The following is a 56,602-nucleotide window of genomic DNA, read 5'->3' on the forward strand; positions in this document are numbered from 1 at the left end:
TGGGACAAGGCCATCGGTGGTTCTCCTTCAGTGCGTGACTTGGTCGTTTCACACCGAAGATTCCGCCGATGGCCGCCTACTTCACGCCACCACGCCGGTCCTCAAACCCCACCACTCCACGGGACTCTCCTCCCGCGCACGCTCGAATCCCTCGGGGCGGTGGTCTTTGTTGCCACCCGGAGCGCCGAGGAGTTCGAACAGGCTCGCAGGAGAACCGATGCGGTGACCGTCTGGGGTCTCGGCTGTCATCCCGGCGTTGCCGCAGCGCAACGCGCTTACGATGCCGATCGGTTCGCTTCGCTTCTTGCGTCCACCGCGTATGTCGGCGAGGTCGGGCTGGACGGCACGTCACGCGCCCCAATGGAGGAGCAAGCTGCAGTCTTCGCGTCGGTCCTTGAACAGATGGCAAGGACGCCACGACTCGTATCCGTGCACAGTCGGCGCGCGGCGGCGCAGACCCTCGATCTCATCAAGGCATCGGGCGCACGAGGCGTGATCCTGCATTGGTGGCTCGGGTCGGCTGGTGAGACGAGGCGGGCCCTCGAGCTCGGATGCCTGTTCTCCGTCAACCGCAGCATGGACGTGTCGAAGCTGAAGGCCTCAGGGGTTCCGCTGAATTCGATTCTTCCGGAGACTGATCACCCAAGCGGCAATCGCGGCGGCGACCCGAGCCAGCCCGGCGCGACGTTGGACGTCGAACAGGCACTCGCTCGTCTGTACGGCACGACAGCCGAGGCTGTCCGACTGCAGTCCTGGAGGATCCTCGCTCATGAGGTCGATACCCACGGTGTGCGCGAACTCCTGCCGCCTGTCGTGCAGGCCATGCTTGCGCACGCGAGATCGACGTCAGGGTGGGAATAGGAACGGACTGGATGCACGCCAAGATGGCGGCAGAACGGGGAAGCCAACATGAGCACGGTAGATCAGCAGATTCAGAGTGCTGCTGATGCGATCTCGGCCAACATCTCGGCACTCAATCACGACCGACCCCTCCTGGCACAGAACATTCTGAGCCAGCTCCGCAACCTCATCGAAGGCGTCGCGGTCAGGCTTCACGTAGGTCGCGGCGACGGCGAGTTTCAATACTCGGCTGTAGGGGCGGCCATGGCCCACGTTGGGGGGAGGGGGCAGCTCAACTTCCTCTCGCGCTTCCACAAGCTGCTGCAAATCAGCGCATCGCACTACACGATGGGTGGCGATCCGTCCGAGCGCCTGATGCTGAAGTACTTCGACTACCTGCTGCGCACCCGGGACGTGGTGAACACTCAGTTCGGGCTCACGATCCTGGACAACCTCGAAGACTTTCCCGTCGACCTGGATCCGTCGCTCCGCGAGTACCACCAGAAGATCGCCGGGCGCCTCAAGGCAGCACAGGCAGGCCCGCCGAGCCAGAACCGCAAGGATCGGTACTACATCCACTCGGTGCGGCCGTTCTACGCCGACGGGCACGTCTACTACGAGGTGACCTTCTACAACGCGGTCAACAGGGTCAGCAAGTTCGATCGCATCATCGGGTTCACCGACATCGACATCACCGACAAGTACGCGGCGAACATGGTCCTGGAAAGCGACTCGATCAACGTCCTCGGTCAGACGATGCCGATCACGCTCATCCGGGAGTGGGAGGTGTCTATCCGCCCGTGCGAGTTCGACAACTTCGCGCGGATCCTCGACCAGCCGGTGAAAATGTCCACGGGTAGTTCCGAGTACCGCAACCTGATGCAGTATCTAACCCGCACATCCTCAAGCCTGCTCGACATCGTCGACATGCCGGATGCCGCCTACGGGGCTCTGAAGGCCTGGGCGACCAAGCGATCGAAGCAGCCGCAGATCTTCCCGATGCTTGACCAGGCGCGCCAGCTGAATCAGGCGAACGCTCCCGGGATCAACGTGCTGCGCTACCTAATGCTTCGGATGAACAACCAACTCATCAAACTGCAATACGCGTTCGACGCCTGCACCGGCCTGTCGAATCTCCACCTGGAGCAGGGTTGCCGCCCTTTCGATCGGATGCCGTTCTGCACCTCCTTGTACCGGCATAATCCACGGTTCGCGGACGTCGCGGCCAGTCTCGACATCACGGGCCGAACCCACGAGCTGCTGGCGCGCCGCGTCAAGCGGAACGTAGAGGACCGCGGGCTGCTCTACACACCCGAGTCTGAGTTGATGGATCTGGGCGACGTCGACCAGCTGATCGCGACCTACAACGGGAAGATCTACTACAAGCACACCGGCCGCAGGCTTGTGAAGGACAAGGGCCACGTCTTCATCCGGGACTATGAGGACGGCACGGTCTCGATCATCGAGGAACTGCAGAAGCACGCGGCCACCGGTGTGGCTGGGCACGACAGTGCGGCCCGGCAGTGGCTGGCCCAGACGACTACGGCGACCGACGATCCGCTCAAGGCGCATGCCTTGGAGAAGCTGTTCGTCGACTCGCAGGTGGCACTGATCTACGGCGCGGCAGGTACCGGCAAGTCGACCATGGTCAGCCTGATCGCCCACTACTTCAACGCCAAGGACAAGCTCTTTCTCGCGCATACGAACCCAGCCGTCGACAACCTCAAGCGGCGAGTGAATGCGCAGAACGCAACCTTCAGCACGATCAGCAGCCACATCCGTCGAGGAGATGCGACCAACTACGACGTGCTGGTGATCGACGAGTGCAGCACGGTCAGCAACGCCGACCTACTGAAGGTGCTGGAGCGGACTTCCTTCAAGCTCCTCGTGCTGGTGGGCGATGTCTTCCAGATCGAGTCGATCCAGTTCGGCAACTGGTTCTCCCTTGCTCGCTCGTTCGTGCCGGCATCTGCCGTCTTCGAACTGACCACGCCCTTCCGGACGACGAACACGGATCTGCTTGACCTCTGGTCGACAGTGCGCGACCTGAAGCCCGATATCGCCGAGACCTTGGCGCGCAACAGCTACTCGACGGTACTCGACCAGAGTCTGTTCACTCGGCGCCATAGTGACGAGATCGTGCTGTGTCTGAACTACGACGGGCTCTACGGGATCAACAATGTCAACCGCTTCCTGCAGAGCAGCAATACAGGCGCCGCGACCATCTGGGGTGCGTCGACCTTCAAGGTCGGCGACCCGGTGCTCTTCAACGAGACCGACCGCTTCCGACCGACGATCTACAACAACCTCAAGGGCACGATCGTCGACATCCAGGCCTTCGCTGGGCGCATACAGTTCGACGTCTCGCTCGACACGCCCGTGTCCGCTCTCGACGTCGATGGCATCAACCTGCGCTACGTAAAGGACTCAATCGTCCAGTTCGATGTCTACGAGCGCGGAACCGGCGACGACGATGACGATTCGACGACCGGGACGGTGCCGTTCCAGGTCGCATACGCGGTGTCGATCCACAAGGCGCAGGGCCTGGAGTACGACTCTGTCAAGGTCGTGATCACCGACGCCAACGAGGACGACATCTCGCACAACATCTTCTACACAGCCATCACCAGAGCCCGCCGGAACCTGCAGATCTTCTGGACTCCCGAGACCGAGCACTCGGTCCTGAGCAGCCTGAAGCGAGATGCCAACCGCAAGGACGTGGCGCTCCTGTCGAGTCGTCGTGGCCTGAAGGCGATGCCCTAGTCATGGCTGCAGTGACGGATCTGTGGGGTGTGAGGAGTGGCTGGTGGTAGCGATTTCGTTCACCCTGGCTGGCCGTCAGTTCGACCTTTCGAACGATGACGTTCGGAGCCGGATCGCTCAGCACCACCCTGAACCGGTCGACACCTATTGGGTCGAGATCGACGGCGCCCGCTGGCCTGTCAAACAAGTCCTGGCTCTGGCGACCGGTCTCCCGAAGCGGGACTTCCAGTCGCAGAACAGCCGACGACTGTTGGCAAGGCTCGGCTTCACTATCGGGAGCGGCGCTGCGGCTATCGCCACTTCGGCCGTTGCAACTCGGTCCTCGGAATCGGCGAAGACTGAGCCCGGGACCTCTCCGCAGCAAACCGTCGCGGACGTCGTCCTCGTCGGCTGCGTCAAGACCAAGCTCGACCACGGGGCGCCGGCCAGAGATCTCTACGTCTCCGACTACTTCGCCAAGATGCGCAGCTACGCCGAAGCCACGGGCCTCCCGTGGTTCATTCTGTCGGCTGAGCACGGCCTCGTTGCCCCTGACGATTGGCTCGAGCCGTACGAGCGCTACCTGCCCGACACGACGCATGAGTACCGCCGGGGGTGGGGCGAGAAGGCCGCCGCGCAGCTGCAAGAGGCGATTGGGTCGCTCGACGGGTTGGTAGTCGACGTGCACGCTGGATCTACCTACGTGGCGTCTGCCGAGGGGCCGCTTCGCCGACGTGGCGCTGAGGTGCTCGACCAGCTGGCGGGGCTGTCCTTCGGGCGTCGCCTGTCGTGGTACCTCCAACATGAACCGGGTGCTCCCGTGGCTGCTTCGACGATCCTGACGCAGCTACGCGACCCAGATGCGGCCATGACGCTCGACCAGGTCCGCGCTAGCGGAGGAGCGGGGTTCCGCGTCCCGGGGCTCTACAGCTGGTGGGTGGATGACAGTGGGGCGCTCGACCTCACGAGCGGCCTCGGACACCAAGTCGATCCTGGGCTCATCTACGCCGGCCTGGCCGGAGCGACCAGGAGCGGTGGTTCGTCGTCCTCGAACACGCTCTGGGGTCGGATCGCCACGATGCATCTCGGCAAGAAGCACGAGTTCTCCACCCTTCGCCGTAGCCTGGGATCGGTTCTTGCGAGTGCGTATGGGCAGGCAGCCATCGACGAGGAACAGCTGACTCGGTGGATGCATGCGCACCTGCGCGTGGTTCTGGTGCCGTACCCCGATGTTGACTCCCTTGGTGACCTGGAGACCGAGGTTCTCCTCGAACTCGATCCGCCCCTCAACCTGGCCAAGGTCGAGAAGACCCCGCTGCGCCGGGAGCTGTCGGCGCTGCGGAAGCGCTACGCGGGGAGGTCCGCTGGGCTGGAAGGCGAGAAATGAAGTTCAAACGACGCAACCTTGAGGCACTCGGCGATCTCGTCGTCGGAAACACTGGTCGCGACGACGCCGAGCACGAGGATGAGGCCAAGTACTTCCCGTACCGCTCCAGCAGCTACATCACGGAGTTCTTCCAAGAGCTGGATACGGAGTACCAGCACGACGGGTCGACTCGTCACCGCTGGGTTGCCGACGTGCTGGACGAGATGCTCGCCGAGCCGCACGACGGCCCGACGCATCCACCCGAGACCTTCTGCCGCCTCGTCGACCAGCTCATGAGCCCAGCGGACCGGCTCAACGAAGGTCCGGATCGACCGCGCGCGCTCGCCCAGCTGAACGAGGTCCTCGGGCGTGAGGGCTTCGAGGCGTTCTACGGCGAGGACAACCACTGCTACCTGCGCCACGTCGGCACCCAGGCGGTCACGGTGCTGTCGGCGAACCCGCACCGCCCGTTCAGCAAGGTCGAGATGGAGCGCCGAGAACAGCTTTCTGCCTTCCTCGATGGCTGCAGCGAGGATGATCTGATCGAAGATGTCCTGCTTCCGCTATTTCGTCAGCTCGGCTTCCACCGGATCACGGCGGCTGGCCACAGGGACAAGGCGCTGGAGTACGGCAAGGACATTTGGATGCGCTACACCCTGCCAACTCAGCACGTTCTGTACTTCGGCATCCAGGCCAAGAAGGGCAAGCTCGATGCCTCGGGAGTGACCAAGACCGGCAACGCCAATATGGCCGAGATTCACAACCAGGCGCTCATGATGCTCGCCCACGAGATCTTCGACCCCGAGGTGAATCGGCGGGTACTCGTCGATCACGCGTTCATCGTGGCTGGCGGTGAGATCACCAAGCAGGCGCGCAACTGGCTTGGCAACGCGCTCGACGCCGCCAAACGCAGCCAGATCCTGTTCATGGACCGCGAGGACATCCTCAATCTCTACGTGGTCACCAACCTGCCGCTCCCAGAGGGAGCCTTGCCGCCATCTGTCGCGTCGCCGTGGTCCACTTCCGACGAGCCCCCGTTCTGATGACTACACCAGCAGCCAGCCCCATTCGCGTCTTCGGCGTGGACGTCGGCTCCGTTCGTCGTAAGGGCGGATTCTCCTGGTCGACGGCCGATGCCCAACAGCGCGGACAGGACGACCCGAGCCAACTTGGGGATGCCCTCGTCGCCGTACTCAATCGAGGTGACCGTGTGGCACTGGTGTTTGAGTGCCCGCTGTCGGTCCCCATCCCGGACGTCTCTGAAGCGGGCTGGACTGACCTCGGACGAGCGCGGACGGGCGAGGGCAATCGATCATGGAGCGCCGGTGCGGGCACCGGAGCGCTGGCGACGGGGCTGGTGCAACTGACCTGGGTGCTCCACTATCTGCAGCTACACGCCGACGGAGATGTCAGAGCCACTACGCAGATCTCCGTACTGTTGGCGGGAGCGGCCAATCTGCTGGTCGCGGAAGCCATGGTCACGAGCGACGGCAAGCCCGAACCAGTCGATGGCCTCCAGGATCACGCAGATGCGCTCGCGGCCGCGCGGCGGTTCGAGGAACTCTTGGAGGTGGCTGCTTGTGGCGAGGCCAGCTCCGACGTGGCGTGCGCACCGCAGCGGGCGCTCAACTTGGCCGCTACGGCAGCGCTGCATGCGGGCGTCCTCATCGATCTCGCGGAGCTACAGCAGGAAGTCCTAGTCGCGAAGACTCGCCCGGCGCTCACGCAACCGGAGGGGGATGACTGACGTGGCCGTCAACATCAAGGTCAAGGCGAAGTTCGACATCGATACGGCGACCGACTCGATGGGTCGCACCTGGGCGGGCTGGGACGAAGATGCCTCCGACCAGGACAACTGGGACCACAACCGAGGCCGTCACACGTTCTCAGATCGTGTCGACGACGAGCGCTACGCCACTCTGTCGTACGACGGGCAGATACGGGTGGTCGCCGAGCTGACTGGCCGGCAGCGAGAGTCCAACCCGGGCAAGGCTGCGCAGAAGTGGTCGCTGCAGGGACGCGTACTGCCCCCAGGCGATCCAGTGCGAGAGGCCTTCCTCAGTCTGCCGGCGCCGGCTCACCGCACCCCGATTGAGTACATCGACGACCCCGAGGGCGCCGCGAGTGTGGACGCGTTCCTCCTCACCAACAACCCGAAGAAGTGGGAGATCGATCCGGATCTCCTCGCTGAGTGGATCGACGCGACGGCCGACGGCCATCCCGTGGAGGGCCGGTGGTCGACCGGAGGCACCAAGAAGAAGATCGTCCCCGGTGACCGGGCCTTCCTGCTGCGGCAGGACGTTCCGGCGCGTGGCATCTTCGCGAGCGGCACGTTCACCTCGAGCGTTTTCCAGGCCGACCATTGGGATGGCGCGGGACGGTTGGCCAACTACGCCGACGTTCTGTGGGACACGGTGATCGATCCCGAGTATCCGCTGCCGACCACGGAGTTGCTTGAGCAGCTGCCCGCAGGTCAATGGGAGCCACAGGCCAGCGGGACTCAGGTCAAGCCTGCTGTCGTCGGGGAGCTGGAGAAGCTCTGGGCAGCGCACGTCGCGTCGGTCGGGGGCGGAACCGTCGCGTCGCCAACGGTCACTGGTTCGGCCGGAGAGGGGCAGGGACGACGACTCGACGCCAAGCTCCGCAAACAGATCGAAGACCTGGCCCAGGCACGCCTGACTGAGCGTTACGAGGACGAAGGCTGGACGGTCGAGGACCTCCGGTACGGCAATCCATTCGATGCCAAAGCCACCAAAGGCGGTGACGTGCTCTACCTCGAAGCCAAGGGAACGACCACGGCGGGGGAGAGGGTGATCGTGACGCGCAACGAGGTCGCCTTCGCTCGCGAGCACCCCGGAGAGTGCGTCATGGGCATCGTCTCGGGCATCACGTTGAACGCTGCCGGGGATGTCGACCCTGCGAGCGGCGAGCTGCGGCTCTATGCGTGGGAGCCAGATGATGACGATCTGGTGCCGCTCAGTTTCGACTTCTACCCGCCTGACGAGCAGTACATCGTTGGGGCGTGACCCTGCTGCCGGGCTTCGTCCTACTCAAGATCTCCTTCGGGCGCCCCTGTGGGTTCGGTGGCACCCGGATCCTCGGGATCGCGAGTGGCGGGGTGCGCCGACGCTTCGGGCTCAACTGAGTCCTTACCGCGGACGTACCTGATGACTGGGGTGGCGACAGCGGCTGCTCCCAGGAGGCCAAGGACAATCCACTTACCCTTGCCGGACCCAGGGTTGTTGGCGGCGGCCTTCACACCGGCGACGGCCGAAGTGACGACCTCGGGCGGCGCCGCGGGCAGGATGCCATCCGGGTTCGCCTTGATGCTCGCCTTCAGCGCATCAACGACGTCGTCGTTCCATGTGAGCCAGGACCAGGCTCGGTGCGCGTACCCGCCGTACCCGTTGTCCTTATCGACCCACTTCGCGAACTGCTGCCCGAGTTCGGTCGGACGCCACGCGCCGGGGCCGCCCTCGATGAACCCGTGCTCGTGTAGCAGCACGTTCATCGCAGCACCGCCGCGACCGAAGAACGACCCGAGTTGTGTCGCGCTCATTCCCATGCGGCAAGCCCTTTCCGGTGATTCGACGAGGCAGATCTTGTCGACGGCGTCCCCTCAACGACGTGCCTCATGGAGTCGCTCCCACCGCGAGCACAAGACGCCGCAAGGGTGCCGCAGTCTAGCTATTGCCTCTGCGCGTGATCGACTACGGCCCGTGTCTCGGGTCCTTAGGCTGACGGAACGTCAGTTCGACGTACTCAAGTGGATCGGGGCCAGGTGCCCGCCGCGCGACTGGCCCGACGAGACGCACAAGCACACAGCCCGGGCCCTGGCCAGCCGTGGCCTGGCGCACGTTGGCCGGAAGAACAAGGTCTGGACGGCCGAGATCACCGAGGCAGGGGAGTACTACCTGGCTCACGGTCAGCCCATGCCTCGCCCCGACGCTGAGATGGACGCAGCATCCGACGACGACCCAGCGCGGCCACGAGGACGCGGGCGTCCGCCCGCTGCGCCGCCGACTCCTGACGCGACGGCCCGCCAAATGCGTCGAGTCCCGGCCACCAAGAAGCCGCCTGCCGTCAAGCAAACGAAGCGCGAGATCAAGGAGACCTACATGCGCTACAAGGTCGTCGTCACCAGGGTGCAGGTCGCCGAGCGGTTCATCCGTGCCACCAGCGAGGAAGTTGCTGCCGAGAAGGTGCAGGCTGAGTTCGACCGTCCCTACGGCTACTTCGGATCGTGGAAGACGACCATGTCGGAGATCGATGTCGTCGAGGCCGAGCAGACGACCGTGATTGGGCCGACGCATCTCTCAGCGGATGGCCCGATGCTCCTCAGCCTCAAGGATGCCGCCAAGTCGCTCGGGATCAGCTACTCGACGCTATACCAGATGACCGTCCAGGGCGACATCGAGTGGGTCGCCATCGGGAACTGCAAGTACGTCTCCCGCGAGATCCTCCTGGAGTTCATCAAGGCCAACACCCACCGGGGGTACTACAACGCACGGTGACCTGGACGGGTGATTCATCACCGGTGCCGCCAGGATGCGTTGTACGCAACATCCCGCCGGATGGCGCCGATGCCCCATAGAGTTCTGACAGGACGCGCGGACGAAACGGGGGTGATTGAGATGACGACGTCGACGCAGGATGTCCTGATCTCGGACATGCCCATTCCCTCGGTGGGCCCTCAGCCCACACACACGGGGCCTCCAGTGCCCCCAGCTCAACGAATCTTCTTCTACTCCAGCGGCGACTGGGAGGAGTTCATCAAAGAGTGGGCCCTGGGGCTTCACGAGTCGTACACCCAGGTTAAGCGGCTGGGCGGCTCGGGTGATCAGGGCATCGACGTGGCCGGGTTCAAGTCAGACGCCGGACTGGAGGGACCGTGGGATTGCTTCCAGGGGAAGCACTATGCGGGCCCGATCGCCCCATCAGATGCCTGGCCCGAGATCCTCAAGATGTTTGTCCACGTGGACGCAGGCGACTACGTGCTTCCCGACTCGTACCGCTTCCTCGCGCCTCAGGGGTGTGGCACGAGCCTAAATAGATTGCTCAGTAAGCCAACGAAGCTTCGCGTGAAGTTCCTTGAGGCGATCGCCGACGGCACGAGCCTGACGAGCGGCATGGATGCGGCTCTGTTGAGTCGAGTGCGGAAGCTGGCTGAAGAGTCTGACTTCTCGATGTTCAAGTCCGTCGAGTTGCACGAGGCGCTAGCCGTGCACCAGACAACAGCGTACTACGTGGCGCGCTTTGGTGGCGCCCACTTGCCTGCTCCTTCGGCGTTCTCCGAACCCCCGAAAGAGCTGGGTGATCACGAGGTCAACTACGTCTCGGAGCTTCGAAAAGTCTATGCCGAGTCATGTTCAGACGATTTGACTGATGCGGCCACCTTCGGCTCGCATCCGCGTTTTGGGGACCATTTCAAGCGCCAGAGATACTCGTTCTATGCCGCCGAGTCTTTGCGGATGGACGCTCGTGACGCGGTGCCGGAGGGCACGTTCGAGCGTCTCCAGGACGACGTCCACGACGGAGTGATCGAAACCTCGTCCGCGGAGCACGGGTCGGGGATGAAGCGTCTGACGGCGGTCCTGGAGCACTCGACGCTCGTGGATCTCACCTCCCATCCGCTGGTGTCTTGGGCCGGTCCGCAGGCGCGCAAAGGGATCTGTCATCAGCTTGCCAACGACGAGCGCCTTACTTGGACGCCAGGTGAGCAGTCGTGAAGCCACTAAACAGTCCTGTCGAGGTGGGTCTTCGAGTGCTGATGCTGCTGAAGGAGGCGTTCCCTCAGCGACTCGACCTCAACCAGCTGGTCCTCCTGGATCATTCGCTACTTCACAGCGCCGATCTCGGTGGGCCTGAGAGCCTTCACCCTGCGGTGCCGATCCGAGCCGGCGAGTTGGGCATCAAGCGTGAGGCGATTGAGGCCGGCCTCGAAGTCATGGTTCGTGCTCAACTCGCACACGCTGGCGTCGGAGACGGAGGAATCGAGTTCTGGGCGGGCGAGTCTGCGGATGGGTTCACTGCGCTGCTTGTGACGGACTACGCCCACGACCTGCACACGCGAGCGTCCTGGGTCGTGAATCACTTCGGCGACCTCGACCAAGGCGCGCTCCGCACTGCGCTGTCGTCCGTGGCGATGCATTGGTCCGAGGAGTTCGCGCACACCGCCGACGAGGAGCTGAACTAGCCAATGCTCCAGTTGAGACTTCTCCACTTGACCTTTGTCGGCAGCTCTGTCGAGCCGGCAACCGTCGAGTTTGGTCCGGCAGTGACCCTGGTTCGCGGGCCGTCTGACACTGGCAAGTCCTTCATTGTGGACGCGATCGACTTCATGCTGGGCGCGAATGCACTGAAGGAGATTCCCGAGCGAGAGGGTTACTCGACAGTGCTCCTCGGGATTCAGCTGCCGAATGCGAGCACCGTCACCCTGAGCCGGTCCGTTGACGGCGGCAACTTCGGGGTGTTCTACGACGACGTCCGCAGCGGACCTTTGGGTGTTCCCGATGACACGTTGGCGGCGAAGCACAACCCCGCATCCCTTGCGAACCTCTCCAGATACTTGCTGGATGCGGTTGGGCTCGACGGCCGCAAGGTCCGCAGAAACGCACGTAACGAAACCGACAGCCTGAGCTTCAGGAACGTCGCGCACCTTTGTGTCGTAGACGAGACGCAGATGCAGGCCGAAGTGTCTCCGCCGCTCACAGGGAACTACGTCACCAAGACCAAGGAGATGTCTGTCCTGAAGGTCTTCCTTCAGAACGAGGATGATTCCGGTCTCGTCGCAGTCGAGTCCAAGTCCGACTTGGCGAAGCTCAGCAGCGCCAAGGTCGACGTCGTAGACAGGCTGCTCCAGGAGATCGAGGCCCAACTTTCCGACACTCCCGAGGCATCGGAACTCCGAGATCAACTGGCTCGACTCAACGCAACGATCGACCAGCAGAGCGGCTCGATCAGTCAGCTGGTGGATCGTCGTTCGAGCATCACGAAGGGCCTGGGTGACGAGCAGCGGCGTTTCGCGGCTTACGAGTCCGAGTGGGGTGACACCACTGCGCTCAAGAACCGATTCAAGATTCTCGATCAGCGGTACTCGTCTGATCTCGCACGCTTAGCCACTGTGCGTGAGGCGGGCACGCTTCTCGGCTACTTCACGGCCGGAACTTGCGCGTTCTGTGGTGCAGAGCCCGCCGATCAGCACAAGAACACCGAGTGCGAAGGCGACACCACGAGCTTCGGGGCTGCAGTCGATGAGCAGGCTAGCCGCACACGAGCGCTCGCCGAGGACCTGCGTGCGACCATCGAGGACGTCGATGGCCGTCGACAGGAACTCCGACGACTGGCCGGTCAATCGCAATCGACCCGGCAACAACTCGAGTCGGACTTGGCGCAACTAGAGGAAGCGCTTGCGTCGGACCACGGAGAGCTCAAGGAGTTGGTCAGTAAGCGCACCTCGATCGAGCGCTCGTTGAGCCTCTACGACCAAGTCGAGTCGCTGGAGAAGATGAAGCGCATCGTCGTCGATGAATCGACGGCCGAGACTGCTGCTGTTGCCGCCACGGTGAGCCTTCGCGCACAGCGTGAGTTCTCGGTTGAACTCTCAGAGCGGCTGGCGGCATGGGGATACCCAGACGCCGACCATGTTAGATACGACGCCCTCTCCCAGGACGTGGTGGCGGGTGACCAGCTACGGGCAGCCCACGGCAAGGGCGTGCGTGCGATCTTGCACGCAGCCTTCAGTCTCAGCCTCGCGAAGTATTGCTCGGATCGCGAGATCCCCCATCCCGGCTTCGTCGTCCTGGATACACCGGTTCTCACCTACAGACCGCCCGACCAAGACCCGTTGGCCGACGGGGAGCCGCCACGCCATGTGGTGGACGGGTTCTACCGCGACATCCAACGGAATGCCACGGGCCAGGTCATCGTCATGGAGAACACTGACCCGACGGAGCCTCTTGATGAGCAGACGGTAGATGTTGTCTTCACTGCTCGGGAGTATGGGCGCTACGGCTTCTTCCCTGTGCGCCCAAATGGCGATTCGGATGGATCTGCCTAATTGCTGGATGTGCATCTGTTGGCACGGGTGATGATCGCGCGCACCGTCTCCACGTGGATTCCGTAGGCCCGCGCGAGCTCCTTCTTGAACGCGCCATCGCGGTGTCGCTGGACGAGCTCGGCCTGCAGACTGTCCGACAGGCGGACTTGGCGCTGCTTGCTCGGAGAGGGCACGCTTCCGGTAGATGCGCGGCTGACCTGGGATTTCTTGCCGTCGAGCATCCGCTGCAGGGCGACGGAGGGGTTCGATAGTTGTCCTGTTAGGTCCACCGGTGGGAATCGGCCCGTAGCCAGCAGAAACGCAGGCTGCGGGCCTTGTTCGTTCTTGGGTCGAAGTGGCCCGGATGCAGTGGGGGTGCAGTTCGCTGGTGTTAACTGGCGTGCGCAAGCGCTCGTCTTGCCCCGTCTGCGAAGTGGTGAGGGTGTGACCGCCTACGCAGCGGCAGTTGGACGTCGGCACGCGGCACCTCAGGGTCTGCGGCCGAGCCGGATGGTGGTAGGACGATCATCGTCAGATCTTTCCGAACCGAGGTGGTTCGCCTACGTGTGCATGGACAGAGGGGCTCTGTCCTGACCGTCCCTGCTCCAGGCGTCCGAACCCGCCTGATCGTCTCAACCGATGAGTTCGACCCCACCGGGTTGAGTGCTGTCTGGGTGGACCTCGTCGCCGTCGAATACTGATGTCATCGGGTCGCCGGACGCAAGTACGTGCCTCGGAAAGCGTGTCACGCGGCTGCCCCGACCGGATGTCTGCCGCGATGGGCGCTGATCTGGGAGACTCGTGGTCGTGGACACCACGCTTACTCTCGATCACGGCGCGATCATGCGCGCCTGCGAGCGGCATGGCGTGGCGCGGCTTCGGGCGTTCGGGTCCGTGGTCACGGGTGGGTTCGATCCAGTTCGAAGCGATGTCGACTTCCTTGTCGACTTTCTCCCCGAGGTCCGCGATCTGCTGGGCAACTACCTTGCGCTCAGGGATGACCTGGAGCGAGTCATGGGTCGGAAGGTCGACCTGGTGATGTCGGACGCGGTGGAGAACCCCTACTTCGCGGCCGAGGCTTTCCGATCTGCCGAAGACGTGTATGCAGCCTAGGTCCGCCGGGCTGTTGTGGGATCTGGCGACGGCCGGAAAGCGGATCCAGGGTTTCATCGCGGGCAAGACCTGGGGTGACTACGACAGTGACCTGCTCCTGCGATCTGGTGTGGAGCGGCAGCTCGAGATCGCTGGTGAGGCCATGAGTGTGCTGCGCAACCTCGACCCTGAGACGACGGAGCGCATTCCCAACGTGCACAAGCTCGTGGGCATGAGGAACATCCTGATCCACGGGTACGCGGAGGTGAACAACCTGACCGTCTGGCGGACCGTGACCGAGGATCTCGACGAGGTTGTCGCGGCGGCCACGGCGCTGTTGGTCGAAGCAGGCCCGCCAGCCATTAGCTGACGAAAGTCGGCACAAACTCGGCACTTCAGCCGCGCCGAGACATTCCGACGGCACCGCGGTCGCCACGACATGCGCAGTACTCTTCAAACGCGACAACCCAACCCTGCTTGGAGGTTGACGCCAGATCGACCGAGTTTGAGGGAGATTCTCCGAAGAACGTGGGAGTGCCTGAGCGCCCCTGCTGGGAAGAGAAGGTCCGGGGTTCGAATCCCCTCAGCTCCGGTGAGTTCCGGACGGTCGGCTTGGCGAAGGGCGAGGGAGAGGACACCTCGTTCATCCCGCCGCTGGAGATCGGGATGCCGATCGCGCACGCCGCCCAGCGGATCGTCGATTCCGACCGTTCGGCAGCAGCATCCGCCGTCGACGAGAACCCATCACCTCCTGCTGATGCGGAAGATCGGCCAGCCGATCTCGGTACGCCACGTTGTCTCGGCGTCGTTGTCGCGGGGGCCGACGAGGTACGTCTCGTGGACGGGGCCCGCGACGACCAGGGCGTGGTCGACGACCCACTGCCCGAGGCGTCCGTAGGTCTCGGTGATGTCGTCGTGGCTGCCGGAGTGTACGGCGACCGCGAGTTCGATTTCCGGTAGGGAGACCGTCTCGACCCGGCCGGTAGTGACGATCTCCTGGACCGGGTAGAAGACCATGACCTCACCGCTGCCCTCGGTGAACAGCTCGTTGGCATAGCGGCCGGCGGGTGTCCCGAGTCGGTCACCTGGAGCCACGGCCGCGTCCAGGTCTCGCATCGCGGCGTCGTACCAGGCGTTGACGTCGTCACGGCGAACCGTTCCGCTGACGGCTGCCACGGTGCGCTCTGGCACGAGCCGCAGCTCGATCGCCAGTGCCTCGGCGTCGGGGCGCAGGAGCCGCTGGAGCGCGACGACCGCGGCGCGAGTGCGGTCGAGCTCGCCTTCGAGCCTGCTCAGGTGCCCCGCCACGAGATCGGCACGGCGATCAGCGTCGTCGGTGGAGAGGATCGCCTTGATCTCGGGCAAACGGAAGGTTGAGCTGGCGCAGCCGGTGGATGACCTGAGCCGGTGGTATCTGATCCGGTGAATAGTGGCGATAGCCGGTGAAGGGGTCGACGCTGGCAGGTTGGAGTACTCCGGTCTCGTGGTAATGCCGCAGCGTGCGGATGCTCAGATGCGTCAGGGCGGCGAACTCCCCGATCGTCAGTCCGGAACTCATCCAGAGACGATGCACTCTCTCCCAGGGGGAGGGTCAAGCGACCTCGACATGCCCGCCCTCGACTTGACCCTCCCGCTACGTGAGGGCCGAACCTCGCAGGCATGACCACCATCGACTGGAACAACACGACCCCGATCGACCCCGCCGACCTGCCCGCGGTGATCACGAGGCACATCGCCGCCCATCACGCCCACGACATCGATGCGGAGATGGCCTGCTTCGGGCAGGGGGCGACCGTCACCGACGACGGCCAGACATATACCGGAACCGCCGAGATCCGTGCCTGGCTGGGACGCGCGACCAGCGAGTACTCCTACACGATCGAGGTCGCCGGCGCCTCGAGGGCCGACGTGCTGCACTACGACGTCGTCCAGCGTCTTGAGGGCGACTTTCCTGGCGGCACGGTTGATCTGCACTACCGGTTCACGCTCGCCGACGGCTCCACTGTCGTGGACCTCCAGATCGGTGTCTGATGCACGTGATCGACCGGCTCCCTGCGCCCCGGCCGAAAGGCCGGTGCCTCCGGCCGGGACGCTGCGTGCAGGCAGTGGGGCAGCGTTCCTGGTGCCGCCCAGCTACGGGCTGATGCTCACCACCGCACCGGAGGGGGCCCGGTGGTCGCTGAGCATCGTCTCGAGGGTGGTGGCGAAATCGGTCAGGTACTCAGCCGTCAGGGCCACGGTGCCGTAGAACGTCTCGATTCTCTGCTCGACCAGTCCGGCGTCTTCGCAGCGGTCGCAGAACAGCGGGCCCTTGGGGTGGGTCCAACGCCCTGGCTCTTTCAGCGTGCCGCTGGTCAGGGTGTGGGCCAGTTCGGTGACCCGGTTGTGGGCGGGTGGGGCGAAGGTCAGGTTCCAGAGACGACGATCATGCCGACGGCCCGGTGCCGAGAGCGAAGGCAGCCGCTGGGCCGTCGACTAGATACTGGTGCTCGCCGAGCATGGCCGAGCGCAGCAGCGGGCGAAGGGACTGGTGTACCTCGTCTCGTACCTTGTCGGCGAGCTCGAGTCCGACATCGGTCATGGCGACGATGGTGGCGCGGGCATCATCGGGGTCAGTGCTTCGCTCAAGGAGTCCGCGCTGTTCGGCTCGGCTGATCAGTCCCGACATCGTTGACTTCTCCAGGCCGAGAAAGTCGGCTAGGACCGCGATCCGTGGAGTGCGATCCCGCAGGATGCCGAGCGTGCGCAGCTGGGTCAAGGACAGATCGTGTTTCGCGGCGACGCGGTTCAGGACGGATGTCACCGTGAACGCGGTCTGCACCACTGCGTCAAGCAGTTCCTCATCGTCGCCGAGGTCGAGCGGGGCGTCTGTCGTGGTGCTTGGTGAGGTCGTCATGGGTTCACGATGACCAGACGCTTGGTGCTACTGGTGTCGGCCCAAGCAGTCTCAACATCTTTGAGGGCGACTTCTTCTGCTTTGCCGGAGTCATCGAAGGTGCCTTTGAGGATTTCCTTGGCGAGGACACCGATCTCGCGACGGTATCTGTGGTGGGGGACCGATCCTTGGCCTGAGCCGATGATCTGCAGGTTGACCGCGCGGAGGGCTGCTGAGGGGATCGGTGATTCGAGTCCTGCTACGGAGCCGATCTGGATCCAGGTGAGCTCCTGCTCGTCACTGGCGCGGTTCGGGATGATGGCATGGAGCGCGTCTCTCGTCGGCTCACCCCACACAAGGTCGACGACCACGTCGACCGACTCTCCGGCGCCGGCGAGATTGCGCTTCACCTCGCCAGGGTCACCGGCCAGTTCGATCACGCGAGTCGCTCCCAACCGGGTCAGGTCGTTCATGCTGTCGGCGCCCCGGCCGACCGCGACGATCTGGCTGGCCCCCAGTCGCTTGGCGACTTGGATGGCGGCACGCCCGGCGTTGCCGGTGGCGCCGAGGATGAGCACACTTTGACCCCGACGGAACGTGATGCGCTGACGCAGCGCCACCCATGAGGCCATGGCCGGGTTCATCAGCGCAGCGATCTTGACCGCGTCGGCGCCCCTGGGCAACGGTACGGTGCGGCGCATGTCGACGGCAGTCCGCTCTGCCATGGCGCCCTTGTTCGTGTCGGGCAGCAGGAAGTAGATCAGCTTGCCGTTGGCGAGCTTGCCCACACCATCGATACCGGGGATGAGTGGCAACTCGTCCGTGCTCGTGTAGTGGCTGCCCGCTGCCTGCGAGCGGACCCTCGGCGAGACAGCGGAGGCGAGTACCTCGACGACCTCCTCGCCCCTGCCGGCCACCGGCTCGGCTGCGTCTGTGTGACGGGGCGCTTCTCCCCAGGTGGTGACGACTGCTGCTTTCATGGCGAGGCTCCCTTTTGGTTCGTAGTACCACCTATTATGGATGGCAATACGAACTAATGCAAGGCGGTCTCGGTCCTGGTCGAAGCGGCCCGGCGGTCTTCGGTGCTCGAGAGCGGATCGACGTGTCGTGGGACGCCAAGAAGCCAGACCGGGGGCCCAAGCCTGCGCGTGCGAGATGGGCCTCTGCCCCAGGCGGTTCGGGGTGATCCGCCGGAGCGCATCTCGCCCTTGACTGGGTGTCATGCGCCACCGCGTCGCCTTCGCGGCGTCCTATCGTCTGGCCGCCTTGCCGTTCGGCATCACCCCGCAGCGGTGCTGGGTCGAGGTCACCACCGCCGCGATGCGGGTGCGGTACGGGCTCTGGAGCCTGGAGACGCCGCTGACCAACATCACCGGCACCGTGCGCAGCGGCGGGTTCTCGTTCGTGAAGACGGCCGGCCCGCCTCATCTGTCGTTCGCAGACCGCGGCGTGTCGTTCACCCCGAACGGCGACGACGCCCTGTGTGTCTCGTTTCGCGACGCGGTGCCGGGCATCGATCCGACCGGTCTGCTGCGGCGGGTGCTGAGGCACCCCGGCGTCACGCTCGGCGTCGAGGATCCCGAGCGGTTGCGCACGGATCTGCGCGATCAGGGCGCCACCGTCTAGGAAGCAGGGCACAGCGCGTCGCAGGCGGCATCGTCGGGCGACGCAACGACGTCGCTGAGCCCGACGGTGCCTGAGAAGGAGACGTAGGACCACGAACTCGGCTCGCTCACGTGCAGCCCGATTCGGGGGTCACGGCGCATGGTGGCCGTCTTGGCCCGATCGTGGGTGACCGAGACGTGGAGGGCCCCGTCGTAGACGGCTTACACGATGTCGTTGGACTGCGGGCTACCGTCCGCCTTCGTCGTGACGAGCACGGCGTGCTTGCGCGAGGACGGCCAGTCGAGCGCGTCGGCCAGGTCCAGGCTCCTGGCATCGAGCGTGCCACGGGCGCGGTGCCCACCGTGGGCGCGGCTCGCGTCAGGCGAACGACGCGACGGCCAACGCCGCGGCCAGGACAGCGGTGCCGAGCCCCGCGACGACACTGACGCCGGCGTTGGTCGCGGCGAAGCGGCGCGAGCCCGTCTCGGCCAGACGCAGGGTCTCGAACGAGAAGGTCGAGTAGGTGCTCAGGGCGCCGGCCAGGCCGACGCCGACGAGGGCCTGCAGCGATTCCGGCACCGCGGTGACCGTGGTGGCGCCAACCAGAAAGCCGAGGATCGCGCAGCCGAGCATGTTGGCGCTGAACGTGCCCCACGGGAATCCGGTGTCGTGGCGCGACTGCACGACGCGGTCGACGGTGTAGCGCAGCGGTGCACCGACCATGGCACCGACGATCACCATCGCCCAGGTCACGATGCAGCCTCGGTTCGGTCGAAGACCGCGAACCGGGTCAGCGTGACGCCGACCCACACCGCGGCCACCGCGGCGAGCACCGTGCCCGCGGCGTAGAGCAGCGCCGTCCCGGAGGTCTGTGGGGTCAGCAGCCTCTGCAGGTCGACGGTGGCGCTCGAGAAGGTCGTGAAACCACCCAGCACACCCGTGCCGAGAAACGGGCGCACCAGATGATGGGTGGTGAACCGCTCGCTCACCAGCACCATCAGCACGCCCATCAGGCCGCACCCGACGACGTTGATCCAGAACGTGGTCCAGGGGAAGTGGCCAGTGGGGGTCGGCCAGAGGAGGCCGGCCCCGTACCGCGCGCACGCGCCGACGGCACCGCCGAGGGAGATGGCAACCAGGATCTGGGCCTGCTCGCGACGGACGACGCCGGGGCTGGAGTCGTCCCAGGCGACGTCCGCGGTGTCCGGATCGGTGGGTTCGGACTGCCAGCCGCCCTGGGGCCGGGGCTTCGAGGACACAGCTCTCCTACCGTCGATGTCAGGTAGGGACTGTTGGCGGCCGTGGCCGCGGTTGTCGGCGAGCCCCACCGCCGTCCGGCTCAGCCTAACCGACGAGCCCGGACACGGCCGTGGCCCGGCCTCCCTCGAGCCGGGCCACGATCGCGCACCGAGCGCTCAGAGCCGGTTGCCGCGCACGCGACCCAGGATGAACAGCACCAGCGCGATGATGGCCAGCACGATCAGAATGGTCCAGAGCATTGCTTCCTCCTTGATTGGTTCTGCTCACGGTGCCCCGCCGACCGGTGATCGATGTCACCCCTTCGGTGAGCGGTGTGCTCAACCACTCGCGGCATGCTGGTCCGGTGACCGAGCCGGACGAGGAGTGCGCGGAGCTGCGGGCGACGTACGACGCGCTGGGCATCTCGGGCATCGTCGACGTGCACACCCACTTCATGCCCGAGCCGGTGCTGGCGAAGGTGTGGGCCTACTTCGACGCCGTCGGTCCGTTGCTCGGGCGGCCGTGGCCGATCACCTACCGAGCCGACGAGCCGACCCGGGTGCGGATGCTGCGCGACCTGGGCGTGCGCACCTGGACCTCGCTGAACTACCCGCACAAGCCCGACATGGCGGCCTGGCTCAACGAATGGTCGGCCACGTTCGCGGCCGGTCACCCCGACTGCCTGCACTCGGCGACCTTCTACCCCGAGCCCGGCGCGGAGGCCTACGTGCGCCGTGCACTCGATGCGGGTGCCCGGGTCTTCAAGGCGCACGTGCAGGTGGGCGACTACGACCCCAACGACGCGCTGCTCGACGGCGTGTGGCGGGTGCTGTCCGAGGCTGGAACACCGATCGTGATCCACGGCGGGCACGGCCCCGCACCCGGCACGCACACCGGCCCGGCCGGCATGGTGCGGCTCGCCCGACGGTTCCCCGACCTGGTGCTCGTCGTCGCACATATGGGGCTCCCCGACTACGCCGCCTTCCTCGACCTCGTCGAGACCTCGCGCTCGGTGCACCTCGACACCACCATGGCCTTCACCGCGTTCACCGAAGAAACAGCACCCTTCCCGGCCTCGGAGCTCGCGCGGCTACGCGACCTCGGGGAGCGCGTGCTGTTCGGCAGCGACTACCCGAACATCCCCTACCCCTACCTGCACGCCGTGGAGTCCGTCACCGGGCTGGGGCTCGGCGACGACTGGAACCGGGCCGTGCTACACGACAACGCGGTGCGGCTCTTCGGGCTGGAGTAGAGAGTCGTGGTCTGGGTCGTGTGCCTGAGCACGCGCCATAACGCCGCCAGGCCACGACCCGAACCACGACCGTTGACGGGTTCCCGAGCCTGCGGTGGGCTGGCGCGGTGACGACGACGCGGGTGCGGTTCGTGCCCCGCAGCGGGGAGAGCTGGGCCGATCCGTGGCCGATGTACGCGGCACTGCGCGACCACGACCCGGTGCACCACGGGCGTCAGATCCTCACCTTCGCCCACGGCGCCCACCACTGGGTGCCGCCGCCGCGCGGATGATGGGCCGGGTCGCGCTGACCGAACTGATGGTTCGGATGCCCGACTTCGCCGTCGACCAGGACGCCGTGACCCGGGCGCCGTGCAACTACGTGCGGCGTCCGCTCAGCGTGCCGCTCGAGGTGCGCTGACGCGCACCCATGGGGTGGGTCAGGCGGGCAGTCGCCCGTCGTTCTCCAGACACGCCATGAGTAGGGCGGCGGCGTCCTTGACGCCCTTGCCGTCGGGCAGCAGCGTGCCGACGGTGCGACCCCACGCCGGCGCCACGTTGAACGTCTCGCCGCCGACGAGGAGCGTGATGTTCTGCTTGCGCGTGAACCGGGTGAAGGTGGGGTTGCACCCGGAGATCGGCCCCGTGGCCACCTGCTGCTCCTTGCTGTCGAGCAGCGTGACGTGGCCGGGGGTGAGCACCACGAACCCGTGCTGAGCCACGGGCTTGAGGCCACGGCCGATCTGTACCTGGTCGAAGACGATCGAGTCTGCGTCGTTCATGGCTTGCCTCTACCCAGACGGGCGGCCCCTCAGTCGGGCGCCGTCGCCCTGCCCGCGATGAGTCCTGCGGCGGCCGCGGGTCCAGACCAGGGACAACCCTGATGCGCGCAAGCGCCCCGACCTGCTGAGGTGTACCCATGCATCGACAGATCGCCGGCCGGCTGACCGGCCGCGTCACCAAGTGGCTCGTGCTCGTCGCCTGGCTCGTGGCCGCAGGCGGTCTCGGAACGTTGAACGCGAAGCTCGCCGACGTGCAGAACAACGAGGCCTCCTCCTGGCTGCCCGGATCGGCGGAGTCGACCCAGGTGATCGACGCCCTCGCGAGCCAGATGGACCCCAATCAGATCCCGACCCTGGTGGTCTACGAGGCCGACGACGGCACGCTCACGGCGTCCGAGAAGCAGGCGATCGGCGAGCAGGCTCAGCAGATGGCCGGTCTGGACGGCGTGATCGATGCCGGTGTCGTGCCGCCCGAGATCGCCGCGAAGGCCGGCATGGGCGGCTACTCCGACGACGGTGCCGTCGCCGTCACGCTGGTCACCTTCGACTTCGGCGCGAACGGCTGGAACGACATGCCGGACGCGGCCAAGGGTCTGCGCGACATCGCGCAGATCGATGGCGTCACCGTGCACCTGGCCGGAGCCGGCGGCCAGGCGGCCGACTCGGCCGAGGCCTTCGAGGGCATCGACACCACCCTGGTGCTCATCACCCTGGGCGTGGTGATCTTGATCCTGCTCCTCACCTATCGCTCGCCCATGCTGTGGATCCTGCCGATCGTGTCGGCGGTCGTCGCTTTGTCGTGCGCGGGCGGCATCGTGTACCTGCTGGCCAAGTACGCCGACGTCACGGTCAACGGTCAGAGTCAGTCCATCCTCTCGATCCTGGTCATCGGCGCCGGCACCGACTACGCCCTCCTGCTGACCGCCCGCTATCGCGAGGAGCTGCGCAAGCACGAGGATCGGCACGAGGCCATGGCGGTCGCGTTGCACCGCGCTGCTCCGGCGATCCTCGCCTCGGCGGGCACCGTGGTGCTCGGCATGCTGTGCCTGCTGCTCGCCGAGCTCAACTCGACCGCCGGTCTCGGCCCGGTCAACGCCGTCGGCGTCGCCGTCACGTTCCTGGTCATGGTCACGCTGCTGCCCGCGCTGCTGGTGATCTGCGGACGCTGGGTGTTCTGGCCCAAGCGACCGGCGTTCGGTTCGCGCGAGCCCAACGAGTCCGGACTGTGGGCGAAGGTCGGGGCGCTGGTGCAACCGCACCCGCGCCGCGTGTGGATCCTCACCAGCGGGCTGCTCGCACTCGCCTGCCTCGGACTCTTCACCCTCAACACCGCAGGACTCTCCACCGAGGACACCTTCACCCACGAGACCGACTCGGTGAAGGGCCAGAAAGTGCTGCTCGAGCACGGGCTGCTCGACACCTCCAACACACTCCAGGTCGTCGCCGCCGCCGACGACATCGACGAGGTCGCGGCCGCGGTCGCCGGGCAACCAGGCGTGGGCACGCCGTCCGCCGCTCGACCCATCGGGGGAGGTCGGTCGTTCTTCGAGGCACCGATCGCCGGCGACGTCGCCAGCGCCGCCACGCAGGACGTCGTGAAGCAGGCGCGGGTGGTGGCTCACCGGGTGGACGACGCCACCCTCGTGGGCGGCTGGCCGGCGGTGTACTACGACACCAAGGTCGCCTCCGACCGCGACACGGAAGTGATCATCCCCGTGGTGCTCTCGCTCGTGATGCTCGTCCTGGTCGTGCTGCTGCGCAGCGTGTTGGCGCCGGTGCTGCTGATCGGCACCGTGGTGTTGAGCTTCGGCGCCGCCCTGGGCATCTCGGCGCTCCTCTTCGAGTACGTCTTCGGCTTCGCCGGCTCCGACCCCGGGTTCCCGCTGTTCGCCTTCGTGTTCCTGGTCGCGCTGGGCATCGACTACAACATCTTCTTGATGACACGGGTGCGCGAAGAGGCCGCACAGATCGGCACCCGGGCCGGGGCCCTGGTGGCCCTGCGCTCGACCGGCGGCGTCATCACCTCGGCCGGTCTCGTGCTCGCGGCCACGTTCCTCACCCTCGCCTCGATCCCGTTCGTGTTCCTCGTCGAGCTCGGCGTGGCGGTGGCCCTCGGTGTGCTGCTCGACACCTTCATCGTGCGCTCCGTCCTCGTCACTGCCCTGGCCCTCGACCTCGGCGACCGCATCTGGTGGCCCGGGCGGGCGTCGACCCCGCCCGCACCCGCGGCCAACGACGCGGGGGAGCCCGCTGGCACGATGCCCGCATGACCTTCGTCGACTACACCTCCTCCGAGGGCTGCGCCCGCATCACGCTGGTCGACGGCCAGCGCGGCAACCCGCTCCACCTCGAGTCGGTGGCCGAGCTGCTCGCGGCCGTGCGCCAGGCCCACGCCGACGCCGCTCGGGTCATCGTGCTCGCCGCCGAGGGCCGGTTCTTCTCGGTCGGTGGCGACCTCGGCGCCTTCGCGGGTGCCGAGAGCATGCCGGACTTCATCGACGACCTGGCCGACCAGCTGCACCGGCTGGTCAGCGAGCTGATGCGCTCGCCGGCCATCGTGGTCTCGGTCGTGCAGGGCGGTGCCGCCGGTGCCGGCTTCCCGTTCGCTGCCGCCGCCGACGTCGTGCTCGCCGCCGAGTCGGCCTCGTTCACCCTGGCCTACACCAAGGTCGGCCTCTCCAACGACGGCGGCAGCAGCCTGCTCGTGCACACCCTCGGCCTGCACACCACGCTGCGGCTCGCGCTGCTCAACGACTCGATCACCGCCACCGAAGCAGCCGCGGCCGGGCTCGTCGCGCGCGTCGTGCCGGACGACGAGCTGTCGAGCGCCGTCGAGAAGGTCGTGGCGACGCTGCTGGCCGGCCCACCCGAGGCTTTCGCCACGGCGAAGCGTCTCATCCGTACCGCCGCCGACGACGCGCCCGAGACCACGATGCGGCGCGAGCTGCTGGGCATCCGTACCCAGGCGGCCGGCCCCGAGGCACCCGAGGGCGTCGCCGCGTTCGTCGAGAAGCGGCGTCCGAGCTTCTGAATGCGGGTGGTCTAGCGCACCGAGGGGCACGCGTAACCGCGGTGGCCACTGTGCGTTGTCCAGGCATCGGCAGGTGCGGCGCTGCGGCCGGCCACCACCCGCGCGGGGGCGCGGTCCACACGGGGGTGTGGAGGTGGCCACAGGGGGCCGCAGCCGCACCCGCCCTGGTTCCCGGACCTCGTCGGCGGGTCAGCGGGCGACGAGGCCGCGGCCGGTGATCATCGGCAGATCCTTCGCCACGACCAACCCGCCCGGGTGCGCGCACACCGCGTGCGCGGCGTTGACCAGGCGCATCGCGGTGGTGAGCATGCCGGAGTCGTTGTGGTCGCCGTCCTCGCCCTCGTGGGTGAACTCGACCTTCATGTTCGGGTCGCCGAACACCTCGACCCGGTAGCTGCCTCCACCCTCGGCCGGCGTCGGCCAGTGCGGCGCCTGGTCGACGTGGGTGCGGGTGACGTGCTCGAGCACCACGCGCGGCTCGCCGTCGACCGTGCCGGTCACGGTGAAGCGGACGGCGGCCATGGTGCCGGCCGGGATCTCGCAGGAGGCGATGGCGAAGTCGCTCTCGGCAGCGATCCGGTCGACGTGCTCGACGAGCGGCTCGTCGAGGGTCAGATCGAGGCCGGCCGCGATGTGCTTGACGACCGGACCCCACGCGGTGGTGAGGATGCCCGGCTGCCACAGCACGGCCTCGTAGTCGAGCGGTCGACCGAAGCCGAACAGATCGTGCATGACCACCGGCTGGTAGTAGGTGGAGTAGTCGGCGATCTCGCTGACTCGTACGAGGTCGATGCGCTTGCTGAGGCTGGTGACGGTCAGCGGCAGCACGTCGTTGGCCCACCCGGGGTCGATGCCGTTGACATGCAGGCTGGCGCCCGACTCCTCGCCCGCGGCGGCGATGCGGTCGGTGTAGACGTCGAGGCCGAGCCCGTCGGGAAAGGTGAGCAGCACCGGGCCCGACGACACGACGTTGAGACCGTTCTCGACCATGTCGACGAGATCCTCCAGCCCCTCGAAGACCCGGTCGTCGGTCATCGCGCTGTGGATGACCACGTCGGCGCCGAGGTCGTAGAGCTCGGACTTGTCGTTGGTCGCGAGCACACCGAGGTCGCGGTCGAGCCCGGCCAGGCGGCCGGCGTCCTGGCCCACCTTGTCGGGGTGGGAGACCCACAGTCCGACCAGCTCCATGTCGGGGCGAGCGTCGATGCCGGCGATGACCAGGCGGCCGACCGTGCCGGTCGACCAGCCGATCACGCGTAGGGGACGGGCGGGAGTGCTGCCGGTGCTGGTCATGACGGCTCCTCTGCGTGGGTGACTGCCGTCACAGACTAGAACACGTTCTCGTTTTGCGGCAGAGTGTGTGGCGGGCGTGCTTGGCGGGCGTGCTTTGGCGGGCGTGCTTGGCTCGGAGCATGACCAGCGCCAGCGAACCCGTCGTCGCCCTCCTCGGAACCGGCACGATGGGCCTCGGCATGGCCGGCAACATCGCCGCCGCGGGCTTGAGGCTGCGCGTGTGGAACCGCAGTGTGGAGCGCGCCGAGCCGCTGCGCGACGTCGCGACGATCGCGCGCACCGCGCAGGAGGCGGTGGCCGGCGCCGACATCGTGGTCACGATGCTCTACGACGCCGACTCCGTGCTCGAGGTGGTCGGCGGACTCGATCTCGGCGACGCCGTGTGGTTGCAGACCTCGACCGTGGGCGTCGAGGGCAGCGACCGGATCGTCGCCTTCGCCGAACGCGCGGGGGTCGCGCTCGTCGACGCGCCCGTGCTCGGCACCCGCAAGCCGGCCGAGGACGGCGCCCTCGTCGTGCTCGCCTCAGGGGAGGAGGCCCTGCGCCAGCGGGTCGCCCCCGTGCTCGACGCCATCGGCTCGCGAACCATGTGGGTCGGCGCCGCCGGCGCCGGGAGCCGGCTCAAGCTCGCCGCCAACGCCTGGGTGCTCACCGTGCTCGAGGGGGTGGCCGAGTCGCTGGCGCTCACGCGCGAACTGGGTCTGGACCCGCGGCTGTTCCTCGAGGCCGTCGGCGGTGGCGCCCTCGACGCGCCGTACGTGCAGGTCAAGGGCGGGGCGATGCTCGACGGCTCCTTCGACCCGTCCTTCGCGCTCTCGGGCGCCGCAAAGGACGCCTCCCTCATCGCCGCCGCGGCGGCCGGTGTCGACCTCGAGCTCGCCCTGATGCCCGGCATCCTCGCCCATCTCCAGCGGGCCGTCGACGCCGGTCACGGCGACGCCGACATGGCCGCCACCTACCTGGAGCACTGACCACCCGCGGTGGCCCCGGTGGTTGAGCCGTGAGGAGCGCTAGCGACGAGCGCGCCGGGCGGTGGTTGAGCCGTGAGGAGCGCTAGCGACGAGCGCGTCGAAACCCGGCGACTGTGAAGGCGACGCTGCTTTCCGTCTCGCTGGGTTTCGACGCGGGTCTCAGCTAGCGCCTCGCCCGGCTCAACCACCGTGAGGGCGGGTCTCGGCTAGCGCCTCGCCCGGCTCAACCACCGTGATGGCCCCGGTGGTTGAGCCGTGAGGAGCGCTAGCGACGAGCGCGTCCGCCGGTGGTTGAGCCGTGAGGAGCGCTAGCGACGAGCGCGTCGAAACCCGGCGACTGTGAAGGCGACGCTGCTTGTCGCCTCACCAGGTTTCGACACGGGACTCGGCTAGCGCCTCGCCCGGCTCAACCACCGTGAGGGCGGGTCTCGGCTAGCGCCTCGCCCGGCTCAACCACCCGCGGTGGGGCGGTGGTTGAGCCGTGAGGAGCGCTAGCGACGAGCGCGTCGAAACCCGGCGACTGTGAAGGCGACGCTGCTTTCCGCCTCACTGGGTTTCGACACGGTCTCGGCTAGCGCCTCGCCCGGCTCAACCACCGGTGGGCACGGGACTCGGCTAGCGCCTCGCCCGGCTCAACCACCGTGATGGCAGGACTCGGCTAGCGCCTCGCCCGGCTCAACCACCCGCGGTGGGGCGGTGCTCGACCACCGACGCGGATTGGAGGGTCTCGATGGCCCAGCCGACCGCCTCGGCCGCGTGGTCGGCGTCCATGCCCCAGGCGCGGGCCAGACGCTCGTAGCTCTCGACACTCCACAGCACGTCGAGGACCGCGGCGAGGCGTCGATCGCCATCGCTCGCGGCGAGGAGTCCCTCGCGGCGGGTGCGGTCGACGGCGACCAGGGTGGGGCTGTGCTCGGTCGCGTCGACCGGGTGCGGGGTGTAGCGGTCGAGGGAGCGGAACATCCGGCGCGCCATCTCGGCGACTCCGGAGGCGTCAAGACCCTCGAACGAGACGTCCGCCTCGGCGCGCAGTCGGTCCATCAAGGCGTCGTGCAGGGCGGCCTGGGTGGGGAAGTGCCGGTACACGGTGCGCTCGCTGACGCCCGCTTCGTCGGCCACGGCGCGGAAGGTGATGTCCTGCCAGGTCCAGCGTGACTGCGCCTTGGCCAGCCGTGCTGCGGCGGCGAGCACCCGCTCGTGACCCTGCTCTCGTCGACGTGAGCCGTCGTAGGAGCGCGTTGACGGACCCGCCGTTTCGGTGTCAGTCTTCTGACGCGAATCACCCGACATGCACCGAAGGATGGCAGATGAGCCTCGTGCCCGTGTACGACCCGAGTGACTCCGAGCTCGACGCGAGCCCGTACGAGACGTGGAAGTGGCTGCGTGACGAGCGACCGGTGTACTTCAACGACGAGCGCGGTTTCTATGCACTCTCGCGCTACGACGACGTCGCCGCGGCCCTCAAGGACACCGAGGCCTTCTCCTCCGCCTACGGCACCGTGCTGGAGCTGCTCACCCCCGAGAGGCAGCAGACCGGGATGATGATCAACTCCGACCCACCGAGCCACACGCGTCTGCGCAAGCTGGTCTCCCGCGTGTTCACCACCCGCCGGGTCTCCGACCTCGAGCCGAAGATCCGCGAGATCGCGGAGTCGCTGCTCGCGGCCTGGACGCCGGGCGAGGAGTTCGACTTCGTGCAGCAGTTCGCGGCGCAGATCCCCTCGCGCGTCATCGCCGAGCTGCTCGGTGTGCCCTCGGAGGAACGTGAGGAGGTGCGACTGATCATCGACACCGCCTTCCACCTCGAGGGCGACGAGGGCTTCACCAACCCCACGGCCGTGAACGCCATCCTCGAACTGGCCGGCTACCTGCAGAACCTGCTCGAACGGCGCCGCACCGAGCCGATCGGCGACCTCTTCTCCGACCTCGCCGCGACCGACCTCACCGCCCAGGAGTGCGTCGAGTTCGGACTGCTGCTGGTGATCGCCGGCACCGAGACCGTCGGCCGGCTGCTCGGCTGGGCCTGCATCTTGCTCGACGCCCACCCCGACCAGCGCGCCTGGCTGGTGGAGAACCCCGACAAGATCGGCCAGGCCGTCGAGGAGGTGCTCCGCTACGAAGGCCCCTCCCCGGTGCAGGCCCGCCGCGCCACCCGCGACCTCGAGCTGCACGGCGTCACGATCCCCCAGGGCTCACCGGTGCTGCTGCTCAACACCGCCGCCGGCCGCGACGAGCGCAAGTACGGGCCGGACGCCGAGGAGTTCGACGTCCGCCGCGAACCCGAGCACCACCTCTCGTTCGGGTACGGCGTGCACTTCTGCCTGGGTGCCTCGCTGGCCCGACTGGAGTCGAGGATCGCGCTCGAGACCGTCCTGCGCACCCACCCCACCTGGACCGTCGACCACGACCGGTCCCAGCGGGCTCACACCTCCACGGTGCGGGGCTGGGAGCACGTCTGGGTGCGCTGAACCCGTGACTTCCGGGCGCGGATGCCGTTACCTTCCCTATGGGCCACATCACTCAGGGAGTTCTCAGCATGCGCCGAGTCGTCCAGCTGTTCCTGACCGTCGGTCTCGCGATCGGCCTCGGCGTCGGCGGCCTCGCCCTGGCGCCGTCCGCGGGGGCTCACGAGGAGAGGCCGGCCGAGTTCCCGGACGGAACGGGAGCCGTGCCGCACTTCCTCGGCTACGACAACGCCCGCGCCCGCGTGGTGTGCAAGAAGAGCTCGCGCGCACGCATCGCCGCTATGCCGGCCGGCCGCCTCAAGCGGGTCAACACCCGGCTGCTGCGGCGCTGTGACTTCCACTCCATCCAGGACGCCGTCAACACGATCCGCCACCGGCGCACCTCGATCTACGTGCTGCCCGGCCGCTACACCGAGAGCAAATGGGCCAAGGCCGGGCGCAGTGACTACTGCTCCCACCTCGCCACCGAGTCCGACGACCCGCTCGGCGCCACGGCGCAGTACATCGGCTCCCTCTCCGGTGACGCCGTGGCCCCCGAGGCCGACGGCCTGGCTGCCGAGGCCGAGGAGACCTCCGACCCGATCGCTTTGTCGTACGCCGACCAGCGGCGCTGCGCGCACAACCTCAACCTGATCGCGCTCTTCGGTGACGCCACGCCGCACGATGACTCGATCGCCTGCGACAGCCGGTTCTGCGGCACCCAGATCGTGGGTACCGGCCGCCACCAGGGCGACGTGCTCATCGACAACCAGTTCAGCAAGCTCAACGCGATCCGGCTCGACCGGATGGGCGGCGTCTACCTGGCGAACATGACGTTCCAGCAGGCCGAGTTCAACAGCGTCTACGTGCTCGAGACCGACGGCTTCGTGCTCGACCGGCTCGTCACCCGGGCCAACGACGAGTACGGCATCCTCGCGTTCGCCAGCGACCACGGGCTCATCGAGCGCACGAACAACTACTACAACGGCGACTCCGGCATCTACCCCGGCTCCGGCAGCGACCTCAACGCCGACAACCCCGAGTTCGAGGTCACCCGGTATGCCATCGAGATCCGCAACAACCGCAGCCACCACAACACGCTGGGCTACTCAGGCACGGCCGGCAACTCGATCTGGGCGCACCACAACCGGTTCTACGACAACGCCACCGGCATCGCCACGGACTCGCTGTTCCCCGGCCACCCCGGTCTGCCGCAGGACCACGCCCGTTGGAGCAACAACCGCATCTACTCCAACAACACGAACTTCTACACCGAGTACGTCGACAACGACGTGTGCGACCGGCCGATGCCCGAGCGTGGCTACATGGAGGGCGCCGTCTGCCCCGTCGTCCCCACGCCCGTGGGCACCGGCGTGCTGATCGCGGGCGGCAACTTCAACTCCACCGACCACAACTGGATCTACGACAACTGGCGCAACGGCACCATGCAGTTCTGGGTGCCGGCGCCACTGCGTGACGAGATGGACCCCCAGAAGCTCTACGACACCTCGCACGACAACCGCACCTTCGCCAACACGATGGGCATCAGCCCGGCCGGTGCGGTGCGGCCCAACGGTCTCGACCACTGGTGGGACGACGAGGGCCACGGCAACTGCTGGGAGGACAACACGTCGTCCTACGGCGAGGCGACCAACAACTTCACCTTGCCGGTCGCCGGTTGCGACCAGGGTGGCTCCGTCTTCGAGCCCGGGCTCGCGGTCAAGGACGCCGGCTTCCTCTCGTGCAGCCAGTACGACCGCAGCGACCCCACGCTGCGACACCCGCCCGGGTGCGGGTGGTTCGACAGCCCGTCGCAGCCGTCCGCCGACGGCGCCTCGGCGACCGGAGCCGGGGCGGTGGCAGACGACTCCGACGTGCAGCAGTCGGCCGTCGTCGCGACCGAGGATCTGGCCGACGAGGGGCCGCTCGGGCTGTTGGTGCTCACCGCCTTCCTGGCGGCCGGTGGCGCCATCGTGCTGCGCCGCCGTGCCTAGGGTGCGAACCAGGCCAGTGCTGCTGGTCGCTGTGCTGGCCGCCTCGACCGTGATCGCGGTGGGCGCCCTCGTCGTGCGCCAGAACGCCCCGCACCTGACCACCTCGACGCCGGCGTCCGTCGAGGGCACCGAGGCCACGGCCACGTTCCAGATCGCCGAGCGCACGATCCGCCAGGTGCGCTACGCCGATCAGGGCACGTTGCGCTACACCTTCGCCGTGCACAACCCGGGGCGGCTGCCCCTCACGGTCACCGGTCTGACGCCGGGGCAGCCCGACTCCAGGTTGCTCCAGCTCGAGTCGATCTCCTCGCGAACCATCGGGCCCGACAGCACCGAGGAGCTCACCCTCGTGATGCACATGAGCGGCTGCGAGACGCTGGCGGCGCGCTCGGGGTCGTTCGTCACCAGCGTCTCGGTGCACGTGAGGTATCTGCGGGTGCTCTCCGATGATCTGGTGCTGACCCTGCCCGAGGAGTTGCACACCGGCTCGCCGCGTGAGGCGTTCTGCCCGGACGCGACCGCCTCGTCGCGACCACCAGGCTGACCCTCGGGGGACGATTCGCGACCCCTCGAGGGACGATTCGCGACCCCTCGCGGGACGATTCGCGACCCCTCGCGGGACGATTCGCGACCCCTCGCGGGACGATTCGCGACCCCTCGCGGGTCAGGCGGAGGCGAGGGTGGGGTAGTCGGTGTACCCCTCGGCGCCGCCTCCGTAGAAGGTGTCGGGGTTCGGGGAGTTGAGGCCCGCCCCGGTGCGCCACCGCTCGGCGAGGTCGGGGTTGGCGAGGAACGGGCGCCCCACGGCCACGAGATCGGTGAGATCCTCGGCGAGCAACTGCTCGACGTCGGCCAGGGTGGTGACCGAGGCGAAGCCGTCGTTGACGATGACCGGACCGCCGAAGCGGCGCCGCAGATCCTGGGTGAGCTCGGCGCGCGGGTCGGCCAGGATCGAGAGGTAGGCCAGGCCGAGGTCGGCGATGCCGTCGACGAGCGCCTCGTAGGTGGCGCGGGTCTCGGCCGCATCCTCCTCGAGCACACCTTGGATGTTGTGGGCCGGGCTGATCCGGATGCCCACCTTGTCGGCGCCGATCGCGTCGGCGACGGCTCGGGTGACCTCGATGGTCAGGCGGGCCCGGTCGATGGGCGAGCCGCCGTAGGAGTCGGTGCGGGTGTTGCTGACCGGTGAGAGGAACTGGTGCAGCAGGTAGCCGTTGGCCGAGTGCACCTCGACCCCGTCGACGCCGGCGTCGACCGCGTTGCGGGCGGCGATGACGTACTCCTCGACGATGCCCGGGATCTCGGCGGTCTCGAGCGCCCGCGGCTCGGGGTGCTCGCGCGGCCCGTCGGCGGTCACCATCTGTCCGGGCGCGGCGATCGCGCTCGGCGCCACCGACTCCAGGCCGCCCTTGTTGTCGGGGTGGGCGATGCGTCCGGCGTGCATGAGCTGGACGACGATCCGCCCGCCGGCGGCGTGCACGGCGTCGGCGGTACGGCGCCACCCGGCGACCTGCTCGTCGCTGTGCAGCCCGGGGGTGCCGAGGTAGCCCTGCCCGACGGCGCTGGGCTGGGTGCCCTCGCTGATGATCAGGCCTGCGCCGGCGCGCTGGCCGTAGTAGGCGGCGTTGAGCTCGGTCGGCACGGTCTGGGGAGAGCGGTTGCGGGTGAGCGGAGCCATCACGAAGCGCTGGGGCAGCTCCCAGGCACCGATCTTCACGGACTCGAAAGCGGTGTGTGCAGTCATGCTCGGTACAACAGCCACGCCCGCTCCGGGACTTCCCGGAGCGGGCGTGGGATGCGTCTCAACCGGACCGCGGTCCGGTGGTGCGGTCAGGCGAGGGAGGCCACGTCGATGACGGCGCGATAGCGCACGTCGCCGGAGACGACCTTCTCGTAGTAGTCGTCGACCTGGTCGGCATCGATCACCTCGACGGTGGCGGTGATGCCGTGTTCGGCACAGAAGTCGAGCATCTCCTGGGTCTCGGGCAGGCCGCCGACCATCGAGCCCGACAGGGAGCGACGGTTCGGCAGCAGCGAGAACGCCGCGACCTCCAGGTTGTCCTCGGGGGCGCCCAGGTTGTGCATCACCCCGCCGCGGCCGAGGGTGCCCATGTAGGAGTCGAGCGGGATGCCCGAGCCGACGGTGTTGAGGATGACGTCGAAGTGGCCGGCGAGCTCGTCGAACACCGAGCCGTCCTCGGTGGCGTAGTAGTGCTTCGCGCCGAAGGCCAAACCGTCGTCCTTCTTGGCGTCGGTGCGGGAGAGCACGCTGACCTCGGCACCCATGGCGGCCGCGATCTTGACGGCGACGTGGCCCAGGCCGCCCATGCCGATGACGCCGACCTTGCTGCCCTGCCCGACGCCGAGCGCCTTGAGCGGGTGATAGGTCGTGATGCCGGCGCAGAGCAGGGGAGTGGTGGCGGCGAGGTCCATGCCGTCGGGGATCTTCACCACGAAGTGGTCGCGCACGACGACCTGCTGACTGTAGCCACCCTTGGTGACCTCGCCGTGGTAGTCCTCCATGCCGTAGGTCTGCACGACGCCGGGGTCGGTGCAGTACTGCTCCTCGCCGTCCTTGCAGGCCTCGCACTGAAGACAGGAGTCGACGAAGCAGCCGACGCCGACGACGTCGCCGACGGAGTGGGTGGTGACCTCGTCGCCGACCTCGGCGACGGTGCCGATGATCTCGTGACCCGGAGTGAGCGGGTAGGTGGTGCCACCCCACTCCTCGCGGGCGGTGTGGATGTCGGAGTGGCAGATGCCGGCGTGGCTGATCTCGATGCGCACGTCGTCGGGCCGTAGATCCCGGCGCTCGATCGTGGCTCGCTCGAAGGAGGCCTTCGGGCCGGTCACCTGAAGGGCGTTGACTGTGGTGGTCATACCCATAGGGTGGGCACGTCGCGCCGGACTACCAACCCCCCGGCCGGGTGGCTCAGTCGAGCGTGGTCGACTCCACGTGCAGCGGCACGTCGAAGTCGGTGGGTTGACGCGACACCAGGTCGGCGACCTCGACGTACCCGCGCTCGAGCTCGCCGACGGCGGGATCGAAGAGCCGGTACTGCTGACGCGGCGTGAGCATCGGCTGGGACTCCAAGAACACCACGCGCACGTCACCGGGGCGGAAGTCGCAGCGCTTGTGCAGCGCCGCCGCGATCTGCTCGTGCTGCATGTGGCCGTCGCCGAAGTTCCAGCCGACGGCGGTGCCGGTGACCAGCTCGCCGTCGAGCAGCAGGTAGGGGTCGTCCGGAGCCTCGGGCAGACAGACCCGCTCGGCGAGCGTGTAGAGCGCTCGGCCGTGGGTGTGGAAGCCGCGGAAGGCGTAGCCCAGGTGCAGCGGGATCATCGCCTCCTCCTTGCTGCCGTACAGCTCCTCGAGCTGCACGTGCGGCATCTTGGACGCCTTGACGACGGAGGACTCGAAGCGGTCGAGCGCATCACCGCGAAAGCACCACGCGGTGGCGGCCCAGTTGCCCGCGTAGTAGCGCATCGAGGGTAGGAACGAGACCTTGTCGGGCCGGACGTTGCCGAACACGACGAAGAACAGCGAGACGGCGAAGAGGCCGATCACCAGAAGCGGCTGCTCGAGCGAGCCGAAGCCGGCGTCGGCCTGACCGACGAACATCACCCAGACGCCGATGATCATGAACACGTTCCACTCCAGCGGCACGCCCATGGGCAGGCTGGTGATGATGTTGAGGTGGAACAGCGACACGCACACCGCTGCCACGAGCACCAGCCAGTGCGGGCCGTAGAGCCCGGCGAACAGCAGCACGAGCGGGACGCCGAACTCGACGACGCTGCCCACGTGCGCCAGCCGGTGTGCGATCGGCGAGGGGCGCAGGTCGTCAGGGAAGTGTGTGTGCAGCCGCTTCTTGAGGCCCGGCGCGAGGCGGAAGACCGGTGAGTTGCTGAACATCGCCGACACCACGAACGCGAAGTGCTGGTTGACCTTCGAGATCGCCGCGCCGAACCAGATGAGCAGCAGGGTCAGCTTCACCGAGGCGACGCCGTCGATCGGCGCGAACAGCATCGCCACCAGCATCGGGGCGTAGACCTCGCTCCGTGCGGCCAGGAAGATCGCCTTGTCGCGCAGCCCGATCAACGCCAGGAACACCAGCGCGGAGACGACCTGCCAGTCGTGGATCTGCCCGACCATCGCGATCACCATCGAGACCAGGAACCCGGCGTAGAGCACGCAGTCGACCGGGGTCCGCTCGTCACCGGCCGTCAGGGGCACCCAGCGGGGAAACGGGGGTAGCCGGATGGTCCGCGGGCGCAGCCAGTAGAGGAAGGTGCCCAGCGGCGGGTTGATGCGCAGGTTGAGCGGGCCGAACCCGCCGCCCAGGCCGAGCACCTCGAAGAGCATCGTCCACAGCGCGAAGGTGTAGAGCACCTGTGGTGCCGAGCCCCAGCCCAGCACGTCGAAGGGCCCGTCGATGCCGGGTTTGGTCATCACCAGGCCCCAGCCGACGGCGAGGTAGGCCACGATCTTGAGCGCATAGACGACGATCAGCACGTCGGGGGAGCCGAAGCCGTACTGCGCGAAGTGCCGCGCCATCGGTTTCATCCGCTCCGAGCGGGAGAGGCGGCTCCAGGTCGGGTAGTCGACGCTCGGGAGGTTCGGTTCGAGGAATCCCATCAGTGGTTCCCCACCGTGAGCACGACCTTCATGGTGTCGGCCGTGCGAGCCGCGACGGCCGCGTAGGCCTCGGCCGCCTGCTCGAGGTCGAAGCGCTGGGTGATGATGCCGGAGACGTCGAGCCGGCCGCTGGTGAGCATCGGCACGAGGTCCGGCCAGGTCTGCTGCACCGGCGCGGTGTTCATGGTCATCGTGACGCTGCGGAACACGCCCATCGTCGCGCCGAGCGGGTAGGGCTCCATGTCGTGGATGCCGAGCACCGAGACCGTGCCGCCGGCGCGCACGCTCGCGAAGGCGGTGTCGAGGGAAGCGTTGTTCGCCACGGCGTCGATCACCACGTCGGCACCCACGCCGTCGGTCTCCTCGAGCACCCGGGCCGGCGTCTCTCCGGCCAGCGGGACGGCGCCGGCGGCGGCCGCCCGCTCGCGGCGCCCTTCGACGGGGTCGACCGCGAGAACCCTGGCCGCCCCGTGGGCCAGCGCAGCGCGCGCGGCGCACTGCCCGACCGCGCCGAGACCGAGCACGACCACGGTGTCGCCGGGGACGACCCGGCCGCGGCTCGCGCCGACCCAGCCGGTGGCCAGGTTGTCGGTGAGCAGGAGGGCGGCGTCGTCGTCGATCCCCTCGGGCACGGCCAGCAGCTGGAAGTCCGCGGCGGGTACCGCCAGCAGGCTGCTCTGCGCTCCCGGCAGCAGCCCGGAGCCGAACACCTGGGCGCCGGCGTGGCAGCGGATCGGGTCGAGCGTGGCGCAGCCCGGGCAGCGACCGCAGCCGGCCACCGACGACACGAGCACCCGGTCGCCGACCCTGAACCGCTGTACCTGAGGCCCGATCTCGACGATGCGGCCGATCGCCTCGTGGCCGAGCGCGACTGGGAAGAACGGCAGGTCGCCGTCGTAGAAGTGCAGGTCCGAGCCGCAGATGGCGGTGGCCTCGACAGCGACGATCGCCCCGTCGGGGCCGGAGATCTCGGGGTCGGGGGCGTCGTCGACCCGGACGTCGCCGGGCCCGTGGGCGATCACGGAGCGCATGGGCTGGAACCTAGGCGAGTAGACAGATTCTGACAAGTGTGTACCCTCGCCATTTGTGACGAGTACCACGCATCCTGACACCGCTCCGGCCTCGCCGGCAGAGCTCGACGACGTACGGCTGCGGGCGCTGTTCGACGACCTCTCCGTCCCGGCCCTGCTGGCCACCTGCGTGCACCTGCTGCCCGCGGGGCGCCGACGCGAGATCCTGGACGGTCCGCTGCGGCCCGCGGGCGTCCTGCTCAACGAGTGGCAGGGCTTCATGGCGCCGGAGGACCAGGCGGCCGCGCGCGACCTCGCGGCGGACGTCGTCCGTGATTGGTGCCAGAGGGGCTGCCCCGGCCCCGAGCCGCTCGACGGAGCGGAGCTGCACGAGCTGATGAGCTTCGTGACCGGCGCCGAGGTGGCGCCCGAGTACGTGCCGATGATGGCCGAGGAGCTCGCGCTCGACGGGTCCGACGCCGGTGCTCCCGCTCCGGTCGACGGTGCGCAGGACTACCCCGTCGTCGTCATCGGGTGCGGCATGTCGGGACTGTTGGCCGCGCTGCGGCTGCGCCAGGCCGGTCACCCGGTCACGGTGGTCGAGAAGAACGACGGCCCGGGCGGCACGTGGCGCGAGAACACCTACCCGGGGGCTCGTGTCGACGTCGCCAACCACTACTACTGCTACTCCTTCGCGCCGAACGAGGAGTGGAGCCAGTTCTTCGCGACCCAGCCCGAGCTGCTCGCCTACTTCGAGCGCGTCGCCGAGGAGCACGACGTGCCTGCCATGACCCGATTCGGCGTCGAGGTCACCGACTGCACCTGGCATGAGGAGCAGGGCCGCTGGCAGGTCACTCTCGACGACGGCTCCACGCTGCAGGCTGCGATCGTCGTCAGCGCCGTCGGTCAGCTGAACCGACCCTCGATCCCCGACGTGCCCGGCACCTTCGACGGGCCCGCCTTCCACACCTCGCGCTGGCGTGACGACGTCGAGCTGACCGGCCAGGACGTCGTCATGATCGGCGCCGGCGCCACCGGCTTCCAGCTCGCGCCCGCCATCGCCGACCGCGTCGGCTCCCTCACCGTCATCCAGCGCAGCGCGCAGTGGATGTTCCCGAACCCCGGCTACCACGACGAGGTCGGTCCGGGTGTCGGCTGGGCGATGAGGCACCTGCCCGCCTACGGCCGGTGGTTCCGGTTCCTCATCGCCTGGGGTGGCCTCGATCAGGGACTGGCGGCCGCCGAGGTCGATCCGGACTGGGCCGACCAGGAGCACTCGGTGAGCGAGATCAGCGACCTGGTGCGGGTGATGTTCACCGAGTGGATCGAGAGCCAGGTCGAGGATCCCGAGCTGCGCGCCAAGGTCGTGCCCACCTACCCGCCGACCGGCAAGAGGACGCTCCAGGACAACGGCTCGTGGCTCCAGACGCTCCAACGCGACAACGTCGAACTGGTGCGCGCCGGCGTCGAGCGGCTCGAGGCGGATGCCGTCGTCGACACCGAGGGCGGACGGCACCGGGCCGACGTGATCGTGTGGGCCACCGGTTTCAAGCCGTTGGAGTTCCTCACGCCCCTGACCGTGCACGGGGTGGCCGGCGTGGAGGTCAACGAGCGCTGGGCCGGCCACCCGCGAGCCCATCTGGGGCTCACCGTGCCCGGGTTCCCGAACTTCTTCTGCCTCTACGGCCCCGGCACCAACCTGGCCAGCGGGGGCAGCATCGTCGCCGGCAGCGAGTATCAGGTCGCCTACCTCCTCGAGGCGACGAGGATGCTCGTGGAGCGGCGGGCTCGGGCCGTGGAGATCACGCCGGAGGCCTTCGACGGTTTCGTGGAGCGGCAGTCGCGGGAGATGAGCACGAAGGTGTGGGCCTCCCCCCACATCGAGCACAACTACTACCGCGACGAACACGGGGAAGTGCCCGGGCTCAACCCGTTCCGTCTCGTGGACTACTGGGCGTGGACCCGGCAACTCGAGTCGGGCGACTTCACGCTGCGGTGAGTACCCGCGAGCGCATCCTGGCTGCGGCCGAGGCCTGCCTGCGCCGCGACGGCATCCGCCGGACGACGGTGCAGGGCGTCGCCGACGAGGCCGGGCTCTCCCGCGCCTACCTCTACCGGTTCTTCCCCGACAAGGCCGGACTGGTCTCGGCTGTGCTGATCCACCGCGACCAGGCGTTCTGGGACGACGCCGGGCACCGCATCTCCTCTGCCGCCGACGAGGCAGGGGTGGCGGGCATGGTGGCCGAAGCGGTGCTCATCGCGCGTGGTTCGGCGCTGCCGCCGTTGGGGCTGCACCTCTTCGAGACCGAGCCCGTGGAGTACGCGCGGGTGATGGGGCGCTTCGCCACAGAGGTGGTGCCAGGTCTCGCCGGCTACTGGGAGGACTGGCTCGCCGACGGGGTCCGCCGGGGGCTGATTCGACCCGGTCTCGACCTCGCCGCCACGGCGGAATGGGTGCTGCGCCAGGTGATCTCCTTGGTGGTGCTCCCCGGCACCGCGGTCGACGTCGATGATCGCGAATCGTTGCGGCGATACCTGGGGCCGTTCCTCGAGCCTGCGCTCGGGACGCGTGCCTTGCGTGGGTGATAGGTGGATAAGTCGTAGAGAGATTGTCAAGAACCTGGGTTTTTTGTCCTGCGTGGACGCACACTGTCCGTATGGCAGGTCACCTCGCAGCGTCGGCGCCTCTCGCGGGTGCCGCTCCTGCGCCCGCCCCCGTCGACGGAGTGCGCGTCGCCGTGCGACGTGGACACCTCAGCCTGCTGGTGACCGAGACCGCCGCGCAGACGCCCGAGCACGTCTCGCGCTGGCGTACCCGTCGTGAGACCGGCCGCGACCTGGTGCGCGACGTCCGCTTCGCCGTCACGGCGCTGTTCGGCCGCGCCGCCTGACCCCCGACACGAAGGTGCCGCGGCCGGAAGGGATTCTGGCTTCCGGCCGCGGCGGTCCCGTCCGGGCCCACCCCTGCGGGTGGAACACCACCCGAGCGTGGTGAGTCCTGGTCGGAACACCTCCATCGTGCGTCGCCGAAGCCGCTCGCAGGTCACCCCCTCGGTTGTGGTCCAGACCCCGTCCCGCGCAAACCCGGCGTGAACGATGCGACAGCCTCAGGTGAGGTATGGCACGATGGGGACGCGTCCATCGGGAGCGGCCGGGCCATCGGCCCCCGCCATCGGCGCAGCACGTTCCTCGAGTTCTCGTGTCTCGCGTGCGAGGGCCGAGAAGTCGGCACCCCCGGGCGGCCGGGGTCGGAGGAGGAGTTCGTGGCTCGACGAGCCCAGCGCCGTGGCGGCGCCCAGCGTTCCCAGCGACGGGTTCGCGACCTCGACAACGAGGGCATCATCCCGATCCTGGCGCGTGCCGTGCGCGAGGTCGAGGGTTCCGCCCAGCGAGGCAGCCTGCCGGGCTCGGCTCGCACGAAGTTCCAGGTCGTCGGCCTGTTGGTGCGCGAGGAGCGGGCCCGGGTCAAGGCCGACACCGACAGCACCGAGTCGCACCGCGCCGAGCAGCTCAAGCGCCTCGACGGCATCGCCACCATCCTGGCCAAGACGGCCACCCGCGACACGACGCTGCTCTACCTGCTCGGCGAGGACGCCGAGATCGGTGACGAGGCCCGCGACCTGCGCCTGGACATGCTGCGTCGCGGTGGCGTCGAGCCCGAGCCGGCCGAGATCGAGGACGACGCCGCCGAGGTCGTACCCGATCGCGGTGTGCTCCCGACGTCCGTGGTCTCCCGACGCCTCTCGAACCCCTTCCTCCAGCCGGACTTCTCGGGTGTCGACCTGCGCCAGCGTCCCCGCCGACTGGCCGGGTGGGAGCTGCTCGGCCCGCTGTTCCGGTCCTTCGAGTACGGCGGCGCCTCGGCCTGCATGCCGCTGCCCGAGCACGCCTCGACCGCGGCCGGCGGCGGGCGGGTGCTCATGCACCACCAGGCCCAGGTCGTGGCCGCCGCCTCGGAGGGGCATCGCACCTACCTGCTGGCCGACGAGCCGGGACTCGGCAAGACCGCGCAGGCTCTGCTCGCCGCCGAGGCTGCCGGCGCCTTCCCGCTGCTGGTGGTCGTGCCCAACGTCGTCAAGACCTCCTGGGCTCGCGAGGCCGCGCACTGGGTGCCCGACCGCACCGTCACCGTGATCCACGGCGACGGCGAGGCCGTCGACGGGTTCGCCGACATCTTCGTGGTCAACTACGAGATCCTCGACCGCCACGTCGGCTGGCTCGGTGGCCTCGGGTTCCGCGGCATGGTCGTCGACGAGGCGCACTTCATCAAGAACAAGGCCTCACAGCGCTCCCAGCACGTGCTGCACCTCTCCGAGCGGATCCGCGCGCGCTACGCACGCCCGCTGCTCATGGCGCTCACGGGCACGCCGCTCATCAACGACATCGAGGACTTCCGCGCCATCTGGCAGTTCCTGGGCTGGATCGACGACAAGGTTCCGCTCGGGCCGCTCGTCGCGGCGCTCGAGGAGACCGGCCTGACGCCGGCCGACGGACCGTCGTTCTACGGCGCGGCCCGCACCTGCGTCGTCAACCAGGGCATCGTCCGGCGCCGCAAGGTCGACGTCGCCTCCGACATCCCGGCCCGCCGTGTCGCCGACCTGCCCGTCGAGCTCGACGGTGCCGTGGGCCGCTCGATCCGCGAGGCCGAACGCGAGCTCGCTGCGCGGCTGGTCTCGCGCTACCACACGGCCATGGCGACCCGGACCTCCGGACGCACCGTCGAGGGCATCGACCACGAGCTGGTGCGTCGTGTCGCCGGTTGGGAGCTCGAGGACTCCTCATCGGCCAAGGACGGCGAGAACGTGTTCACCATGGTGCGCCGCATCGGCCAGGCCAAGGCCGGGCTGGCCGCCGACTACGCCGCCCAGCTGGCCCGCAACGTGGGCAAGGTCGTGTTCTTCGCCAAGCACGTCGACGTCATGGACGCCGCCGAGAAGGTCTTCGCCGAGCGCGGCCTGCGCTACACCTCCGTGCGAGGAGACCAGAGCGCCAAGGCGCGCACCGAGGCCATCGACGGGTTCGTCAACGACCCCGAGGTCTCGGTCATCGTGTGCTCGCTCATGGCGGCCGGCGTCGGCCTGAACCTCCAGGTCGCCTCGAACCTCGTGCTGGCCGAGCTGTCGTGGACCGACGCCGAGCAGACCCAGGCGATCGACCGGATCCACCGCATCGGTCAGGACGAGCCGGTCACCGCGTGGCGCGTCATCGCCTCGCAGACCATCGACACCCGCATCGCGGAGCTCATCGACTCCAAGGCCGGGCTCGCCGCCCGCGCACTGGACGGCTCCGACGAGGAGGTCGGCGGCTCTGCCGACGTGCAGCTCGAGGCACTGGTCACCCTGCTCACCGACGCGTTGCGAGCCGAGGAGGCCGCGGGGGTGCCGCGCGTGAACACGGTCACCTCCATCGCCTGATCGGCCATCGCGTAGGTTCTTCGCCGTGAGCCAGCACACGGTGGACCTCTCCGGCCAGACCTACGTCGTCACCGGCGCCAACTCCGGTCTCGGGCTCGAGACGGCGCGCAAGATCGCGGCTGGGGGCGGGCACGTCGTCCTGGCAGTGCGCGACGTCGCCAAGGGCGAGCAGGCGGCCGCCCGCGTCGAGGGCTCCACCGAGGTGCTCCGGCTCGACCTCTCCGACCTCTCCTCGGTGCGGGCGTTCGCCGAGGCCTGGGATCGCCCCATCGCGGGGCTGGTCAACAACGCCGGCATCATGATGGTGGCCGAGGGCCGCACCGTCGACGGCTTCGAGCGCCAGATCGGCACCAACCACTTCGGGCACTTCGCGCTGACGAACCTGCTGCTGCCTCACGTGACCGGTCGCGTGGTCACGGTCTCCTCGGCTCTGCACCGTGGTCCGCAGCTGGACTTCGACGACCTCGAGCTCTCGCACTCCTACCACCCGACCCGGGCCTACCAGTCCTCCAAGCTGGCCAACTTGCTCTTCACCGCCGGTCTCACCTCGCGGCTGGCGGCCGCCGGCTCCGCGGTGACGGCGCACGCCGCGCACCCGGGCTACTCCGCCACCAATCTCCAAAGCCACCACGCCAACCCGCTGGTCGCCAAGGTGATGACGGTGGGCAACAAGCTGATCGCGACCTCCCCGGAGTTCGGTGCCCGGCCCACCTTCCACGCGCTGACCGCCGACGTGCCGGCCGGCTCGTTCGTCGGCCCCACCAAGCTCGGCGGCATGCGCGGGGCCCCGGGCGTCGTCACGCCGACCGCCCAGGCCCGGGACGCCGAGGCCGCCGAGCGGCTGTGGGCGATCTCCGAGGAGCGCACCGGGGCCACCTGGCCCCTCTGATACCCCTCGGTTGGGCAGAAGCCTCCGCGACCGTCATAATCGGGCACGTCGCAGCGGCGGATCGCCGCTGATGAGGGGAATGAGACGTGGTCAAGCGAGTCTTCCAGGTGGCTGCCGCCGCCGTCCTTGCCATGCTCCTGGTCTTCGTGACCACGGGCGCGAGCGGTGAGCACCCGGCGGAGAAGGTCGAGACGACGCTTGGCGACCAGAAGGCTCGGGTCAACCTGCCGCCGACCAACCGCCCCAAGGGCGTGGCCATCTTCTTCCACGGCCAGGGCGGCAACGTCAACGACAAGATGGAGGGCCCCTGGCTCGACGCGTTGCGGCGCGACGGCTGGGTCGTGGCCTCCTCGATGTTCCACCGCGAGGCCTGGGGCAACCCGGCTTCCACCGACGACACCAACCGGCTCTGGGACTGGGCCACCCGTCAGGGCGGCGCCCCGGTCAAGCTCTACATCGGTACCTCGATGGGCGGCTCGACCTCGCTCGACGCGATGGTCTACGGCAAGCACCACCCGGAGTGCTACTACGGCGTCAAGGTCGCCGTCGACATGTCCACGATGGGCAACGTGCCCGGCGCCAACGGCTACATCCGCAAGGCCTACGGTGGTCAGCCCTTCCCGCACGACCGCAACCCGATCAACCTGGCGAACAAGCTCGCCAAGACCGGCGCCACCTTCCGCTTCGTCGCCTCGCCGTACGACCCGTACGTGCCGTACGAGCTGAACACCGAGGCGATGGCCAACCGACTCAAGGCCCTCGGCGCGGACGTCAGCGTGCGCCCGGTCCAGGGCCCCCACGACGACCCCTCGCACTACAGCGCCTACGACCTCGTGAAGTTCGCCAACGAGTGCGCCGGTACGCAGTCCAACGACCCGAGCGATCAGGGCTGACGCCTCGGTGGTTGAGCCGGGCGAGGCGCTAGCCGAGTCCCGTGTCGAAACCCGGTGAGGCGAAAGTCGGCCCTGTCTTGAGAGTTGCCGGGTTTCGACACGCCTTCGCCTTCGGCATCCGGCGGCTCAACCACCGCCGACCAGGCGAGGGCCGAAGAGGAAGCGGTCGACCGTGATGCGCAGCGCCACGCGGGCGGGATTCTCCCTCGGCTGGCGGTAGCGCAGGGCGTACCGCTCGACGGCCCGGGCGACGTCGTCCGGGTCACTCGTGACCACCGCGGTGCCCTCGAGCGTGCTCCAGCGGGCGCCGTCGACGCAGCACGCGGCCACGCGGCCGGGGGAGCGCAGGTGACGCGCCTTGACCGACGTGCCACCGGTGATCACCCAGGCGCACTCGCGCTCGAGATCGAGAGCGACGCCGACCGGCACCACGTGCGGGCGCCCGTCGTCGCGCAGGGTGGTGAGCGTGCAGAGGTGCCGCTCGGCCCAGAAGGCGGCCAGCGGCTCGGGCAGGTCGGCCCAGTCGGGGCGCAGGCTCGGCATCAGATCCACCGGCTGAACCAGATGCGGTCCAGCCAGGCGCCGTGGGTGAGCAACCCGTTGGTGAAGATGGGCCAGAACCACGCGAAGTTCATCACCACGAGCACCACGAAGGTGCCGCTGACGATCACCCCGGCGGTGCGTCGCGCGGTGAGCTCGCGGCTGGGTCCGATCAGCCAGCCGATGGCCAGCGTGAGTGCGAGCACCACGAAGGGCAGCATCGCGACCGCGTAGAACAAGAAGATGGGTCGGGTGTCGTACTGAAGCCACGGCAGCCAGGTCGAGGCCGTGCCCACGACGGCCACCCCGAAGCGCCAGTCGCGTGCGCCCACCCACATCGCCACGGCGAACAGCAGGGCCACGATGCCGCCCCACCACAGGGTGGGGGTGCCGATCAGCAGCACCTGCCGCAGGCAGTCCGAACCGGCCGGGGCCGTGCAGCCGCGGGTGCCGGGCTGGATGCCGGTGTCGGCGGCCACGCCGACCGGCCGGTTCAGCAGCAGCCACCCCGAGGGCTGGCTCTGGTAGGTGTGCGTCGAGCAGTTGAGGAAGTGCGTGTGGAACACGTAGACGTCGCGGTGGTAGTCCCACAGCGACTCCAGCGCCTGCGGGATGGCGGACAGGCCGTGCTGGTCGGGCTCTGTCGCCGTCGACCAGCGGGCGTCCTTGTCCGGGTCGTCGGAGACGAACGTCTCGCCGTCGCAGTGCCCCGACCCGGTGAACTGCGTGTACTGCGTGCTGGAGAGGTGGTCCTCGTACTCGCGGTGGTGCACCAGGAACCCGGTCCACGAGGTCACATAGACCACGAATGCGACGAGCACGAGGTAGCCGAACGCCGGCAGCGCGTCGCCGACCGCTGCCTTCGGGATCGCCCACCGCACCCCGAAGCTGCGGCGCGCCCCCGCACTCCAGAACCACACCAGCACGCCGAACGCGGCCAGCGGGTAGACGGCCGTCCACTTGGTGCCGCAGGCCAGGCCCCAGCACAGACCGCTGACCAGCAGCCACGGGCGCCACAGCGTGGCGCGCACCGGGCCCCAGCCCGAGCGCACGGGTTGACCGTCGGGCACGAGGCGGGCGAGCCGTGCTCGGTACCAGTCGCGGTCGCAGACGAGCGCGGTGACGGCGCAGAGGATGAAGAAGGCCAGGAAGATGTCGAGCAGGGCGAGCCGCGAGAGCACGAACTCCAGGCCGTCGAACATGAGGAGGACGCCGGCGACCAGGCCGAGCAGCGTGGAGCCGGTCATGCGGCGGGCGAGCCGGACCATCACCACGACCATGAGCGAGCCGACGACGGCCGAGGCGACTCGCCAGCCGAACGGGTCCATGCCGAAGACCCTCTCGCCCGCGCCGATCAGGTACTTGCCGACCTCGGGGTGCACGATCATCGACGGCCCGTCGGTCCAGAGGCCCTTGGTGGTGCCGTCGAGGATCTTGTCGTTGGCGTCGTCGACGTAGCCCCGCACGAATCCGTTGTTGACCAGAGACCACGCGTCCTTGGCGTAGTAGGTCTCGTCGAACTCGAACTCGCGTGGCGAGCCGAGGTTCCACAGCCGCAGGAACAGCGCGAGCAGCCCGAGCCCGATGGTGGCGCTCCAGGAGATGAACGGATCCTCCACCTGGAGGCGACACCGAGCCCGCTGCCAGGCGGACGGCGCGCCGGTCACCGGCTGCCCCACGCGCTCGCTCACGGTGCGCAACTGTACGGGCGCGCACCCATCGCAGCCCGCATCCGAGCTCAGAGACTGGCGCGCAGTTCGCGGACGACGGACTCCACCACCGCGGGCAGGTCGCCGCGGGTGCGCTCGGCCACGGCGCGCTGGCGCTGGTAGGAGGCGCCGTCGCGCACGATCGACTCGACTCCGGACAGCTCGTCGGTGCACCCGAGCCGCTCGGCCACCGGCGCGAGCCGGTGCAGCAGGTCGACCAGGTCGTCGGTGACCAGTCTCTCGGTCGAGGCCGCGTCGAGGATCACGATCGCGTCGAGTCCGTAGCGGGCGGCCCGCCACTTGTTCTCCTGCACGTGCCAGGGCGGCAGCACCTCGACGTGCTCGCCGCGGGCGACCCGCTCGTCGAGATCGACGACCAGGCAGTGGCACAGCGCCACCAGCGCGGCCAGCTCCGGCAGCGTGGAGACGCCGTCGCAGACCCGGTTCTCGAGGGTGCCCAGGTGCGGGGCGGGGCGCAGATCCCAGCGGATCTCGTCGACGCCGTCGACGACCCCGGTCGTCAACTGGTCGCCGGCGAAGGCCTCGAACTCCGACCAGTGCTGGAACGTGAACGGCAGGCCGGCCGTGGGCAGCTGCTGGAACATCAGCGCCCGGTTCGAGGCGTACCCGGTGTCGACGCCGGCCCAGATCGGCGAGGAGGCCGAGAGCGCCTGGAGGTGCGGGTAGTGGGTGAGGAGTCCGGCCAGCACCGGCATGACCCGCTCGACCCGCGGCATGCCGACGTGCACGTGCACGCCCCAGATGAGCATCTGCCGGCCCCACCATTGGGTGCGGTTGATGAGCTCCTCGTAGCGGTGACCGGCCGTGAGCTGCTGCGTCGTCCACGAGGCGAACGGGTGGGTGCCGCCGCCGTAGAGGTCCAGACCGAGCCCGTCGGCCACGGGCACCAGCTCGCCGAGGGTGCGGCGCAGCTCCGCGACGGCAGCGCCGACGGTGTGGTGCACGCCGGTCACGAGCTCGACGGTGTTGCGGAGCAGCTCGCGGTGCACCCGCTCGGGCGTGGTGAGCGTGCCGTGGGCGGCCGCGAGGAGGTCGTCGGCATCGTTGCGCAGGTCGCGGGAGGAGGCGTCGACCAGCGCCAGCTCCCATTCGACGCCCAGCGTCGGCTCGGGTGACGCGTGGAAGTCGATGTGCACGAGCACCAGCGTTCCACACCACCTCGGCCATGGGTGAGGATGAGGTGCATGGCTCAGGATTCCGACGAGGGCGTGCTGGTGCTGGCGGGCACCCCGATCGGTCGGCCCGACGACGCCCCGCCCCGGCTGGCGGCCGAGCTCGCCGCCGCCGACGTCGTGGCCGCCGAAGACACCCGGCGCCTGCACCGGTTGGTCTCCGACCTCGGCATCGAGCTCTCGGGCGCCGTCGTGTCGTACTTCGAGGGCAACGAGGCCGCCCGCACCCCGGGGCTCGTGGAGCGGCTGCTCGACGGCGACCGCGTGGTGCTCGCCACCGACGCCGGCATGCCGAGCGTCTCCGATCCGGGCTACCGGTTGGTGGCCGCCGCGGTCGAGGCCGGCGTCCGCGTGACCGCGGTTCCGGGGCCGAGCGCGGTGCTCACGGCGCTGGCGTTGAGCGGGCTGCCGGTCGACCGGTTCTGCTTCGAGGGCTTCTTACCCCGGAAGGCCGGTGAGCGGGGCCGCCGGCTGGCCGACCTGGCAGGAGAGCAGCGCACGCTGGTGTTCTTCGAGGCACCCCACCGCACCGAGGCGACGCTGCGGGCCTTGGCCGAAGCGTTCGGCGACGACCGTCCGGCGGCAGTGTGCCGTGAGCTCACCAAGACCTACGAGGAGGTCGTGCGCGGTCCGCTCGCCGAGCTGGCCGACTGGGCGGGCGGGGGCGTGCGCGGCGAGGTGACGCTGGTGGTGAGCGGGGCGGTGCCGACTGCGAGCGTCGCCGACGACCCGGCGTCGCTGCGCGCGGCCGTCGCCGCCCGCGAGCAGGCCGGTGAGCGCCGCAAGGACGCCATCCTCGCCGTCGCCCGAGCAGCCGGGCTGCCCAAACGGGTCGTCTACGACGCCGTGCACAAGTCCGCCGGGGCTGATGAGCCCGGCGAGGCCGAGGGGGACGCATGATCAGCCGGATCGCCGAGGTGGCCCGCGACGGCCTGGTGCTCGACGTGCTCGACGAGGGACCGCTCGTCGCCGACGACCCGGGTGACGCCGTGGTGCTGCTGCACGGCTTTCCCGAACGTGCCACGAGCTGGCGCGACGTGGCGCCCCTGCTGCACGCCGCCGGGATGCGCACCCTGGCGGTCGACCAGCGTGGCTACGCGCCCCGCGCGCGACCGCCGAGGCGGCGCGACTACGTCGCCACGGAACTGGCCGCCGACGCGCTCGCCGTCGTCGAGGCGGTGCGGGCGCAGGGCGTGCGCCGGGTGCACCTGGCCGGCCACGACTGGGGAGCAGCGGTGGCCTGGGCCGCGGCCGTCCTCGCGCCGCACCTCGTGACGAGCCTGACCGCCCTCTCCGTGCCACACCCGGGTGCCTTCGCCCGCAGCTGGTTCACCTCGCGCCAGGGCCTGGCCAGCTGGTACATGCTGCTGTTCAACGTGCCGGGCCTGGCCGAGCGACTCGCCCGGGAGCCGGGTGGTCGCTTCGACCGGCAACTGCTGGCCGCCGGCATGACGCCGGCGGAGGTCGACCGGTTTCGCCGCGAGATCGTGGACGCCGGGGCGCTGCCGGGCGGGCTGGCCTGGTACCGCGCGATAGCCCTGACGCCTCCGGCGCTGCTGAATCGGCACGTGAAGGTGCCGACCACGATGGTGTGGGGCCGTCACGACGCCGCCGTCACGTGGGCGCCGGTCAAGCGAACCCGCCGCTACGTCGACGCCGACTACGACCTCCAGGTGATCCTCGACGCCGGCCACTGGATCCCGACCCAGGCTGCGGGGTTCGTGGCCGATCGGATCATCGAACGCGTCAGGAGCGTCACGTGAGCGGGTCGAACGAAGGGCCGACCCGCAGCCGGGCGGCCGTCGACGAGCGCGGCAGCCGCCGCAACCGGGAGCGGCCGCCGGCGCCCGAGCCGTTGCCGCACCCCGTGGTCGACAACCACTGCCACCTCGACATCGACGACGGCGAGGGGGAGTGGTTCAGCACCGAGCAGGCACTCGCCGCCTCGCGAGCGGTGGGCGTGCCTCGTATCGTGCAGATCGGGTGCGACCTGCCCGGCGCCCGGTGGGCGGTCGAGACCGCCCGTGAGCACGAGGCGATCGTCGCGGGAGTCGCGCTGCACCCGAACGAGGCGCCGCGCCTCGCCACGTCGTCTCGTCGTGAGTTGGAGGACGCCTGGGCCGAGATCGAGGCGCTGGCGCGGACGCACGAGAAGGTGCGCGCGGTCGGGGAGACCGGGCTCGACCACTTCCGCACCGGTGAGGAGGGCCGCGCGGTGCAGCAGGAGTCGTTCCGGTGGCACATCGACCTGGCCAAGCGTCTCGACAAGACGCTGGTGATCCACGACCGCGACGCCCACGACGACGTGCTCGCCGTGCTCGACAGCGAGGGCGCACCCGACCGCTGGGTGATGCACTGCTTCTCCGGCGACGCCACGTTCGCGCGCGGCTGCCTCGACCGTGGCGCCTACCTCTCCTTCGCCGGCACGGTGACGTTCAAGAACGCCCAGCCGCTGCGCGATGCGCTCGCCATCGCCCCGCAGGAACGGCTGCTGGTCGAGACCGACGCGCCCTACTTGACGCCCACGCCGTTCCGCGGTCGACCCAACGCCTCCTACCTGGTGCCGCTCACCGTGCGCACCATGGCTCAGGTGCGCGGGGACGATCTCGAGGAGCTGTGCCGGGCCATCGACGCCACCACGGAGGAGGCCTTCGGAGGGTCGTGGTGAGCGCCTCGAGGGCGGGCCTGAGAGACATGTTTACCCACGGGTAACGTTCGTCACGTCCGACCGGCCCGGCTTGGAGCCCCGGGTAAAGACTGGTCTCCTGGTGTGCTGACGGCCGGGATCGGGAGTGGTTCCGCCGGCACCGTGGGGGGGTTCGGGCCTCCGCACGATCGCCGTGGTCGACGTCGTGGCACTTCCCCCGCCAGCCCGACCGACCCGGCACCTGCCGGCACCCGAGGCCCGGGCAGCACGACGTTCGGAGCAGTGTGCACCACCCCAACTCCCTTCCCTCGCGCTTCACCTCACTGATGACCCGCCTGGCGCGCAGCCGGGCCCTGCTGGTCGGCCTGGTCGCCACCGTGGTGCTCGCTGTCGCCGGCACCACCTACGCGCAGACGATGATGCGCACCGACGTGACGCTCGTCGTCGACGGCTCGCCCCGCCAGATCAGTGCCTCCGGCTCGACCGTGGGCGACGTGCTCGCCCAGGAGGGCATCGACCTCGACCAGCACGACGTCGTCGCCCCGAGCCCGGAGGAGTCCATCACCGACGGCACGCGCATCGCGTTGAGCTACGGCAAGCGGCTCACCGTCGTCAGCGACGGTCAGACGCGTCACTACTGGGTCACCGCCACCGACGTGCAGGGTGCCCTGGAGCAGATCGGACGCCGCTTCTCCGGCGCCGACCTCTCGATCTCCCGCGGTGGCCAGATCGACCGCTCCGGCACGGTGCTCAAGGTGACGACGCCGAAGAAGTTGACCTTCGTGATCGCGGGGGCGAAGCCGAAGGTGCGCACCCTGGCGGTCTCCACCGTCCGCCAGGCACTGACGGAGATGCACGTGAAGATCGGCAAGCGCGACGAGGTCGCTCCCGGCTTCGCGAAGCGCGTGCGCGACGGCATGCGCATCGTGTTCACCGACGTGCGGGTGGCCCGCAAGCGGGTCAAGGCCGAGTCGGTCGGCTACTCGACCGTCGAGCGCCCCGACTCCTCCCTACCCAAGGGCCAGAGCGAGGTCGTGCGCGAGGGGCGTGACGGCCTGCGGGACGTGACCTATCGACTGACCTTCCGCAACGGCGAGATCGTCGACCGCGCGGTGCTGAAGGCCCGCTCCGTGCGCGCCCCCGTCGACCGCATCGTGCGGGTCGGCACCCAAGAGGCGGCGCCCGCTCCGGTGTACTCCGGCGGCTCGACCGTGTGGGACCAGCTCGCGCAGTGCGAGTCGGGTGGCAACTGGGCCGCGAACACCGGCAACGGCTACTACGGCGGGCTCCAGTTCAACCTCGGCACGTGGCACTCCTACGGCGGACCGGGCTACCCGAACACCGCCAGCCGCGAGACCCAGATCGCCATCGCGACGAAGGTCCGCAACGCCAGCGGCGGCTACGGCGCGTGGCCCGCGTGTGCGGCCTCGCTGGGCCTGCCGCGCTGAGCACGACCCACGGCACTACCCTGACGGGCATGCCCGACACCTCCGCCGGTCCGAGACTCCTCGGACCGGCGGCGGTGCGTCGGCTCGCCGCGGAGCTCGACCTGCGTCCGACCAAGCAGCGCGGGCAGAACTTCGTGATCGACGCCAACACCGTGCGCCGCATCGTGCGGGAGTCCGGGGTGGGTGCCGACGACGTCGTGGTCGAGGTCGGCCCTGGGCTCGGTTCGCTCACCCTGGCGCTGCTCGAGGTCGTGCGGCGGGTGGTGGCGATCGAGGTCGACGACCTGCTCGCGGGGCGGTTGCCCGCCACGGTGGGCGAGTTCGCACCGCAGCGCGCCGACCGGCTCGAGGTCGTGCTCGCCGACGCGCTGCGCGTGACCGACGTGCCCGGCCCTGGGCCGACCGCCCTGGTGGCGAACCTGCCCTACAACGTGTCGGTGCCGGTGCTGCTGCACCTGATGGCCCTGCTGCCGAGCCTGGAGCGGGGGCTGGTGATGGTGCAGGCCGAGGTGGCCGACCGGCTCGCCGCCGGCCCGGGTTCGAGAACCTACGGCGTGCCGTCGGTGAAGGCGGCCTGGTTCGCCGACGTGCGCCGGGCCGGCTCCGTGGGCCGCACCGTCTTCTGGCCGGCGCCCAACGTCGACTCCGGCCTGGTGGCCTGGGTGCGCCGCGAACCACCGTCGACCACGGCCACGCGTGAGCAGGTCTTCGCGGTCGTCGACGCGGCCTTCGCCCAGCGGCGCAAGGCGTTGCGAGGAGCGTTGCGTACGGTGGCTCCCGCTGAGCGGGTCGACGCGGCGCTGGCCGCGGCCGGCGTGGATCCGCTGGCCCGGGGGGAGTCCCTGGGCATCGAGGACTTCGTGCGCATCACGGAGTCGCTGGAGTCCCTGGAGCATGGAGGAGACGCGCGATGAGCCTGGCCTACGAGCCCGAGCCGCCGTCGGTGACCGTGCGCGCGCCCGCCAAGATCAACCTGCACCTCGGCGTCGGTGCTCGCCGCGACGACGGCTTCCACCCGCTGGCGACCGTCTACCAGGCGGTGGGGCTCTACGACGACGTCACGCTCACCCTCGACGAGGAGTGGGGCGTGAGCGTGCGGCACGATGCCGGCCGGCCCGCGGCCATCGTGCCGTTGGACGAGCAGAACCTCGCGGTCCGCGCTGCCCAGATGCTGCTGGCGCACCACGGCGTCGACGGCGCGGCGGCGGTGCACATCCGCAAGTCCATCCCGGTGGCCGGGGGGATGGCCGGCGGCTCGGCCGATGCCGCCGCCGCCCTCGTGGCCACCGACCGGCTCTTCGACCTCGAGACCTCCGACGACGACCTGCTGGCGGTCGCGGCGCGGCTCGGCAGCGACGTGCCGTTCGCTCTCCTGGGCGGCACCGCGATCGGCACCGGACGCGGCGAGCTGGTCGAGCCGATCACCGACGCCGGCTCCTGGTGGTGGGTGGTCGTGGGCAGTGACGACGCACTGAGCACCCCGCAGGTCTACCGCTCGTTCGACGACCTGGTGGGTGCCGGTGCACCCACGGAGCCCGTGCTGCCGCCGGCCCTCCTGCTCGCGCTGGAGACCGGCGACGTCGGTGCCCTCGCCGACCACCTGGGCAACGACCTCGCCGAGCCCGCGCTGCGGCTGCTGCCCACGTTGCGCGACACCTTCGACGACGCCGCGGCCGCCGGCGCGCGGGCCACGCTGCTCTCCGGCTCCGGTCCAACCGTGTTGCTGCTGTGCTCCGACGGCTCGCACGCCCGCGAGGTCACCGCCGCGATGGCCGAGCGGGGTCACGAGCACGTCGTGGCCGTGCCGGCTCCGGTCTCGGGCACGCACGTGCTCGACGTCCTCGACACGCTGAGCTGACGGCGCCCCTTCGACCATGAGTGCCCCCAACCTGATCAACCTCGAGCGTGTCTCGAAGTCCTACGGCGTCCGGCCGCTGCTCAGCGAGGTCTCGCTCGGCATCGGCGAGGGAATGCGTGTCGGCATCGTCGGGCGCAACGGCGACGGCAAGACGACGCTGCTCGAGGTGATGACCGGCCTCGAGGAGCCCGACTCGGGCCGGGTCAGCCGCTCTCGCGGGCTCCAGATCGGCTACCTGCACCAAGGCGACGAGCTGGACGACGACCACAGCGTGCGCGAGGCCGTGCTCGCCGGTCGCGCGGACCACGAGTGGGCGGCCGAGACCGGCACCCGCGAGGTCGTCACCGAGCTGCTGGCCGGCGTCACCCTCGACCGCGCCGTGGCCGGGCTCTCCGGCGGCGAGCGACGCCGCTGCGCACTGGCGGCGCTGCTGCTCGGCGAACACGACCTGCTGGTGCTCGACGAGCCCACCAACCACCTCGACGTCGAGGCCGTCGCCTGGCTGGCCGCCCACCTCGCGGCCCGGCCGAGCGCACTGCTGGTGGTCACGCACGACCGGTGGTTCCTCGACGAGGTGTGCCAGTACACGTGGGAGGTGCACGACGGCACGGTCGACATCTACGAGGGCGGGTACGCAGCGTTCACGCTGGCCAAGGCCGAGCGGATGCGCCAGGCGTCGGCCGCCGAGGTCCGGCGACAGAACCTCGTGCGCAAGGAGCTCGCCTGGCTACGCCGCGGCCCACCGGCGCGCACCTCCAAGCCGCGCTTTCGCATCGATGCCGCCAACGCCCTCATCGCCGACGAGCCGCCGCCGCGCGACCGGCTCGAGCTTCAGCGGTTCGCCACCCAGCGGCTCGGCAAGGACGTCGTCGACCTCGAGGACGTCGACCTCGTGCGCGGGGAGCGCCGGCTGCTCTCGCACGCCACCTGGCGTCTCGGGCCGGGTGAGCGGGTGGGCATCGTCGGCGTCAACGGTGCCGGCAAGACCTCCGTGCTGAACCTCGTGAGCGGTGCCGTGGCGCCGTCCGCCGGGAGGGTGAAGCACGGACGCACGGTCGCCCTCGCCCACCTGACGCAGGCGATCGACGAGGTCGACCCGGAGGCGCGGGTGCTCGCGAGCGTCGAGTCGGTGCGACGGGTGTCGAAGACCCTCGACGGGCGCGAGCTGAGCGCCACGTCGCTGCTGGAGCGCTTCGGGTTCACCGGCGACCGGCTCACGGCCCGGCTCGGCGATCTCTCCGGCGGCGAACGACGACGGTTCCAGCTGCTGCGGCTGTTGCTGGAGGAGCCGAACGTGCTGCTGCTCGACGAGCCCACCAACGATCTCGACATCGAGACCCTCACCGTGCTCGAGGACTTCCTCGACGGCTGGCCCGGCACGCTCGTGGTGGTCTCGCACGACCGCTACTTCCTCGAGCGGGTCACCGACTCGATCTGGGCGCTCATGGGTGACGGTCGGCTCGCGATGCTGCCCCGGGGAGTCGACCAGTACCTCGAGCGACGAGCCCAGGAGGACGGGCCCACACCCGGGGCGTCCGTAGCCGACCCCGTGGTGAGCACCAGGGCCAGGCCCGGGTCCGCCGAGGAGCGGGCGGCGCGCAAGGCCATGGCTCGACTCGACAAGGCGCTGGAGCGCATCGGCGCCCGCGAGGCGCAGTTGAACGCCCTGGTTCTCGAGCACGCCTCCGACCACGCTCGGCTGGCCGAGATCTCGGCGGAGCTCGCCACCCTCGCGGCCGAGAAGGACGACGTCGAGCTCGAGTGGCTCGAGGTCGCCGACCTCCTGGAGTGAGCCCGCGGCCGACCTGCTCAGGTCGTGGTGCCCGGTGCCGATGGGTCGCTCGAACGGCCGGCCGGGGGGCTGGTCGGACCCACGGGGTCGGCATCCGGAGCACGGAACCCGGTGCCGACCCCACGGGCGCGGCTCCGTGGACGGCTCCGTGGACGGCTCCGTGGACGGCTCCGTGGACGGCTCTGCGGACGGCTCAGTGGCTGGAGAACGGCACCAGCAGTGAGCGCAGCAATGCGGCGAGCCGGTCGCGCTCGGCGTCCGGCAGGTCCGCGAGCAGGTCGTGCTCGGCTGTGACCAGGGCGGTGAACGCGTCGTCGACCGCCTGCTTGCCCCCGGCGGTGAGCCGCACGAGCACCCCGCGCCGGTCGCTCGGGTCGGGGTTGCGCTCGACGTAGCCGCGGGCCACCAGTCGGTCGACCCGGTTGGTCATGGTGCCGCTGGTCACCAGAGTCTCGCGCAGGAGCCGACCGGGGGAGAGCTCGTAGGGGTCGCCGGCGCGGCGCAGGGCCGCGAGCACATCGAACTCCCAGGACTCGATGCCGTGGCTGCTGAATGCCTCTCGCCTCGCCAGGTCGAGGTGGCGGGCGAGCCGGCTGATCCGGCTGAACACGGCGACGGCGCCGAGGTCGAGGTCGCTGCGCTCACGCGCCCACGCCTCGACCAGCTCGTCGACCTCGTCCCGCATGGCGACAGGGTACGGCACCCGCGTTCCGTCGAGATTCTTGACATCAAGACAAAGCGCGCGCACCCTGGATATATCTTGACGTCAAGATAAATGGAGAGCCGATGAGCGCAGCTGTCTGGGATCCCGCCCACTACCTCACCTACGCCGACGAACGCGGTCGGCCCTTCGTCGAGCTCCTCACCCGTGTGCGTGCGGAGAGCCCCGTCGATGTCGTCGACCTCGGCTGCGGCCCCGGCAACCTGACGGCGCTGCTCGCGCAGCGCTGGCCGGCGGCGCGCGTGCGAGGGCTCGATGCGAGCCCGGAGATGATCGCCGCGGCCCACGCCTCGTCGTCGGCCGCCC

Annotated in this window: 55 protein-coding genes (1 of these 55 cut by a window edge); 36 read left to right on the forward strand and 19 right to left on the reverse strand. The window is 68.9% G+C overall.

Going from position 1 to position 56,602, the window contains the following annotated elements:
- Window positions 1-159 precede the first annotated feature (159 nt).
- From ISG29_RS07805 to ISG29_RS07830, 6 genes are read left to right on the forward strand one after another with little or no spacing between them, the layout of a single operon-like run.
- Window positions 160-861, forward strand: a complete 702-nt coding sequence (locus ISG29_RS07805) for a TatD family hydrolase (protein WP_194502869.1) — start codon at window positions 160-162, stop codon at window positions 859-861.
- Window positions 862-909: 48 nt separating this feature from the next.
- Window positions 910-3,603: an ATP-dependent DNA helicase gene (locus ISG29_RS07810; RefSeq protein ID WP_194502870.1), complete on the forward strand. Its 2,694-nt coding sequence runs from the start codon at window positions 910-912 to the stop codon at window positions 3,601-3,603.
- A 43-nt stretch (window positions 3,604-3,646) separates the two neighbouring features.
- A complete protein-coding gene (locus tag ISG29_RS07815) occupies window positions 3,647-4,969 on the forward strand; it encodes a DUF6884 domain-containing protein (protein WP_194502871.1) in 1,323 nt (440 codons plus the stop codon).
- Window positions 4,966-5,991, forward strand: coding sequence for a PDDEXK family nuclease (locus ISG29_RS07820; protein WP_194502872.1), 1,026 nt, complete (start codon window positions 4,966-4,968; stop codon window positions 5,989-5,991). The genes ISG29_RS07815 and ISG29_RS07820 overlap by 4 nt, the downstream gene beginning before the upstream one ends.
- A 38-nt stretch (window positions 5,992-6,029) precedes the next feature.
- On the forward strand, window positions 6,030-6,695 hold the full coding sequence (locus tag ISG29_RS07825; RefSeq protein WP_194502873.1) for a hypothetical protein: 666 nt from the start codon (window positions 6,030-6,032) through the stop codon (window positions 6,693-6,695).
- Window position 6,696: 1 nt separating this feature from the next.
- Window positions 6,697-7,974 carry a DUF3883 domain-containing protein gene (locus ISG29_RS07830; protein ID WP_194502874.1) on the forward strand — a complete coding sequence of 426 codons (1,278 nt, stop codon included), beginning with the start codon at window positions 6,697-6,699 and terminating at the stop codon, window positions 7,972-7,974.
- Window positions 7,975-7,994: 20 nt separating this feature from the next.
- On the opposite strand, the gene ISG29_RS07835 is transcribed toward ISG29_RS07830, so the two are convergent.
- Window positions 7,995-8,507, reverse strand: a complete 513-nt coding sequence (locus ISG29_RS07835) for a hypothetical protein (protein ID WP_207792896.1) — start codon at window positions 8,505-8,507, stop codon at window positions 7,995-7,997.
- Window positions 8,508-9,066: 559 nt separating this feature from the next.
- Between ISG29_RS07835 and ISG29_RS07840 the strand changes: the two genes are divergently transcribed.
- The 4 genes from ISG29_RS07840 (at window position 9,067) to ISG29_RS07855 (ending at window position 13,007) form a co-directional block, all read left to right on the forward strand.
- Complete coding sequence (locus ISG29_RS07840) at window positions 9,067-9,462, forward strand: helix-turn-helix domain-containing protein (protein ID WP_194502876.1); 396 nt, start codon at window positions 9,067-9,069, stop codon at window positions 9,460-9,462.
- Between the two features lie 120 nt (window positions 9,463-9,582).
- A complete protein-coding gene (locus tag ISG29_RS07845; RefSeq protein WP_328828650.1) occupies window positions 9,583-10,677 on the forward strand; it encodes an ABC-three component system protein in 1,095 nt (364 codons plus the stop codon).
- Window positions 10,674-11,144 (forward strand): ABC-three component system middle component 2, encoded by a 471-nt coding sequence (locus ISG29_RS07850; protein ID WP_328828396.1) that lies wholly within the window; start codon window positions 10,674-10,676, stop codon window positions 11,142-11,144. The genes ISG29_RS07845 and ISG29_RS07850 overlap by 4 nt, the downstream gene beginning before the upstream one ends.
- 27 nt (window positions 11,145-11,171) lie before the next feature.
- The gene (locus ISG29_RS07855; RefSeq protein WP_194502879.1) at window positions 11,172-13,007 is read left to right on the forward strand and encodes a hypothetical protein; all 1,836 of its coding nucleotides are present in this window, start codon (window positions 11,172-11,174) and stop codon (window positions 13,005-13,007) included.
- Here the strand turns inward: ISG29_RS07855 and ISG29_RS07860 are convergent.
- Window positions 13,004-13,228: a helix-turn-helix domain-containing protein gene (locus ISG29_RS07860; protein WP_194502880.1), complete on the reverse strand. Its 225-nt coding sequence runs from the start codon at window positions 13,226-13,228 to the stop codon at window positions 13,004-13,006. The genes ISG29_RS07855 and ISG29_RS07860 overlap by 4 nt on opposite strands.
- 565 nt (window positions 13,229-13,793) lie before the next feature.
- Here ISG29_RS07860 and ISG29_RS07865 point away from each other — a divergent pair.
- Both ISG29_RS07865 and ISG29_RS07870 read left to right on the forward strand, forming a co-directional pair.
- A complete protein-coding gene (locus ISG29_RS07865; protein WP_207792897.1) occupies window positions 13,794-14,099 on the forward strand; it encodes a nucleotidyltransferase family protein in 306 nt (101 codons plus the stop codon).
- Entirely contained in the window at window positions 14,089-14,448 is a 360-nt protein-coding gene (locus ISG29_RS07870) for a HepT-like ribonuclease domain-containing protein (protein ID WP_194502881.1), read from the forward strand. Before ISG29_RS07865 ends, ISG29_RS07870 begins: the two co-directional genes overlap by 11 nt.
- A 374-nt stretch (window positions 14,449-14,822) precedes the next feature.
- On the opposite strand, the gene ISG29_RS07875 is transcribed toward ISG29_RS07870, so the two are convergent.
- Both ISG29_RS07875 and ISG29_RS20750 read right to left on the reverse strand, forming a co-directional pair.
- A complete protein-coding gene (locus ISG29_RS07875; RefSeq protein ID WP_235958856.1) occupies window positions 14,823-15,443 on the reverse strand; it encodes a GyrI-like domain-containing protein in 621 nt (206 codons plus the stop codon).
- On the reverse strand, window positions 15,403-15,636 hold the full coding sequence (locus tag ISG29_RS20750) for a MerR family DNA-binding transcriptional regulator (RefSeq protein ID WP_235958860.1): 234 nt from the start codon (window positions 15,634-15,636) through the stop codon (window positions 15,403-15,405). Before ISG29_RS20750 ends, ISG29_RS07875 begins: the two co-directional genes overlap by 41 nt.
- A gap of 101 nt (window positions 15,637-15,737) precedes the next feature.
- Here ISG29_RS20750 and ISG29_RS07880 point away from each other — a divergent pair, with 101 nt between their 5' ends.
- Window positions 15,738-16,109, forward strand: coding sequence for a nuclear transport factor 2 family protein (locus ISG29_RS07880; protein ID WP_194502882.1), 372 nt, complete (start codon window positions 15,738-15,740; stop codon window positions 16,107-16,109).
- A gap of 394 nt (window positions 16,110-16,503) precedes the next feature.
- On the opposite strand, the gene ISG29_RS07885 is transcribed toward ISG29_RS07880, so the two are convergent.
- The gene (locus tag ISG29_RS07885; protein ID WP_194502883.1) at window positions 16,504-16,974 is read right to left on the reverse strand and encodes a MarR family winged helix-turn-helix transcriptional regulator; all 471 of its coding nucleotides are present in this window, start codon (window positions 16,972-16,974) and stop codon (window positions 16,504-16,506) included.
- Entirely contained in the window at window positions 16,971-17,933 is a 963-nt protein-coding gene (locus ISG29_RS07890; protein ID WP_194502884.1) for a quinone oxidoreductase family protein, read from the reverse strand. Before ISG29_RS07890 ends, ISG29_RS07885 begins: the two co-directional genes overlap by 4 nt.
- A gap of 241 nt (window positions 17,934-18,174) precedes the next feature.
- Here ISG29_RS07890 and ISG29_RS07895 point away from each other — a divergent pair, with 241 nt between their 5' ends.
- A complete protein-coding gene (locus ISG29_RS07895) occupies window positions 18,175-18,579 on the forward strand; it encodes a hypothetical protein (RefSeq protein WP_194502885.1) in 405 nt (134 codons plus the stop codon).
- 357 nt (window positions 18,580-18,936) lie between these two features.
- On the opposite strand, the gene ISG29_RS07900 is transcribed toward ISG29_RS07895, so the two are convergent.
- Entirely contained in the window at window positions 18,937-19,311 is a 375-nt protein-coding gene (locus ISG29_RS07900; RefSeq protein WP_194502886.1) for a fluoride efflux transporter FluC, read from the reverse strand.
- Window positions 19,308-19,817, reverse strand: coding sequence for a fluoride efflux transporter FluC (locus tag ISG29_RS07905; RefSeq protein WP_194502887.1), 510 nt, complete (start codon window positions 19,815-19,817; stop codon window positions 19,308-19,310). The genes ISG29_RS07900 and ISG29_RS07905 overlap by 4 nt, the downstream gene beginning before the upstream one ends.
- 344 nt (window positions 19,818-20,161) lie before the next feature.
- On the opposite strand from ISG29_RS07905, the gene ISG29_RS07910 reads away from it, so the two are divergent.
- Window positions 20,162-21,049 carry an amidohydrolase family protein gene (locus ISG29_RS07910; RefSeq protein ID WP_328828401.1) on the forward strand — a complete coding sequence of 296 codons (888 nt, stop codon included), beginning with the start codon at window positions 20,162-20,164 and terminating at the stop codon, window positions 21,047-21,049.
- Between the two features lie 107 nt (window positions 21,050-21,156).
- Entirely contained in the window at window positions 21,157-21,321 is a 165-nt protein-coding gene (locus ISG29_RS21565; protein ID WP_207792898.1) for a hypothetical protein, read from the forward strand.
- 147 nt (window positions 21,322-21,468) lie between these two features.
- On the opposite strand, the gene ISG29_RS07920 is transcribed toward ISG29_RS21565, so the two are convergent.
- The gene (locus tag ISG29_RS07920; RefSeq protein WP_194502888.1) at window positions 21,469-21,810 is read right to left on the reverse strand and encodes a hypothetical protein; all 342 of its coding nucleotides are present in this window, start codon (window positions 21,808-21,810) and stop codon (window positions 21,469-21,471) included.
- A gap of 137 nt (window positions 21,811-21,947) precedes the next feature.
- Here ISG29_RS07920 and ISG29_RS07925 point away from each other — a divergent pair, with 137 nt between their 5' ends.
- Both ISG29_RS07925 and ISG29_RS07930 read left to right on the forward strand, forming a co-directional pair.
- A complete protein-coding gene (locus tag ISG29_RS07925; protein WP_194502889.1) occupies window positions 21,948-24,080 on the forward strand; it encodes an MMPL family transporter in 2,133 nt (710 codons plus the stop codon).
- A complete protein-coding gene (locus tag ISG29_RS07930; RefSeq protein ID WP_194502890.1) occupies window positions 24,077-24,841 on the forward strand; it encodes an enoyl-CoA hydratase/isomerase family protein in 765 nt (254 codons plus the stop codon). The genes ISG29_RS07925 and ISG29_RS07930 overlap by 4 nt, the downstream gene beginning before the upstream one ends.
- Before the next feature lie 189 nt (window positions 24,842-25,030).
- Here ISG29_RS07930 and ISG29_RS07935 read toward each other — a convergent pair whose 3' ends face one another.
- On the reverse strand, window positions 25,031-26,134 hold the full coding sequence (locus ISG29_RS07935) for an NAD(P)H-dependent amine dehydrogenase family protein (RefSeq protein ID WP_194502891.1): 1,104 nt from the start codon (window positions 26,132-26,134) through the stop codon (window positions 25,031-25,033).
- A 119-nt stretch (window positions 26,135-26,253) separates the two neighbouring features.
- Here ISG29_RS07935 and ISG29_RS07940 point away from each other — a divergent pair, with 119 nt between their 5' ends.
- Window positions 26,254-27,105, forward strand: coding sequence for an NAD(P)-dependent oxidoreductase (locus ISG29_RS07940; RefSeq protein WP_194502892.1), 852 nt, complete (start codon window positions 26,254-26,256; stop codon window positions 27,103-27,105).
- Between the two features lie 675 nt (window positions 27,106-27,780).
- Here the strand turns inward: ISG29_RS07940 and ISG29_RS07945 are convergent.
- Complete coding sequence (locus ISG29_RS07945) at window positions 27,781-28,395, reverse strand: TetR/AcrR family transcriptional regulator (protein ID WP_194502893.1); 615 nt, start codon at window positions 28,393-28,395, stop codon at window positions 27,781-27,783.
- Window positions 28,396-28,412: 17 nt separating this feature from the next.
- On the opposite strand from ISG29_RS07945, the gene ISG29_RS07950 reads away from it, so the two are divergent.
- The 3 genes from ISG29_RS07950 (at window position 28,413) to ISG29_RS07960 (ending at window position 32,087) form a co-directional block, all read left to right on the forward strand.
- Complete coding sequence (locus ISG29_RS07950; RefSeq protein WP_194502894.1) at window positions 28,413-29,573, forward strand: cytochrome P450; 1,161 nt, start codon at window positions 28,413-28,415, stop codon at window positions 29,571-29,573.
- A 68-nt stretch (window positions 29,574-29,641) separates the two neighbouring features.
- On the forward strand, window positions 29,642-31,543 hold the full coding sequence (locus ISG29_RS07955) for a right-handed parallel beta-helix repeat-containing protein (RefSeq protein ID WP_194502895.1): 1,902 nt from the start codon (window positions 29,642-29,644) through the stop codon (window positions 31,541-31,543).
- 16 nt (window positions 31,544-31,559) lie between these two features.
- Window positions 31,560-32,087: a hypothetical protein gene (locus ISG29_RS07960; protein WP_194502896.1), complete on the forward strand. Its 528-nt coding sequence runs from the start codon at window positions 31,560-31,562 to the stop codon at window positions 32,085-32,087.
- Between the two features lie 120 nt (window positions 32,088-32,207).
- Here ISG29_RS07960 and ISG29_RS07965 read toward each other — a convergent pair whose 3' ends face one another.
- From ISG29_RS07965 to ISG29_RS07980, 4 genes are all read right to left on the reverse strand, one after another.
- On the reverse strand, window positions 32,208-33,287 hold the full coding sequence (locus tag ISG29_RS07965; protein ID WP_194502897.1) for an alkene reductase: 1,080 nt from the start codon (window positions 33,285-33,287) through the stop codon (window positions 32,208-32,210).
- 86 nt (window positions 33,288-33,373) lie between these two features.
- Window positions 33,374-34,423: an NAD(P)-dependent alcohol dehydrogenase gene (locus tag ISG29_RS07970; RefSeq protein WP_194502898.1), complete on the reverse strand. Its 1,050-nt coding sequence runs from the start codon at window positions 34,421-34,423 to the stop codon at window positions 33,374-33,376.
- Window positions 34,424-34,475: 52 nt separating this feature from the next.
- Window positions 34,476-36,182: a DUF3556 domain-containing protein gene (locus ISG29_RS07975; RefSeq protein WP_194502899.1), complete on the reverse strand. Its 1,707-nt coding sequence runs from the start codon at window positions 36,180-36,182 to the stop codon at window positions 34,476-34,478.
- A complete protein-coding gene (locus ISG29_RS07980; protein WP_194502900.1) occupies window positions 36,182-37,213 on the reverse strand; it encodes an alcohol dehydrogenase catalytic domain-containing protein in 1,032 nt (343 codons plus the stop codon). Before ISG29_RS07980 ends, ISG29_RS07975 begins: the two co-directional genes overlap by 1 nt.
- A 55-nt stretch (window positions 37,214-37,268) precedes the next feature.
- Between ISG29_RS07980 and ISG29_RS07985 the strand changes: the two genes are divergently transcribed.
- From ISG29_RS07985 to ISG29_RS08010, 6 genes are all read left to right on the forward strand, one after another.
- Complete coding sequence (locus ISG29_RS07985; protein WP_194502901.1) at window positions 37,269-39,191, forward strand: NAD(P)/FAD-dependent oxidoreductase; 1,923 nt, start codon at window positions 37,269-37,271, stop codon at window positions 39,189-39,191.
- A complete protein-coding gene (locus tag ISG29_RS07990; RefSeq protein WP_194502902.1) occupies window positions 39,188-39,778 on the forward strand; it encodes a TetR/AcrR family transcriptional regulator in 591 nt (196 codons plus the stop codon). Before ISG29_RS07985 ends, ISG29_RS07990 begins: the two co-directional genes overlap by 4 nt.
- A 71-nt stretch (window positions 39,779-39,849) precedes the next feature.
- Window positions 39,850-40,083 (forward strand): hypothetical protein, encoded by a 234-nt coding sequence (locus tag ISG29_RS07995; RefSeq protein WP_194502903.1) that lies wholly within the window; start codon window positions 39,850-39,852, stop codon window positions 40,081-40,083.
- 372 nt (window positions 40,084-40,455) lie between these two features.
- Window positions 40,456-42,606, forward strand: coding sequence for a DEAD/DEAH box helicase (locus tag ISG29_RS08000; RefSeq protein ID WP_194502904.1), 2,151 nt, complete (start codon window positions 40,456-40,458; stop codon window positions 42,604-42,606).
- Window positions 42,607-42,631: 25 nt separating this feature from the next.
- Entirely contained in the window at window positions 42,632-43,495 is an 864-nt protein-coding gene (locus ISG29_RS08005) for an oxidoreductase (RefSeq protein WP_194502905.1), read from the forward strand.
- A gap of 86 nt (window positions 43,496-43,581) precedes the next feature.
- Window positions 43,582-44,388, forward strand: a complete 807-nt coding sequence (locus tag ISG29_RS08010) for an alpha/beta hydrolase family protein (RefSeq protein WP_194502906.1) — start codon at window positions 43,582-43,584, stop codon at window positions 44,386-44,388.
- A 126-nt stretch (window positions 44,389-44,514) separates the two neighbouring features.
- Here ISG29_RS08010 and ISG29_RS08015 read toward each other — a convergent pair whose 3' ends face one another.
- From ISG29_RS08015 to ISG29_RS08025, 3 genes are read right to left on the reverse strand one after another with little or no spacing between them, the layout of a single operon-like run.
- Entirely contained in the window at window positions 44,515-44,931 is a 417-nt protein-coding gene (locus tag ISG29_RS08015; protein WP_194503233.1) for a pyridoxamine 5'-phosphate oxidase family protein, read from the reverse strand.
- The gene (locus ISG29_RS08020) at window positions 44,931-46,619 is read right to left on the reverse strand and encodes a dolichyl-phosphate-mannose--protein mannosyltransferase (RefSeq protein ID WP_328828413.1); all 1,689 of its coding nucleotides are present in this window, start codon (window positions 46,617-46,619) and stop codon (window positions 44,931-44,933) included. Before ISG29_RS08020 ends, ISG29_RS08015 begins: the two co-directional genes overlap by 1 nt.
- A gap of 47 nt (window positions 46,620-46,666) precedes the next feature.
- Window positions 46,667-47,794, reverse strand: coding sequence for a glutamate--cysteine ligase (locus ISG29_RS08025; RefSeq protein ID WP_194502907.1), 1,128 nt, complete (start codon window positions 47,792-47,794; stop codon window positions 46,667-46,669).
- Between the two features lie 39 nt (window positions 47,795-47,833).
- Between ISG29_RS08025 and rsmI the strand changes: the two genes are divergently transcribed.
- From rsmI to ISG29_RS08060, 7 genes are all read left to right on the forward strand, one after another.
- Window positions 47,834-48,730 carry a 16S rRNA (cytidine(1402)-2'-O)-methyltransferase gene (rsmI, locus tag ISG29_RS08030; protein WP_194502908.1) on the forward strand — a complete coding sequence of 299 codons (897 nt, stop codon included), beginning with the start codon at window positions 47,834-47,836 and terminating at the stop codon, window positions 48,728-48,730.
- On the forward strand, window positions 48,727-49,593 hold the full coding sequence (locus ISG29_RS08035; RefSeq protein ID WP_194502909.1) for an alpha/beta fold hydrolase: 867 nt from the start codon (window positions 48,727-48,729) through the stop codon (window positions 49,591-49,593). Before rsmI ends, ISG29_RS08035 begins: the two co-directional genes overlap by 4 nt.
- A complete protein-coding gene (locus tag ISG29_RS08040; RefSeq protein WP_194502910.1) occupies window positions 49,590-50,498 on the forward strand; it encodes a TatD family hydrolase in 909 nt (302 codons plus the stop codon). The genes ISG29_RS08035 and ISG29_RS08040 overlap by 4 nt, the downstream gene beginning before the upstream one ends.
- A gap of 305 nt (window positions 50,499-50,803) precedes the next feature.
- Entirely contained in the window at window positions 50,804-51,925 is a 1,122-nt protein-coding gene (locus ISG29_RS20760) for a transglycosylase family protein (RefSeq protein ID WP_194502911.1), read from the forward strand.
- A 29-nt stretch (window positions 51,926-51,954) separates the two neighbouring features.
- Entirely contained in the window at window positions 51,955-52,839 is an 885-nt protein-coding gene (gene rsmA / locus ISG29_RS08050) for a 16S rRNA (adenine(1518)-N(6)/adenine(1519)-N(6))-dimethyltransferase RsmA (protein WP_194502912.1), read from the forward strand.
- Complete coding sequence (locus ISG29_RS08055; protein WP_194502913.1) at window positions 52,836-53,783, forward strand: 4-(cytidine 5'-diphospho)-2-C-methyl-D-erythritol kinase; 948 nt, start codon at window positions 52,836-52,838, stop codon at window positions 53,781-53,783. Before rsmA ends, ISG29_RS08055 begins: the two co-directional genes overlap by 4 nt.
- A 16-nt stretch (window positions 53,784-53,799) precedes the next feature.
- The gene (locus tag ISG29_RS08060) at window positions 53,800-55,575 is read left to right on the forward strand and encodes an ABC-F family ATP-binding cassette domain-containing protein (RefSeq protein ID WP_194502914.1); all 1,776 of its coding nucleotides are present in this window, start codon (window positions 53,800-53,802) and stop codon (window positions 55,573-55,575) included.
- Window positions 55,576-55,768: 193 nt separating this feature from the next.
- Here ISG29_RS08060 and ISG29_RS08065 read toward each other — a convergent pair whose 3' ends face one another.
- The gene (locus tag ISG29_RS08065; protein ID WP_194502915.1) at window positions 55,769-56,260 is read right to left on the reverse strand and encodes a MarR family winged helix-turn-helix transcriptional regulator; all 492 of its coding nucleotides are present in this window, start codon (window positions 56,258-56,260) and stop codon (window positions 55,769-55,771) included.
- Between the two features lie 101 nt (window positions 56,261-56,361).
- Between ISG29_RS08065 and ISG29_RS08070 the strand changes: the two genes are divergently transcribed.
- Window positions 56,362-56,602 carry the beginning of a methyltransferase domain-containing protein gene (locus ISG29_RS08070; RefSeq protein ID WP_194502916.1) on the forward strand. Its footprint extends 560 nt past the window's final position, so the window shows 241 of its 801 coding nt (coding positions 1-241); the start codon lies at window positions 56,362-56,364; its stop codon lies beyond the right edge, outside the window.

The sequence above is a fragment of the Nocardioides acrostichi genome (assembly GCF_015319165.1).
In the GTDB taxonomy this organism is placed as follows: Bacteria; Actinomycetota; Actinomycetes; order Propionibacteriales; family Nocardioidaceae; genus Nocardioides; species Nocardioides acrostichi.

Coding starts and splice junctions, on each gene's coding strand:
- ISG29_RS07810 (WP_194502870.1), top strand. CDS start 910: ATGAGCACGGTAGATCAGCAGATTCAGAGTGCTGCTGATGCGATCTCG.
- ISG29_RS07820 (WP_194502872.1), top strand. CDS start 4,966: ATGAAGTTCAAACGACGCAACCTTGAGGCACTCGGCGATCTCGTCGTC.
- ISG29_RS07835 (WP_207792896.1), bottom strand. CDS start 8,507: ATGAGCGCGACACAACTCGGGTCGTTCTTCGGTCGCGGCGGTGCTGCG.
- ISG29_RS07840 (WP_194502876.1), top strand. CDS start 9,067: ATGCGCTACAAGGTCGTCGTCACCAGGGTGCAGGTCGCCGAGCGGTTC.
- ISG29_RS07845 (WP_328828650.1), top strand. CDS start 9,583: ATGACGACGTCGACGCAGGATGTCCTGATCTCGGACATGCCCATTCCC.
- ISG29_RS07860 (WP_194502880.1), bottom strand. CDS start 13,228: ATGCTCGACGGCAAGAAATCCCAGGTCAGCCGCGCATCTACCGGAAGC.
- ISG29_RS07870 (WP_194502881.1), top strand. CDS start 14,089: ATGCAGCCTAGGTCCGCCGGGCTGTTGTGGGATCTGGCGACGGCCGGA.
- ISG29_RS20750 (WP_235958860.1), bottom strand. CDS start 15,636: ATGAGTTCCGGACTGACGATCGGGGAGTTCGCCGCCCTGACGCATCTG.
- ISG29_RS07880 (WP_194502882.1), top strand. CDS start 15,738: ATGACCACCATCGACTGGAACAACACGACCCCGATCGACCCCGCCGAC.
- ISG29_RS07885 (WP_194502883.1), bottom strand. CDS start 16,974: ATGACGACCTCACCAAGCACCACGACAGACGCCCCGCTCGACCTCGGC.
- ISG29_RS07890 (WP_194502884.1), bottom strand. CDS start 17,933: ATGAAAGCAGCAGTCGTCACCACCTGGGGAGAAGCGCCCCGTCACACA.
- ISG29_RS07895 (WP_194502885.1), top strand. CDS start 18,175: ATGCGCCACCGCGTCGCCTTCGCGGCGTCCTATCGTCTGGCCGCCTTG.
- ISG29_RS07920 (WP_194502888.1), bottom strand. CDS start 21,810: ATGAACGACGCAGACTCGATCGTCTTCGACCAGGTACAGATCGGCCGT.
- ISG29_RS07925 (WP_194502889.1), top strand. CDS start 21,948: ATGCATCGACAGATCGCCGGCCGGCTGACCGGCCGCGTCACCAAGTGG.
- ISG29_RS07930 (WP_194502890.1), top strand. CDS start 24,077: ATGACCTTCGTCGACTACACCTCCTCCGAGGGCTGCGCCCGCATCACG.
- ISG29_RS07935 (WP_194502891.1), bottom strand. CDS start 26,134: ATGACCAGCACCGGCAGCACTCCCGCCCGTCCCCTACGCGTGATCGGC.
- ISG29_RS07940 (WP_194502892.1), top strand. CDS start 26,254: ATGACCAGCGCCAGCGAACCCGTCGTCGCCCTCCTCGGAACCGGCACG.
- ISG29_RS07945 (WP_194502893.1), bottom strand. CDS start 28,395: ATGTCGGGTGATTCGCGTCAGAAGACTGACACCGAAACGGCGGGTCCG.
- ISG29_RS07950 (WP_194502894.1), top strand. CDS start 28,413: ATGAGCCTCGTGCCCGTGTACGACCCGAGTGACTCCGAGCTCGACGCG.
- ISG29_RS07955 (WP_194502895.1), top strand. CDS start 29,642: ATGCGCCGAGTCGTCCAGCTGTTCCTGACCGTCGGTCTCGCGATCGGC.
- ISG29_RS07965 (WP_194502897.1), bottom strand. CDS start 33,287: ATGACTGCACACACCGCTTTCGAGTCCGTGAAGATCGGTGCCTGGGAG.
- ISG29_RS07970 (WP_194502898.1), bottom strand. CDS start 34,423: ATGACCACCACAGTCAACGCCCTTCAGGTGACCGGCCCGAAGGCCTCC.
- ISG29_RS07975 (WP_194502899.1), bottom strand. CDS start 36,182: ATGGGATTCCTCGAACCGAACCTCCCGAGCGTCGACTACCCGACCTGG.
- ISG29_RS07980 (WP_194502900.1), bottom strand. CDS start 37,213: ATGCGCTCCGTGATCGCCCACGGGCCCGGCGACGTCCGGGTCGACGAC.
- ISG29_RS07995 (WP_194502903.1), top strand. CDS start 39,850: ATGGCAGGTCACCTCGCAGCGTCGGCGCCTCTCGCGGGTGCCGCTCCT.
- ISG29_RS08015 (WP_194503233.1), bottom strand. CDS start 44,931: ATGCCGAGCCTGCGCCCCGACTGGGCCGACCTGCCCGAGCCGCTGGCC.
- rsmI (WP_194502908.1), top strand. CDS start 47,834: ATGAGGTGCATGGCTCAGGATTCCGACGAGGGCGTGCTGGTGCTGGCG.
- ISG29_RS08035 (WP_194502909.1), top strand. CDS start 48,727: ATGATCAGCCGGATCGCCGAGGTGGCCCGCGACGGCCTGGTGCTCGAC.
- ISG29_RS20760 (WP_194502911.1), top strand. CDS start 50,804: ATGACCCGCCTGGCGCGCAGCCGGGCCCTGCTGGTCGGCCTGGTCGCC.
- rsmA (WP_194502912.1), top strand. CDS start 51,955: ATGCCCGACACCTCCGCCGGTCCGAGACTCCTCGGACCGGCGGCGGTG.
- ISG29_RS08055 (WP_194502913.1), top strand. CDS start 52,836: ATGAGCCTGGCCTACGAGCCCGAGCCGCCGTCGGTGACCGTGCGCGCG.
- ISG29_RS08060 (WP_194502914.1), top strand. CDS start 53,800: ATGAGTGCCCCCAACCTGATCAACCTCGAGCGTGTCTCGAAGTCCTAC.
- ISG29_RS08065 (WP_194502915.1), bottom strand. CDS start 56,260: ATGCGGGACGAGGTCGACGAGCTGGTCGAGGCGTGGGCGCGTGAGCGC.